The 43,463-nt window shown below is 69.8% G+C and carries 46 protein-coding genes, 1 tRNA gene and 1 pseudogene (1 of these 48 only partly in view); 28 read left to right on the plus strand and 20 right to left on the minus strand.

Annotation, left to right across the window (positions count from 1 at the left end; translation table 11 throughout):
• Positions 1-300: the 3' portion of a hypothetical protein gene (locus ACGFY5_RS06995; protein ID WP_392718155.1), read on the plus strand. It extends 228 nt beyond the left edge of the window; the window shows 300 of its 528 coding nt (coding positions 229-528); its start codon lies off the left edge, out of view; it ends in the stop codon at positions 298-300.
• A gap of 45 nt (positions 301-345) precedes the next feature.
• Here ACGFY5_RS06995 and ACGFY5_RS07000 read toward each other — a convergent pair whose 3' ends face one another.
• Both ACGFY5_RS07000 and ACGFY5_RS07005 read right to left on the minus strand, forming a co-directional pair.
• The gene (locus tag ACGFY5_RS07000) at positions 346-1,269 is read right to left on the minus strand and encodes a hypothetical protein (protein ID WP_392718157.1); all 924 of its coding nucleotides are present in this window, start codon (positions 1,267-1,269) and stop codon (positions 346-348) included.
• Between the two features lies 1 nt (position 1,270).
• On the minus strand, positions 1,271-1,618 hold the full coding sequence (locus ACGFY5_RS07005) for a GntR family transcriptional regulator (protein ID WP_392718159.1): 348 nt from the start codon (positions 1,616-1,618) through the stop codon (positions 1,271-1,273).
• A 21-nt stretch (positions 1,619-1,639) separates the two neighbouring features.
• Between ACGFY5_RS07005 and ACGFY5_RS07010 the strand changes: the two are divergent.
• Positions 1,640-2,182: pseudogene (locus ACGFY5_RS07010) on the plus strand (HD family hydrolase); the annotation flags it as partial.
• A 36-nt stretch (positions 2,183-2,218) separates the two neighbouring features.
• Here the strand turns inward: ACGFY5_RS07010 and ACGFY5_RS07015 are convergent.
• Positions 2,219-3,340: a DMT family transporter gene (locus ACGFY5_RS07015; RefSeq protein ID WP_392718161.1), complete on the minus strand. Its 1,122-nt coding sequence runs from the start codon at positions 3,338-3,340 to the stop codon at positions 2,219-2,221.
• Between the two features lie 66 nt (positions 3,341-3,406).
• On the opposite strand from ACGFY5_RS07015, the gene ACGFY5_RS07020 reads away from it, so the two are divergent.
• The 8 genes from ACGFY5_RS07020 to ACGFY5_RS07055 all read left to right on the plus strand — a co-directional run bounded on the left by ACGFY5_RS07020 (position 3,407) and on the right by ACGFY5_RS07055 (position 14,380).
• Positions 3,407-5,158 carry a PLP-dependent aminotransferase family protein gene (locus ACGFY5_RS07020; RefSeq protein ID WP_392718163.1) on the plus strand — a complete coding sequence of 584 codons (1,752 nt, stop codon included), beginning with the start codon at positions 3,407-3,409 and terminating at the stop codon, positions 5,156-5,158.
• Between the two features lie 9 nt (positions 5,159-5,167).
• Positions 5,168-6,574 carry a xylulokinase gene (gene xylB / locus ACGFY5_RS07025; protein WP_392718165.1) on the plus strand — a complete coding sequence of 469 codons (1,407 nt, stop codon included), beginning with the start codon at positions 5,168-5,170 and terminating at the stop codon, positions 6,572-6,574.
• Positions 6,575-6,669: 95 nt separating this feature from the next.
• Entirely contained in the window at positions 6,670-7,863 is a 1,194-nt protein-coding gene (locus tag ACGFY5_RS07030; protein ID WP_392718167.1) for an ROK family transcriptional regulator, read from the plus strand.
• Positions 7,860-9,524: a sugar ABC transporter ATP-binding protein gene (locus ACGFY5_RS07035; protein WP_392718169.1), complete on the plus strand. Its 1,665-nt coding sequence runs from the start codon at positions 7,860-7,862 to the stop codon at positions 9,522-9,524. The genes ACGFY5_RS07030 and ACGFY5_RS07035 overlap by 4 nt, the downstream gene beginning before the upstream one ends.
• A 246-nt stretch (positions 9,525-9,770) precedes the next feature.
• A complete protein-coding gene (locus ACGFY5_RS07040) occupies positions 9,771-10,826 on the plus strand; it encodes an ABC transporter permease (RefSeq protein WP_392718689.1) in 1,056 nt (351 codons plus the stop codon).
• A 316-nt stretch (positions 10,827-11,142) separates the two neighbouring features.
• Positions 11,143-12,210 (plus strand): substrate-binding domain-containing protein, encoded by a 1,068-nt coding sequence (locus ACGFY5_RS07045; RefSeq protein WP_392718171.1) that lies wholly within the window; start codon positions 11,143-11,145, stop codon positions 12,208-12,210.
• A complete protein-coding gene (locus ACGFY5_RS07050; protein WP_392718173.1) occupies positions 12,207-13,370 on the plus strand; it encodes a Gfo/Idh/MocA family protein in 1,164 nt (387 codons plus the stop codon). The genes ACGFY5_RS07045 and ACGFY5_RS07050 overlap by 4 nt, the downstream gene beginning before the upstream one ends.
• 2 nt (positions 13,371-13,372) lie before the next feature.
• Positions 13,373-14,380, plus strand: coding sequence for a sugar phosphate isomerase/epimerase family protein (locus ACGFY5_RS07055; RefSeq protein WP_392718175.1), 1,008 nt, complete (start codon positions 13,373-13,375; stop codon positions 14,378-14,380).
• Between the two features lie 565 nt (positions 14,381-14,945).
• On the opposite strand, the gene ACGFY5_RS07060 is transcribed toward ACGFY5_RS07055, so the two are convergent.
• Complete coding sequence (locus ACGFY5_RS07060) at positions 14,946-15,296, minus strand: hypothetical protein (protein ID WP_392718177.1); 351 nt, start codon at positions 15,294-15,296, stop codon at positions 14,946-14,948.
• A gap of 213 nt (positions 15,297-15,509) precedes the next feature.
• Between ACGFY5_RS07060 and ACGFY5_RS07065 the strand changes: the two genes are divergently transcribed.
• Both ACGFY5_RS07065 and ACGFY5_RS07070 read left to right on the plus strand, forming a co-directional pair.
• Positions 15,510-15,582, plus strand: a tRNA-Asn gene (locus ACGFY5_RS07065).
• Positions 15,583-15,832: 250 nt separating this feature from the next.
• A complete protein-coding gene (locus ACGFY5_RS07070; protein WP_392718179.1) occupies positions 15,833-16,015 on the plus strand; it encodes a hypothetical protein in 183 nt (60 codons plus the stop codon).
• On the opposite strand, the gene ACGFY5_RS07075 is transcribed toward ACGFY5_RS07070, so the two are convergent.
• On the minus strand, positions 16,016-16,825 hold the full coding sequence (locus ACGFY5_RS07075) for a pentapeptide repeat-containing protein (RefSeq protein WP_392718181.1): 810 nt from the start codon (positions 16,823-16,825) through the stop codon (positions 16,016-16,018).
• A 168-nt stretch (positions 16,826-16,993) separates the two neighbouring features.
• On the opposite strand from ACGFY5_RS07075, the gene ACGFY5_RS07080 reads away from it, so the two are divergent.
• The 7 genes from ACGFY5_RS07080 to ACGFY5_RS07110 all read left to right on the plus strand — a co-directional run bounded on the left by ACGFY5_RS07080 (position 16,994) and on the right by ACGFY5_RS07110 (position 22,176).
• Positions 16,994-17,122: a hypothetical protein gene (locus tag ACGFY5_RS07080; RefSeq protein WP_392718183.1), complete on the plus strand. Its 129-nt coding sequence runs from the start codon at positions 16,994-16,996 to the stop codon at positions 17,120-17,122.
• A gap of 282 nt (positions 17,123-17,404) precedes the next feature.
• A complete protein-coding gene (locus tag ACGFY5_RS07085; protein WP_392718692.1) occupies positions 17,405-17,617 on the plus strand; it encodes a type II toxin-antitoxin system VapB family antitoxin in 213 nt (70 codons plus the stop codon).
• Positions 17,614-18,024, plus strand: a complete 411-nt coding sequence (locus tag ACGFY5_RS07090; RefSeq protein ID WP_392718185.1) for a PIN domain nuclease — start codon at positions 17,614-17,616, stop codon at positions 18,022-18,024. The genes ACGFY5_RS07085 and ACGFY5_RS07090 overlap by 4 nt, the downstream gene beginning before the upstream one ends.
• Before the next feature lie 812 nt (positions 18,025-18,836).
• Positions 18,837-19,592, plus strand: coding sequence for a hypothetical protein (locus tag ACGFY5_RS07095; protein WP_392718187.1), 756 nt, complete (start codon positions 18,837-18,839; stop codon positions 19,590-19,592).
• A gap of 52 nt (positions 19,593-19,644) precedes the next feature.
• Positions 19,645-20,253 (plus strand): flavodoxin family protein, encoded by a 609-nt coding sequence (locus tag ACGFY5_RS07100; RefSeq protein WP_392718189.1) that lies wholly within the window; start codon positions 19,645-19,647, stop codon positions 20,251-20,253.
• Between the two features lie 360 nt (positions 20,254-20,613).
• The gene (locus ACGFY5_RS07105) at positions 20,614-21,783 is read left to right on the plus strand and encodes a cellulase family glycosylhydrolase (RefSeq protein ID WP_392718191.1); all 1,170 of its coding nucleotides are present in this window, start codon (positions 20,614-20,616) and stop codon (positions 21,781-21,783) included.
• Between the two features lie 15 nt (positions 21,784-21,798).
• Entirely contained in the window at positions 21,799-22,176 is a 378-nt protein-coding gene (locus tag ACGFY5_RS07110) for a DUF1330 domain-containing protein (RefSeq protein ID WP_392718193.1), read from the plus strand.
• Here the strand turns inward: ACGFY5_RS07110 and ACGFY5_RS07115 are convergent.
• The 3 genes from ACGFY5_RS07115 to ACGFY5_RS07125 all read right to left on the minus strand — a co-directional run bounded on the left by ACGFY5_RS07115 (position 22,100) and on the right by ACGFY5_RS07125 (position 24,054).
• Positions 22,100-22,618: a hypothetical protein gene (locus ACGFY5_RS07115; protein WP_392718195.1), complete on the minus strand. Its 519-nt coding sequence runs from the start codon at positions 22,616-22,618 to the stop codon at positions 22,100-22,102. The two genes, ACGFY5_RS07110 and ACGFY5_RS07115, sit on opposite strands and share 77 nt — an antisense overlap.
• Positions 22,615-23,499 carry a hypothetical protein gene (locus ACGFY5_RS07120; protein ID WP_392718197.1) on the minus strand — a complete coding sequence of 295 codons (885 nt, stop codon included), beginning with the start codon at positions 23,497-23,499 and terminating at the stop codon, positions 22,615-22,617. Before ACGFY5_RS07120 ends, ACGFY5_RS07115 begins: the two co-directional genes overlap by 4 nt.
• A 252-nt stretch (positions 23,500-23,751) precedes the next feature.
• Complete coding sequence (locus tag ACGFY5_RS07125) at positions 23,752-24,054, minus strand: hypothetical protein (protein ID WP_392718199.1); 303 nt, start codon at positions 24,052-24,054, stop codon at positions 23,752-23,754.
• 179 nt (positions 24,055-24,233) lie between these two features.
• On the opposite strand from ACGFY5_RS07125, the gene ACGFY5_RS07130 reads away from it, so the two are divergent.
• Positions 24,234-25,445 carry a serine hydrolase domain-containing protein gene (locus ACGFY5_RS07130; RefSeq protein ID WP_392718201.1) on the plus strand — a complete coding sequence of 404 codons (1,212 nt, stop codon included), beginning with the start codon at positions 24,234-24,236 and terminating at the stop codon, positions 25,443-25,445.
• A 217-nt stretch (positions 25,446-25,662) separates the two neighbouring features.
• On the opposite strand, the gene ACGFY5_RS07135 is transcribed toward ACGFY5_RS07130, so the two are convergent.
• Together ACGFY5_RS07135 and ACGFY5_RS07140 are read right to left on the minus strand one after the other, a co-directional pair.
• On the minus strand, positions 25,663-26,514 hold the full coding sequence (locus ACGFY5_RS07135) for an LLM class flavin-dependent oxidoreductase (protein ID WP_392718203.1): 852 nt from the start codon (positions 26,512-26,514) through the stop codon (positions 25,663-25,665).
• Positions 26,514-26,927, minus strand: a complete 414-nt coding sequence (locus ACGFY5_RS07140; RefSeq protein ID WP_392718205.1) for a nucleoside deaminase — start codon at positions 26,925-26,927, stop codon at positions 26,514-26,516. The genes ACGFY5_RS07135 and ACGFY5_RS07140 overlap by 1 nt, the downstream gene beginning before the upstream one ends.
• A 92-nt stretch (positions 26,928-27,019) precedes the next feature.
• Here ACGFY5_RS07140 and ACGFY5_RS07145 point away from each other — a divergent pair, with 92 nt between their 5' ends.
• From ACGFY5_RS07145 to ACGFY5_RS07155, 3 genes are read left to right on the plus strand one after another with little or no spacing between them, the layout of a single operon-like run.
• Positions 27,020-27,586 (plus strand): DUF998 domain-containing protein, encoded by a 567-nt coding sequence (locus tag ACGFY5_RS07145; RefSeq protein WP_392718207.1) that lies wholly within the window; start codon positions 27,020-27,022, stop codon positions 27,584-27,586.
• A 22-nt stretch (positions 27,587-27,608) separates the two neighbouring features.
• Positions 27,609-27,941, plus strand: coding sequence for a PadR family transcriptional regulator (locus ACGFY5_RS07150; protein ID WP_392718209.1), 333 nt, complete (start codon positions 27,609-27,611; stop codon positions 27,939-27,941).
• On the plus strand, positions 27,938-28,837 hold the full coding sequence (locus ACGFY5_RS07155; RefSeq protein WP_392718211.1) for a hypothetical protein: 900 nt from the start codon (positions 27,938-27,940) through the stop codon (positions 28,835-28,837). The genes ACGFY5_RS07150 and ACGFY5_RS07155 overlap by 4 nt, the downstream gene beginning before the upstream one ends.
• Here the strand turns inward: ACGFY5_RS07155 and ACGFY5_RS07160 are convergent.
• Both ACGFY5_RS07160 and ACGFY5_RS07165 read right to left on the minus strand, forming a co-directional pair.
• Positions 28,832-29,731: a dihydrodipicolinate synthase family protein gene (locus tag ACGFY5_RS07160; protein ID WP_392718213.1), complete on the minus strand. Its 900-nt coding sequence runs from the start codon at positions 29,729-29,731 to the stop codon at positions 28,832-28,834. The two genes, ACGFY5_RS07155 and ACGFY5_RS07160, sit on opposite strands and share 6 nt — an antisense overlap.
• Positions 29,728-31,143, minus strand: coding sequence for a sialate:H+ symport family MFS transporter (locus ACGFY5_RS07165; protein WP_392718215.1), 1,416 nt, complete (start codon positions 31,141-31,143; stop codon positions 29,728-29,730). The genes ACGFY5_RS07160 and ACGFY5_RS07165 overlap by 4 nt, the downstream gene beginning before the upstream one ends.
• 75 nt (positions 31,144-31,218) lie before the next feature.
• Here ACGFY5_RS07165 and ACGFY5_RS07170 point away from each other — a divergent pair, with 75 nt between their 5' ends.
• The 3 genes from ACGFY5_RS07170 (at position 31,219) to ACGFY5_RS07180 (ending at position 35,244) form a co-directional block, all read left to right on the plus strand.
• Positions 31,219-31,881 (plus strand): FadR/GntR family transcriptional regulator, encoded by a 663-nt coding sequence (locus ACGFY5_RS07170; protein ID WP_392718217.1) that lies wholly within the window; start codon positions 31,219-31,221, stop codon positions 31,879-31,881.
• A 66-nt stretch (positions 31,882-31,947) separates the two neighbouring features.
• Entirely contained in the window at positions 31,948-33,729 is a 1,782-nt protein-coding gene (locus ACGFY5_RS07175; protein WP_392718219.1) for a putative bifunctional diguanylate cyclase/phosphodiesterase, read from the plus strand.
• A 48-nt stretch (positions 33,730-33,777) separates the two neighbouring features.
• On the plus strand, positions 33,778-35,244 hold the full coding sequence (locus tag ACGFY5_RS07180) for a diguanylate cyclase domain-containing protein (RefSeq protein WP_392718221.1): 1,467 nt from the start codon (positions 33,778-33,780) through the stop codon (positions 35,242-35,244).
• Here the strand turns inward: ACGFY5_RS07180 and ACGFY5_RS07185 are convergent.
• Positions 35,241-36,083: a helix-turn-helix transcriptional regulator gene (locus tag ACGFY5_RS07185; protein WP_392718223.1), complete on the minus strand. Its 843-nt coding sequence runs from the start codon at positions 36,081-36,083 to the stop codon at positions 35,241-35,243. The genes ACGFY5_RS07180 and ACGFY5_RS07185 overlap by 4 nt on opposite strands.
• 48 nt (positions 36,084-36,131) lie before the next feature.
• Positions 36,132-36,560 (minus strand): hypothetical protein, encoded by a 429-nt coding sequence (locus tag ACGFY5_RS07190; protein ID WP_392718225.1) that lies wholly within the window; start codon positions 36,558-36,560, stop codon positions 36,132-36,134.
• Positions 36,561-36,624: 64 nt separating this feature from the next.
• On the opposite strand from ACGFY5_RS07190, the gene ACGFY5_RS07195 reads away from it, so the two are divergent.
• Positions 36,625-37,041, plus strand: coding sequence for a PGPGW domain-containing protein (locus ACGFY5_RS07195; RefSeq protein ID WP_392718227.1), 417 nt, complete (start codon positions 36,625-36,627; stop codon positions 37,039-37,041).
• On the opposite strand, the gene ACGFY5_RS07200 is transcribed toward ACGFY5_RS07195, so the two are convergent.
• The 4 genes from ACGFY5_RS07200 to ACGFY5_RS07215 all read right to left on the minus strand — a co-directional run bounded on the left by ACGFY5_RS07200 (position 36,984) and on the right by ACGFY5_RS07215 (position 39,633).
• Positions 36,984-37,919 carry an SAM-dependent methyltransferase gene (locus ACGFY5_RS07200; protein ID WP_392718229.1) on the minus strand — a complete coding sequence of 312 codons (936 nt, stop codon included), beginning with the start codon at positions 37,917-37,919 and terminating at the stop codon, positions 36,984-36,986. The two genes, ACGFY5_RS07195 and ACGFY5_RS07200, sit on opposite strands and share 58 nt — an antisense overlap.
• A gap of 74 nt (positions 37,920-37,993) precedes the next feature.
• Positions 37,994-38,788 carry a hypothetical protein gene (locus ACGFY5_RS07205; protein WP_392718231.1) on the minus strand — a complete coding sequence of 265 codons (795 nt, stop codon included), beginning with the start codon at positions 38,786-38,788 and terminating at the stop codon, positions 37,994-37,996.
• Positions 38,785-39,333: a SigE family RNA polymerase sigma factor gene (locus ACGFY5_RS07210; protein ID WP_392718233.1), complete on the minus strand. Its 549-nt coding sequence runs from the start codon at positions 39,331-39,333 to the stop codon at positions 38,785-38,787. The genes ACGFY5_RS07205 and ACGFY5_RS07210 overlap by 4 nt, the downstream gene beginning before the upstream one ends.
• Before the next feature lie 15 nt (positions 39,334-39,348).
• Positions 39,349-39,633, minus strand: coding sequence for a hypothetical protein (locus ACGFY5_RS07215; protein ID WP_392718235.1), 285 nt, complete (start codon positions 39,631-39,633; stop codon positions 39,349-39,351).
• Positions 39,634-39,727: 94 nt separating this feature from the next.
• Between ACGFY5_RS07215 and ACGFY5_RS07220 the strand changes: the two genes are divergently transcribed.
• Positions 39,728-40,573 (plus strand): phosphatase PAP2 family protein, encoded by an 846-nt coding sequence (locus ACGFY5_RS07220; RefSeq protein WP_392718237.1) that lies wholly within the window; start codon positions 39,728-39,730, stop codon positions 40,571-40,573.
• A gap of 30 nt (positions 40,574-40,603) precedes the next feature.
• On the opposite strand, the gene ACGFY5_RS07225 is transcribed toward ACGFY5_RS07220, so the two are convergent.
• On the minus strand, positions 40,604-42,259 hold the full coding sequence (locus tag ACGFY5_RS07225; protein WP_392718239.1) for a PepSY-associated TM helix domain-containing protein: 1,656 nt from the start codon (positions 42,257-42,259) through the stop codon (positions 40,604-40,606).
• 389 nt (positions 42,260-42,648) lie between these two features.
• Positions 42,649-43,200: a hypothetical protein gene (locus ACGFY5_RS07230; protein WP_392718241.1), complete on the minus strand. Its 552-nt coding sequence runs from the start codon at positions 43,198-43,200 to the stop codon at positions 42,649-42,651.
• Positions 43,201-43,463 lie beyond the last annotated feature (263 nt).

A 43,463-nucleotide genomic window follows, 5' to 3' on the forward strand; every position in this document is an offset into this window, starting at 1 on the left:
ACGCCGGGCGTCGAGATCGAGCCGGGCGTCGTCGCGGACGGAGCGGTGCGGCGGTTGCGGCTGCCCGATCCGCGAGACCTGCCCGCGCAGGTGCGGGAGCGGGTCGAGCGCAGCGTCGCGTTCACCGAGCACCACGCGCTCGGTAGCGGCGGGGGAGTCCGGGTGCTCGCTCGGCGCGTGCCCGGTCAGGACGGGTTGATCTGGCAACTCCGCTTCGACGACCCGGCCGATCGCAACGTGCCGGCCGCCCGTGCCGAGGCCGAAGGCCTCTTGGCCGACGCCCGAGCCACCCGCGAATAGCCCGGCCGCTCGGGGCTCGACCGCTTGCGGCAACCCTGTGACCGTTCAGCGGGACGAACGGAGCGTCTCGAGAAGCGCGGCGGGCTCTTCGGGGTCGTCGAGCGTCACCGCGAAACGGCGGCCGCTCGTCGTCGTGACGGCCAGCCCTGGGCCGCTGCGCAGCACGATCGCGGTCTTACCGGGCCTCCACCGGTAGCCCCAGCCGCCCCACTCCGCCGGGTCGACCTGGATCGCGCCAACCTCGGCGATCCGCTGGAGCGGGATCCGCCGCAGCGGAATGTGCAGCGCGGCGGAGACCACCCGCAACCCTCGCCAGTCCACTGTCACTCGCAACCGGACGAACAGGGCGATCCCCAGCCCGGCGATCAGCAGGGGAGTCAGACCGAGCGCAGCGGCGCTCCGCATGATCGCGATCTGCACGGTCCCCATCGCGAGCAGCCCGATACCCACCCAGGCGAACAACGGTGCGGTGATCGTGCGGCTCCACGCCCCGGTCTCACCCGGCCGGAGTTCGATGTGTTGTGGTGGCGCCGCCATGCTCGGCGTCTCGCCGGGCGTCGACAGGAAGTAGGGAACGGCCGCGAAGGCCGAACAGGCCACCAGTGCAGTGACCCAGCCGCCCAGTACGGCGCCGTCGGGGGAGCCGGCGCGCAGCGTCAGCCAGGTGGGCACCAGCCACACTCCGGCCGCCATGCCGCCGACGAAGCCCAGCATCGCGAAGGCTCCGCGGACCGTACTGTTCGACGTGACCGCAATGGCCACGATCGCGCCGGCCACCGCGGCGGCGATGGCAAAGCTGGCGGTGCCGGCGAGCGCGGCGGTGGTGGTCATCGTGTCGTCGGGCGGTCCGCCCGCGTTGGTCCAGTGCGACGCCACCCGCTCGGGCAACCGGTCGCGCCACGCGAGCCAGGAGAGTCCGATCGCGATGGCCGGAACCCACATCGACACGGCCGCCAGGACACGTCGCATGTCACGCCCTCCCGATCAGCCGGACGATCTCTTCGTGCGTCATACCGAGCCGCTGCGCCTCGGTGAGGAGCTGATCGGCCAGCTCGCGGACGCGAATCAGGCCGGCGCTCGCCTCCGGGCGCACCCGTGCACCCCGGCCCTGGCGCATCTCGATCACGCCGTCGTCGCGGAGTGCGGCGTACGCGCGCAGCACCGTGTGCATGTTGACCTGCAGTGCCGTGGCCAGGTCGCGCGCGGGCGGGAGGCGCTCGCCCGGTGTGAGCGAGCCGTCCACGACCCCGCGGCGGATCTGCCGAGCGATCTGCTCAGCCAGCGGTGCCGCGGAGGAGTGATCGACTCGGAACAACATGTTCGCAATGATACTAGAACAATGCGTCGGACTAGGGTGGGCGCCGTGCTCATCGACCGCAATCCCTGGCCCGACGGCTTGGACTCGCGGCTGCAGCAGCAGTTGACGTTCATCGCGGAGGTCGACCAGCTCAAGACGGTGCTGCGTGCCTCGCCGCTCGCCGCGGCGGATCGGCGCGAGAACGACGCGGAGCACTCGTGGCACCTCGCGCTGATGGTGCTGTTGCTGGCGGAGTACGCCGACGAGCCGATCGACGTCGGGCACGCGATGCGGCTGGTGATCATCCACGATCTGGTGGAGATCTATGCGGGCGACAGTCCGGTGTTCGATCCTGCGGCCGTCGTTGGTCAGCAGGAACGGGAGGAAGCTGCGGCCGGGAAGCTGTTCACGCTGCTGCCCGACGATCAGGCGACGTACATCCGGGCGCTGTGGGACGAGTTCGAGGCGGGGGAGACGCCCGAGGCGCGGTTCTGCAAGGCGATGGACCGGCTCGAGCCGATGCTTCTCAACTGGCTCGCTCGGGGTGGGACGTGGCAGATGCCGGGGGCTACCGAGCGCACTGTTCGTGCGCGTGAGGCGGGTGTGGTCGCTGGTTCGACGTCACTGGGCGCGGCTACGGGTCGCCTGGTCGAGGAGGGGATCCGGCGAGGCTGGATCCGCCCCGACGCCGCTGTTTCCGGCGGCGCTGTTTCCGGTGGTGGGGCTCCCGGTGGTGGGGCTCCCGGTGGCGAGGCTCCCGGTGGCGAGGTGCCCGGTGGCGAGGTGCCCGGTGGCGAGGTGCCCGGTGGCGGGGTCCTCGGCGGCGAGGGCCTCGGCGGCGAGGCGCGCGCCGGGGGCGGGGCTGGTCCCGCGCGCGGGACCTGACCGGGAGGGGAGGCCGATTGCTAGGCCGGCGGTGACCACGGCGATTCCTGCCCACACGAGCACGCCCGGCACGGGCTGGCCCAGCGCCGCCCCGCAGAGCGCCGCCGACACCGGCGCGATGCCGGTGAGCAGCCCGGCCCGACTGCTCCCCAGATGCGCAACGCACGAGTACCAGAGCACGAACGCCAGCGCGGTCACCGCGACCGCCAGGTACGCGATCGCCGCGAGATCGCTCCGGCCGAGGCCGAAAGCCGCGAACGGCCCCTCGCGCACGACCCCGATCGCCAGGAACGCACACGCCGCGATCCACGTCGTGTGCACCGACACCCCCCACGGCCGGAGCCGCCCGAGCACCGGCACCGCCAGCAGCGTGAACGCCGCCTCGCTCGCGAACACCACCACCGCCCACAGCAGGCCGAGGGCGTCACTACGTCCGAGCCCCTCGACCAGGGCCGCTCCGGCGGTCACCACGAGCGCTGCGGCCAGTGCCCGCGATGTCGGCCGCGAGCCTTCCAGCAGCGGACCGATCGCCGCCATCAGGACCGGCACGCTCGCCACCGCCACCCCTAGCACCGCCGGTTCCGCGTGCCGGGAACCCTGTACGAGCGCGATGTTGAACACGACCAGGCCGGTCACCGCGATCCCACACAGCCAGAGCCACTCCGCGCCCCGCGGCATCACGAGTCGCTGCCGGGCGATGCGTGCGAACGCGATCAGCAGCACGCACGCAATCGCGTACCGCACCCCCTGCACGGTGAAGAGCGGACTTCCGACGAGCAGCGACGACACCGCGACGCTTCCCCCGACGAACACCATCCCAGTGGTTCCGGACGCCGCAGCCAGACGCGAAGTGACCATGAGGCCATGCTCGGTGTCGATCATGGTCTAGTTGAAGGACCATTTGCGGCACGAGAAGGTGGACCAATGTCGGCCGGGTCGGATTTTCTGCAGCTCCGTGCGACTGCCGCTCCACCCAAAGGCCTCACTACCTGGCTGGTCGACGCCATCCGCGGCGCCGTCGCCGACGGGCGCCTCGTGCCGGGGGCGCGCTTGCCCGCGACGCGCGACCTCGCCGCGGACCTCGGCATCTCCCGGGGCGTGGTGGTCGAGGTCTACCAACGCCTGGTGGACGAGGGCCTGGCCCAGGCCCGCACCGGCGCAGGCACCGTGATCACCAACCTCCTGGCCCCCTCCACCCCGCCCCCCGCCGGCCACCCGTCGCACGGGGAGCGCGCCCGCCCAGCGCCCACCGCGCGTACGGCGCACCCGCCCGCGGCGGGCACTGCGGTCCCGGACACGGCGGGGGCGGGGGTGGCTTCGAATCCGGCGGGGTTTCGGTTGCCGTTGGGGCCGGCGGAGGGGATCGAGTTCGATCTGTCGCCGGGGAGGCCGGACCTGGCCGCGTTTCCGCGGGCAGCGTGGCTGCGAGCCGAGCGGGCCGTGCTCACCGCGATGACCAGCGCCGACCTCGGCTACGGCGACCCCCGCGGCACACTCGCGCTGCGCCGCGAGCTAGCGGCGTGGCTCGCCCGCACCCGCGGCACCCGCGCCGAACCCGACGACATCCTCGTCGTCGCCGGCGTAGCCCAAGCCTTGGCCCTGACCGCCATCACCCTCACCGGCTCACCAGCCGCCCCGGCTGACGAGGGCACCTCCGCCGCGACCGGCTCGACCGCCGCGCCCGGCTCGACCGCCGCCACCGCCGCGACCGGCACGACCGGTGGGGGCGGTGCGGGTGCCGCCGGTGCGGGTGGTGCGGGTGGTGCGGGTGGTGCCGGTGGTGCGGGCGGTGCCGGTGGTGCGAGCGGTGCCGGCGGTGCCGGCGGTGCCGGCGGTGCCGATGGCGGGTGGGAGGCGCGGGACGTCGCTATGGAGGACCCCGGGTCACGGGGGGCGCGGGATCAGCTCGTGAGTTGGGGGCTGCGACCGCACCCCGTTGCGGTCGACGAGCACGGGCTGCGCGTCCACGACCTGGTCGCTACCGGCCTGCGCACGGTGCTGCTGACACCGGCTCATCAATTCCCGACCGGCGTCGTGCTCAGCCCGACCCGCCGCCGCGAGCTGCTCGCCTGGGGCGGCCTCATCCTCGAGGACGACTACGACGCCGAGCACCGCTACGACCGTGCGCCGGTCGCCGCGCTCCAGGCCTCGGCCCCGGACCGCGTCGTCTACATGGGCAGTACTTCCAAGACCCTCGCCCCCGGCATGCGACTCGGCTGGATGATCCCGCCCCGCGCGATGCGCGACGACCTCATCGCCATCAAACACTCCACCGACCTGGGCAACCCGGCCCTCTCGCAGCTCGTCCTCGCCCACCTCTTGCAGACCGGCGAGTACGAACGCCACCTCCGCAAGGTTCGCCAACGCCAGCGCCGCCGCCGCGACGCCCTCCTCGCCGCGCTCAAGACCCACCTCCCCGACGCCCGCGTCGAAGGCGTCGCGGCCGGCCTGCACCTCCTGATCACGCTTCCCAGCGAAATCCCCGACACCGAACTCGCCGATCATGCCGCCGACGTCGGCGTCCGCGTGCACCCCCTCTCCTGGCACCGCACCGCCCCTGGCCAGCCCGGACTCGTGATCGGTTATGCCGCACATCCCCCTAATCGTCTCGAAGAGGCCGCCCGCCGGATGGGCGCGCGGCTCAGCTCGGTGGTGCGAACGGGCATCACAAGGTAGGAAAACGCCATGGCTCTCGTCGCTGGCGTCGACTGTTCGACGCAATCCACCAAGGTCCTCATTTGCGACTCCGAGACCGGTGAGGTGGTCCGGCAAGGGCGGGCGCCCCACCCTGACGCCACCGAGGTCGACCCCGCCATCTGGTGGGACGCGCTCCGGACGGCGTCCGACGGCTTGCTCGACGGCGTCGAAGCGATGGCTGTCGGCGGTCAACAGCACGGCATGGTGACGCTCGACGCCGACGGCAACGTCGTCCGCCCGGCGTTGCTCTGGAACGACACCCGGTCCGCGGGCGCGGCCACCGACCTGCTCGACGAACTGGGCGGAGCCCAGGCCTGGACCGACGCTGTCGGTCTGGTGCCGGTTGCCAGTTTCACGGTGACCAAGCTCCGCTGGCTCGCCGCGAACGAGCCCGACGAGGCGAAGCGCGTCGAACGGGTCCTCCTGCCGCACGATTGGCTCACCTGGAAGCTCTCCGGCCAGAGCATTGCCCCCACGACCGATCGCGGCGACGCGTCCGGAACCGGCTACTGGTCGGCCGCGACCGGCGAGTACCGCATGGACCTGCTCCGCCGCGCGTTCGGCCGTGACCTCGACGTTCCCCGCGTCGCCGGCCCCGCGGAGATCGTCGGCCGCACCCCGGAGGGCATCGCGCTCGCCGCCGGCACCGGCGACAACATGGCCGCCGCGCTCGGGCTCGGCGCCGGCCCGGGTGACGTCGTCGTCTCGCTCGGCACCAGCGGCACGGTGTTCGCGGTGGCCGAGACTTCGACCAACGACCCGAGCGGCTACGTCGCCGACTTCGCCGACGCCACCGGCCGGTTCCTCCCCCTGGTGTGCACGCTCAACGCCGCGCGAGTGCTGAGCGCGGCTGCCGACTTGCTGGGCGTCGATCTGGACCGTTTGTCGCAGTTGGCTTTGAGCAGCACCCCCGGTGCGGCCGGGCTCACGCTACTGCCTTATTTGGACGGTGAACGCACGCCGGATCTGCCCGACGAGACGGGGCGGCTCACGGGTCTGACCCGCGCCAACGCACGCCCGGAGAACCTGGCCCGGGCCGCGGTCGAGGGGATGCTGCTAGGGCTGGCCGACGGGCTGGACGCCGTCCGTCAGCACGGTGTGCCGGTTCGGCGGGCGCTGCTCATCGGGGGCGCCGCGATGTCGCCGGCGGTGCGGGCGGTGGCATCGGGGATTCTGGGCGTGCCGGTCGACGTGCCGGCGCCGGGGGAGTACGTGGCGCTGGGTGCGGCGCGGCAGGCGGCGTGGGCGCTGTCGGGGGCGGCCGAGGCGCCGCAGTGGACGGTTGCTGCCGAACACGCACCGGACGCCACGGACGACTACTCCGGGGCCCGTGACCGCTACGCCCAGTTTCGTACCGGCGTGCAAGAACTTTCGTCTCGCTCGAACAAAAGTTAGGCGTCTGTAATCCAAAAGAGTCTGGACATTCACAGGAAGCGAGTTCTACGGTCTCCCCACGCCTTGTGACGTAGGCAACTTGGGAAGGCTGTGCAATGACGCCTCGGCCCAGACCGGACAACACCGCGCAATCCCAGATACTCCTGACTCTCCGCGACGAGGGGCCCGCCTCCCGGGCCGAGCTCGGCGACCGGCTCGAACTCCCACGAGCGCGGCTGGCCGCCGAGCTGACCCGTCTCAACGAACTCGGCCTCGCCCGCGACGGCGGCCCGGCCGCGTCTCGGGGCGGCCGACGCTCCACGATGGTCGAGCTCGACCCCGAACTGCGGTTCGTGGGCGTCGACCTCGGCGTGACGTCGATGACGGTCGAGGTCACCGACGCGTCGCTGGAGCCGGTCGCGTCGATCGAGGAGTCGATCGACATCCGGCGCGGCCCGGAGTCGGTGCTGGATCAGGTCGACGACCTGGTCGAGAAGTTGCGCGCCGACGGCCATCTGCCCCGGCTGGCGGGGATCGGGCTCGGCGTGCCCGGTCCGGTGAGCTTCCGGGACGGTGTTCCGGTGTCGCCGCCGATCATGCCCGGCTGGGACCGCTACCCGGTCCGCGAGGAGCTCGCGGGGCGGCACGGGTGCCCGGTCGTCGTCGACAACGACGTCAACATCATGGTGGTCGGTGAGCGCCGTGGCGGGGTGGCTCGGTCGATCGAGGACTTACTGTTCGTGAAGGTCGGCACCGGGATCGGGTGCGGGATCGTGGTCGGCGGCCAGGTGTATCGGGGTGTCGACGGGTGCGCCGGGGACATCGGGCACATTCAGGTCGACCCGCACGGCCCGGTCTGTGCGTGTGGCAACGCCGGCTGCCTCGAGGCGATGTTCGGCGGGGCGGCGTTGGCGCGGGATGCGCTGGCGGCGGCCCGTAGCGACACGTCGCCGGCGTTGGCGGAGCGGTTGCGGGTTCACGGCACGGTCACCGCCGCCGACGTCGGTTCCGGTGCGAGTGAAGGTGACCCGGTGTGCATCGGATTGATCCGGGACGGTGGGCGGCGGCTCGGTGGGGTGCTGGCGTCGCTGGTGAGCTTCTTCAACCCGTCGATGATCGTCATCGGTGGTGGACTGGCCGGGCTCGGGCATCTGTTGCTGGCCGAGGTTCGGTCGGTGATCTACCGGCGGTCGTTGCCGTTGGCGACGCGGAATCTGCCGGTGGTGTTGTCGGAGCTCGGGGCGCGCGCCGGGGTTGCCGGTGCGGCGACGCTGGCCAGCGAGATGGCGTACGGACCGGTGACGCGATGACTCTCCCTGGTCCCGGCTCGGCCGGCGGCGACGACGTGCGCGATGCGCAGGACGCGGCGCGGGCGGATGGCGCGGGACGGCCGGGCGGCGCGGACGGCCAGCCTTTACTGCGGTTGTCGGGGATCGTGAAGACGTTCCCCGGGGTTCGGGCGCTCGACGGGGTGGATCTGACTGTTGCGCCCGGTGAGGTGCACTGCTTGCTCGGGCAGAACGGGGCGGGGAAGTCCACGCTGATCAAGGTGTTGTCGGGCGCGCACCAGCCGGACGAGGGCACGATCACGTGGCGGGGCTCCGAGGTGCGGTTCGTACGGCCGACCGCGGCGTTGAACGCCGGGCTCGCCACGATCTACCAGGAGCTCGACCTCGTCGACGACCTCACCGTCGCCGAGAACGTGTTCCTCGGCCACGAGCCGCGCCGGTTCGGGTTCAGCTCGCGCGGGGCAGCGCGACGACGCACCCGGGAGCTGCTGGGCCGGCTCGGTCACGCCGAGATTCCGGCCGGTCGCGAGGTCGGTCGGCTGCCCGCCGCGGGCAAGCAGATCGTCAGCATGGCGCGGGCGCTGTCGCACTCCGCGGAGCTGATCATCATGGACGAGCCGTCCGCGGTGCTCGCGCACGACGAGGTGGAGAACCTGTTCCGGGTGATCCGGGATCTCACCTCTGCTGGCGTCGCGGTCATCTACATCTCGCACCGGCTCGCCGAGATCCGCGAGATCGGCGACCGGGTCACGATCCTCAAGGACGGCCGCACGGTAGCGGTCGACCTGCCCGCGAAGACGACCCCGACCAACGAGGTCGTCCGCCTCATGACCGGCCGCAACGTCGAGTATGTGTTCCCGAAGCGCAAGGTGCCCCCGCCAGCGGCCGCCGCCAGCAGCGCGGCCGATCGGGACGCGGATGGCGGCGCGGTTGCTGGGGCTCCGTTGTTGCGGGTTCGGGATTTGGGGCGAGCCAAAGAGTTCGACGGGGTCTCGTTCGAGGTCGCGGCCGGCGAGATCGTCGGGCTGGCCGGGCTCGTCGGAGCGGGCCGGTCGGAGATCCTCGAGACCGTGTACGGGGCGCGGAAAGCCACCACCGGCACGGTCGAGGTCGACGGCAAAGCGATCCGCCGCGGCAGCGTGAAAGCTGCGGTCGCCGCCGGGATGGGACTCGCCCCCGAGGAGCGCAAAAGCCAGGCGCTGCTCCTCGGCGAACCCGTCTACCGGAACGTCTCGCTCGCGTCCCTGCGGCGCTTCGCCCGCTTCGGCTTCGTGCGACGCGGCGCCGAACGGGCCGAGGTCAGCGAGATCACCCGCTCGCTGGACCTGCGCCCCGCCGACCCCCGCCGCACGATGCGAACCCTCTCCGGCGGCAACCAGCAGAAGGCCGTCGTCTCCCGGTGGCTCCTGGGCAAAACCCGGCTGCTGCTGCTCGACGAACCGACCCGGGGCGTCGACATCGGCGCCCGCGCCGAGCTCTACGCGCTCATCCGTTCGCTCGCCGACCAGGGCGTCGGCGTGCTGATGGTCTCCAGCGAAGTCCCCGAAGTGCTCGGCCTCGCCGACCGCGTCCTGGTCGTCCGCGAGGGACGCGTCGTCCACGAAGCACCGGCCTCCGACCTCACCGAAGCCCAGGTCCTGGACCTGGTCATGGCGGGCGAACGCGTCACCACCTCCCGCTGACCCGACTTGCGCAGTGCGCACCCCCTCCCGCCACCGCATTGGAGCGAGGCGCTCATGACCGACCCCACCACCAGACCCCCCACCGACCCCACCGCTCCCTCCGACCCGTCCCCGGACAGGGGGCCTGGCCCAGTCGCGCCGACCGCCGACGAAGCCGCCGCGTCGCGGCGCGGCTCGGGTGGCGGGCCTGGCCCGTCGTCCGGCGGCTCCGGAGCTCGTTCCGCCGACGGCGGGGCGGCGGCCGGCATGGGGCCCGTGCCGGTGGCTACCGTGCCGCCGGCTGATGAGCAGGCTCGGGTCGAGGCTGCGGCTGCGGCTGCGAAGCCCGCGGCGGAGGCCAGCCCGTTCCGTGCCTGGCTGGCGGCGCTCTCCGAGGGCGGCTCGACCCGCAGCATCGGACTGGTCGTCGTCCTGATCATCCTGTGCATCGTCGGCTTCGCCACCGCCGACACCTTCGCCACCACCGGCAACATCCGCACGATCCTCACCAACGCCTCGGTGATCGGCGTGGTCACGGTCGGCATGACCTTCGTGATCATCGGCGGCGGCATCGACCTGTCGGTCGGGTCGCTCGTCGGGCTCGCATCGGTGTGGTGCACGACAGTGGCCACCCAGGCGTACGGGCCGTTCGTGATGGTGCTCTGCGCCCTGCTCGTCGGGGTGATCGTCGGCCTGATCAACGGCGCGCTGATCGCCTACGGACGGCTCGTGCCGTTCATCGTCACGCTCGGCATGCTGATCGGTGCCCGCGGACTCGCCCAGCAGATCGCCGGCCTGCAGACCCAGGTCGTCAAGAGCGAGACGTTCAACGGGATCGCCGACGGGGCGTTCCTCGGGGTTCCGTACCTGGTCTGGTTGCTGCTCGGCACGTTCGCGATCGGCTGGGTCGTCCTGAACCTGACGACGTTCGGCCGCCGCACGGTCGCGGTCGGCGGCAACCCGGAGGCGGCGCGGTTGGCGGGTATCGACATCCGCCTGCACACCGCGTTGCTCTACGGGGTGTCCGGGCTCTGCTGCGGACTCGCCGCGGTGATGCTCACCGCGCAGACCGCTTCGGGTTCGTCCACCAACGGCCAGAACTACGAGTTGGACGCCATTGCCGCAGTGATCATCGGCGGAACGTTGCTGACCGGTGGTCGGGGCACGCTCGTCGGGACGTTCCTGGGCGTGCTGGTGTTCACGCTGATCACGAACCTGTTCATTCTGAACAACCTGTCGACGCCGGTGCAGAACTTGGCGAAGGGCCTGATCATTCTCGGCGCCGTGCTCCTGCAGCGCCGCCGCTCCGAGTCCGCGACCTAGCCCCGAAAAGGGCGGTCACTCAACCCACCCCGCCGGCCCGCAAGACCCGCTCGGCCGGTCACTTCTAACCCCCCCGTCAGACCGGCCGAACGAGCTCGGACGGTCGCTCCATCTACTTCCGTCGGGCCGACGAGCCCGCTCGGACGGTCAGTCCACTTCCGTTGGCCGGCGAGCGCGCTCGGCGGTTCGATACGCAACCCCGTCCACGCGAGCGAGCCCCGCTCGACGCTGGCTCAACGACAGATCCCACTACCCGCCGTAGTTCACCCATCCCACGGCGGTAACCGGGCACGCGTAATTCTCAAAGGAGAGAACCATGAGTGACGTCATCAGTGGCCCGCGAAGCGGGCTTGGACGCCGGGGCTTCCTGTTCGGGGGAGCCGCCGTCGGCGCGACCCTGCTGGCTGCGGGGTGCACCTCGAACGACTCGGGCGACGACACGCCGGAGACCAACACCAAGGCTGTGGGCGGCGACAACGCCGCAAAGGGCACGCAGGTGACGATCGGGTTCTCCGCGCCGCAGGCCGACCACGGCTGGATCGGTGCGATCGCGAAGAACGCGGAAGCACAGGCCAAGACGTTCGAGGACGTCACGTTCGAGCCGGTCGAGCCGACAAACGACGTCGCGGCGCAGATCGCGGCGATCGAGACGCTGATCACGAAGAAGGTCGGCGTACTCGTGGTGCTGCCGAACGACGGCAAGCAGCTCACGGCGGTCGCGACCAAGGCGATGGCGGCGGGCATTCCGGTTGTGAACCTCGACCGGGTCTTCGACTCCCCGCTGGCCTACCGGACCTGGATCGGTGGGGACAACTACGGCATGGGTGTCTCCGCGGGTAACTACATCGCGTCGCAGCTCAAGGGGAAGTCGAACCCGGTCATCGCCGAGATCGCCGGCATCGACTCGCTGCCGCTCACCCAGGACCGTTCACGGGGATTCAAGGACGCGCTGGCCCGTGCCGGTTTCAAGGTGACCAACCGGGTGGCGGCGGAATTCACGGTGGCCTCCGGGCAGCAGGTCACCTCGAACCTGCTGCAGGCCGCGCCGAAGATCGACGCGCTCTGGAACCACGACGACGACCAGGGCCTCGGCGTGCTGGCGGCCATTCGGCAGGCCAAGCGCAGCGAGTTCCTGATGGTCGGCGGCGCCGGTTCGCTGGACGCGATGGAGCTGATCAAGGCCGACAATTCGGTGTTGAAGGCGACCGTCACCTACAGCCCGAGCATGGCCTCCTCGGCCATTTCGATCGCGCGGCTGATCGGCCAGAAGAAGGGCTTCTCCGACCTGGTCGAGAACGACGTCCCGGCGAGCATCACGCTCTCCTCGGCGACCGTGACCAAGGAGAACGTCGACCAGTACCTGAAGACGGGGTTCCGTTCGTGAAGCCAGAACTAGGGATCGGTCTGGTGGGGTACGCGTTCATGGGCGCCGTGCACTCACAGGCATGGCGCACAGTGGGTCACGTCTTCGATCTGCCGGTCGGAGTGCGGCTGGCGGCCATCGGCGGGCGGGATCCGGTTGCCGTGAAAGCGGCCGCGGAACAGCACGGGTGGGCGGCGTCGGAAACGGATTGGCGTGCGTTGATCGCGCGTGACGACGTGCAGATCGTGGACATTTGCACGCCGGGGGATACGCACGCTGCTATTGCTATCGAGGCGCTTTCCGCGGGGAAGCACGTGATCTGCGAGAAGCCGCTGGCTAATTCGGTGGCCGAAGCTGCTGACATGGCTGCCGCGGCGGCTGACGCTGCTGCTCGGGGTGTGCGCTCGATGGTGGCGTTCAACTATCGGCGGGTGCCGGCGTTGGCGTATGCGCGGTCGCTGGTGGCTTCCGGGCGGCTCGGGACACTGCACCACGTGCGGGCGGCGTATCAGCAGGACTGGCTCGTGGACCCGTTGGCGCCGCTGACGTGGCGGATGCAGAAGGAGCGGGCCGGGTCCGGGGCGCTGGGTGACATCGCGGCGCACATCGTGGACGCGGCCCAGTACGTCGTGGGCGATGTGTTGTCGGGGGTATCCGGCATGCTGGAGACGTTCGTGTCGTCGCGGCCGCTGTCGGGTGGGTCGGGGCTGTCGGCGGCGTCCGGGGGTGCCGGCGTCGGGGACGTGACAGTGGACGATGCTGCGGTGTTCTTCGGACGGTTCGCCGAGGGAGGCATTGCGACGTTCGAGGCGACGCGGTTCGCGACCGGGCGGAAGAATGCGATGCAGTTGGAGATCTACGGGTCTTCCGGCGGTATTCGGTTCGACTTCGAGCGGATGAACGAACTGCAGTTCTTCTCCTCGTCCGACCCGGCCGAGGAGGGCGGCTATCGGCGGGTGCTGGTGACCGAGCCGACACATCCATATCTGGGGGCGTGGTGGCCGCCGGGGCATCCGCTGGGGTACGAGCACACGTTCACGCACGAGTTCCGTGATTTCGTGGTGGCGATCGGTTCCTCGGAGGACCCCTCGCCGTCGTTCGCTGATGGGTTGCAGGTGCAGAAGGTGCTGGCTGCTGTTTCGGCTAGCTCCGATGCCGGTTCTGGATGGGTGGAGGTCTAGTCGTGCCGAGGCCAGTGACGTTGTTTACCGGGCAGTGGGCCGACCTGCCGTTCGAAGAGGTGTGCAAACTCGCGTCGGGGTGGGGGTACGACGGGCTCGAGATCGCATGTTGGGGCGATCACTTCGACGTGTCGTTGGCGGTTTCGGATCCTTCTTACGTCGCTTCGCGTCGGGAGATTTTGAAGCGCTATGGCCTCGAGGTCTGGGCGATTTCCAATCACCTGACCGGGCAGGCGGTGTGCGACAACCCGATCGACGAGCGTCATCAGGGGATTTTGTCGCCTGCAGTGTGGGGGGACGGTGACGCCGAAGGCGTGCGTGTTCGCGCGGCTGACGCTTTGAAGGACACTGCGCGGGCGGCTCGACTGTTGGGTGTGGACACCGTGGTGGGGTTCACGGGGTCGTCGATCTGGCATTTGGTGGCGATGTTCCCGCCGGTGCCTGTGGGGATGATTGAGCGCGGTTACGCGGATTTCGCGGCACGGTGGAACCCGATCCTGGACGTCTTCGACTCCGAGGGCGTGCGGTTCGCGCACGAGGTGCATCCGTCGGAGATCGCGTACGACTACTGGTCGACGGTGGCTGCTCTCGAGGCGGTGGATCACCGAAACGCGTTCGGGCTGAACTTCGATCCGTCGCACTTCGTGTGGCAGGACCTGGACCCGGTCGGGTTCCTCTGGGACTTCCGCGACCGGATTTATCACGTGGACTGCAAGGAGTCGGTGAAGCAGTTCAACGGGCGGAACGGGCGGCTCGGGTCGCACCTGCCGTGGGGGGATCCGCGTCGGGGCTGGGACTTCGTGTCGACGGGCCACGGGGACGTGCCGTGGGAGCCGGTGTTCCGGATGCTGAACTCCATTTCTTATGCGGGGCCGATCTCGATCGAGTGGGAGGACGCGGGGATGGATCGGCTGGTGGGGGCGCCGGACGCGTTGGCGTTCGTACGGAAGCTGACGCAGATCGAGCCGCCGACGGCGTCGTTCGATGCGGCGTTCAGTTCGGGGTCTTAGGGCTCTGTCGGGGCGGGGCTGACCCGCGCGGGCGTGGCCCGACTGCGTCGGACGGGGTTGGCGGCGCAAGGGCTTCGCGCTGGGGGCCTCGCGTTGGGGCCTTCGCGCGGGGGCCTTCGCGCGGGGGCCTCGCGCGGGGGCCTCGCTGGGCCGGGCCGGCGTTCGCCCGCCAAGGGACCACCGCACGGGGGCGCGTGGCGTCGCACGGGGGCGGAGCGGGCGCGGCGGCACCGCACGGCGGTGGCCGACGGGTTTTCGGGGTTTGACAGCGAGTTTTCGGGCTCTCAGGGGAAGCGATAGGGCCGGAGAATCGTCGGATGACCCCGGAAACTCGTCGGACAAGACGAGGGCCCAGCCTTATCGGCTGGGCCCTCGCTCTGTGGCGCGCAACCGCCGGTGTGTGCGTCGGCGGCCCGCGGTCCGGGTCGATCGGTTCGCGCTCGACCCGGCGTTCAGCAGTCGGAGCAGGTGTCCGTCAGGCGCGGATTGTCCGCGACGGCATGTCGCAGGCCTGCGACCGCGCGACGCGTACCGCTGGCCCGCGGCGCCGCGGGCACGCAGTCGACTACATCGAGCCGTTCGAGCCCGCGGGGCGCGGCGTGTGTGACGAGGGGGCGCCGGTGGCCGGGCCGGCGGTGACCGTCGGGGCCGGGCTCGGGCTCGACGACGAGCCGAGCAGGTTGTTCACCTTGGCCCCGATGGCCGTGCCGGCCAGCTTGTCGTTCGCCACGTCCTTCGCCGAGCTCACCAGGCTCCCGGCCTGGGCCTGGAGGACACCGGTCGCCTCCTGGACGGTCGGGTTCTCCTTGACCTTGGCGGCGGTACGACGAATCTGCTCGTACCGCTCGCGTCCGGCCTTGGTGCCCAGCACGTAGCCGATGCCAACGCCGGTGATGAAGAGCAGCTTGTTACGCATGTCGACTCCTGAAGTCGGCTTCCGGGGTGGTTGCCAGTCGTTACGAAGTGATGCCCGACGAGGGTCTATCCCACACCCGTAGTACCAAACCGACGCTTCTTTCTGGGTCACGCCGTGGCCACGGTCGGGTGGGTGACCGCTGGTGCAGAGCATCCCCTGGCATGTTGTAGGCTTGCCAGGCACGTCGCCGAGAGGTGGCGGGCGCCGGAGCATTCCCCCGTAGCTCAATTGGCAGAGCATTCGACTGTTAATCGAAGGGTTACTGGTTCGAGTCCAGTCGGGGGAGCATATTCCGAGCTCAGAGCACCTCTAAGTGCCGAGAGCGGCCACAGGCCTCCCTTTACGACCACTATTCGGGGCGTAGCGTGAGGGGCCTTCGTCGTCTCACGGCTCGGCGATCGCGCCTGCTAAGCGTTGCACACTTTGAACCCCTGTAAGGGCACAAACCGTGCAGCGCTTCTCAGCTCTCCTGCTACCCCGGCCACATCGACGCCGTCGCCGCAGCAGGCTCGATCGCACCCGGAGAACATCGCGCGGTGCCGGTGGACAAGGTCGCGAAAGCGATGCCGGTGCTTGCCGTGGTGGCCGGAGCGGGCACCAATGCGTATGTGCTCGGCGACGTCGCGCAGCGGGCGCGTCGCTATGCCCAGACCCTCTGTCTGGCCCAGAAGTACGACCTGCCGCTCCCGGCGAACCTGCGCCAGGACGACGTCGATTGATCAGGGAGGCTCCGGGCGCAGCGTGAACCCCTCCGGCCACCAGGTCGTGTCGTCCCACCAGGCACCGGCCAGGTCGACGCCGGTGAGAGTCGTCCGGGTGAAGTCGGCACCGCGCAGATCGGCTCCGCGCAGGTTAGCTCCGCTCAGATTCGCGTCAGTGAACCGGGCATGCCAGAACGAACCTTTCGCGAAGTTGCCGTTGCGCAGGTCGGTGCCGCTCAGATCGACGGTGATCCAGTCGACCGGTTGATCGTCGGCGGAGATCCGCCGGCCGACGACCGACAGCGCGGCCTGGGCATCTTGTTGGCGTACCCGCAGCGGCAGATCGGCTGCGATCGGCGCTGCATCGTCGGCCGGTGGCCAGGGCGCCTCCGAACGGAGGTACGACCCGAGCACGTTGACGATGGTGACCCGATCGGGTGGCGACTCCCCGGCGATGCGGTCGAGGGCGAGAATGCCGCCGACGCGTAGGGTCCGGTCGGTGCTCGCAAGCAGCTCGATCGCTTTGGTGTAGCGATCGGTGACCTGGCCTTGGCGTTGGACGACGAGCTGGGCAGTCGTGGCCGCCGCTGATTGGCGCAATTGTGACCAGGCCAGCACCGCGCCGGACAGAACAGCGACCGCTCCGAACGCCTGCAAGAGCTGACCGCGGGTCTGGCTGAGGGCTTGAGCGCGATCGGTTGGCGGGAGTTTCGCGGCTGCGGCGGCGCCCAGGTCGTGTCGGAGCAACCATTCTGGCAACAGAACGAATAGCGCCGCGCCCACGAGCACCGCGACTGCCGCGACGAGCCATCGCCAGCGTGCCGCCACGATCGCCTCCGTCCTCCGTGGACCCACCGGCCAACTTAGCCACCGAGCGAGTGTTGTGAACCGAACATCCTCCGCGTCATGGCGCCGATCGAGCGGGCGCCGGTTTCGCGGGATTCTGGTTCCAGGACGGGGAGATACCCCGCGAAGGAAACTTGGAGGCTGGGCGATATGAGCGGCTGCTACGACTACTCGTACGACAACTGCAACGACTACTCGTACGACGAGTGCAAGCCGCGTCGCCGCCGGCACCACAAGAAGCGCTACAACGACTGCTGGGATTCCTACAGCTGCAGCTGATCGCGTCAACACCAACGGGCCGGGAAGCACCTGCTTCCCGGCCCGTTGGCGTCAGCTTGCCCAGTGGCGAGGTCAACGTTTCCGCGTTCCGCACGGAGTTCCGCGACGCTGCCCGTGAGGCGACTGAACCTGCTCGGCGCGCGAAACCGAGGAGCGTGACTAGAAGCGGCCCCTGCGTTGCCAGCGCTATGCCGGAGGCGCCGTCACGGTTGCCGATATCCGGGATATCTCCGTAGAATGTCTGGGATGTCGAATCGCCGAGAGGAGTGATCCGCGATGGGGATGACCAAAACGCCGGTGGAGATCGACGACGAGGCGCTGGCCGCGGCAGCACAGGTGCTAGGAACCAAGACAAAGAAGGACACCGTGAACGGCGCATTGCGCGAGGTGTCTGCCCGGTTGCTGCGTTTGCAGGCGCTGGAGCAACTGGGCGCGATGGCCGATCAGGGCGACTTCGATGATCTGCTGGACGGTCAGGGTGGCGGGCGCCGGTGAGTGTTGCTCGTTTCTTGATCGATACCTCGGGCTTGGCCCGGATCCTGCAGAAGGAGCATCGGGCGGCGTGGGCGGACTTCTTGTCGGCAGGGGTTGTCGCGGTCTGTCCGGTCGTGGAGCTGGAGTTCCTGTACTCGGCGCGGTCGCTGGCCGACCGGTTGGATAAGCAGCGCCTACTAGCGCAGGTGTTCGCGTGGGTCCCGATGGCTGATCGCGCATACGCGCGGGCAGCGGAGATTCAGGAGGCGTTGACTCGTCGGGGCGAGCATCGGTCGGCCGGTGCGGTCGATCTGCTGATCGCGGCGACCGCGGAGCGGCATCAGTTGATCGTGCTCAGCGAGGATCGAGACTTCCAGACGGTGGCTGCGGTGACCGGGCAGCCGGTGCGTCGTATCACCGTGCCGTGAGCTGCGCGGGGCCGGCCCGGAGACTGCTGCGGAACAGCCGGATCTCGATACAAGCGGCGTTGACAACTTGCTCAATATGGCGAGATCGGCTGTCCGCCGAACCTGGTCGGCAGGTCGCCCGAGGGGCGCCGTAAAGCACCAACTGCTCTCTGCACTTTCGGCGCCCGGACCAACCGGACCATCGGCGGAGCCGCGCCGTCGATCTACCTGCAGACCATCCAGGCCCGCGCCCAGATCGATCGGTCGAGGCTCGGCGAGCTCCTGCAAACCCATCTCGTCCCGGCGGATCTGCATGAAAAGGACGACTTCAAAAGCTACTTCGCGACGCGACGCGAGGCGCTGTACCGACTGGTGGAGACCGCGATCGGCAAGGCCGTGCAACGCGATGTCGGCGAGGGCGAGGCGGGGGAGGACTCGGCTCACTTCGAGCAGGACGACTTGCGCAACGAGCTGATCGACGAGACCGAGTAGGCGCCCCTCAGCTGCTCCCGTCGCTAGCCCCCGGTTCGGATGATTCCGGGGGCTTCGTCGTCTGCAAGGCACGGTCCTGCGCCGGTCGCACGGCATGAAGCTCACGGATCCGAAGTCGGCCCGCCCCGCTGAGCGAGCAAGCCGCCTTCGCTGCGCCCCAGCCGCGCTTTTGGCACTATCAGAAGCGTGGGACGAGTGCCGTGACCAGCGGCGATCTTCAAGCTAACATTCCAACGAGTAGTCGATCGCGCAGTATCTCGACGCGCACGTGGAGTGACTGGCTTCCGTTGATCGATAGGGACGCGCGTGCTTGGACGACGCGTGAGCCCGGTGTCTATCGCGTGCGGGCCGTCGGAGAGACCGGCTGGGCGTACGTCGGGCAGACGTTGAACCTCCGGCAACGGCTTGGCCAGTTGTGCGCGCTCTACCGAGACGAGATCCCGTTCAACGACCCGCACACCGCCGCGCCATGCCTCTGGGTCATGCGAACCACCGGCGACGCCGAATTCGAGTTCTCGGTGACGGAAGTCGCTGGCGAGGTTGTGGATCGCAAGACCGCTGAGTGCGTGGTCGTGTCCGAGCATCGAGCGGAGTTCGGCCGCTCGCCGACAGCCAACTTCGGACGAATGCCTGACGGGTGGGTCAAGTCGTCCGGCAACAACCGCCGATTGGCCGACACAGGCAAGCTGATCCGCGGCCATCAGAGCGCGCTCGCAACGCGCTCGGCCGATTTCCCGTCGATCCTCGACACGACCGGCGACCCGACCGCGTCCGACTGGGCTGGGCTTCACTGGAGTCCGTGGAGTTCCACGATCGTCGCCGATCAGGTCGACGGGGTGTATCGGATCCGTCGCGCCGGTGAGAAGCGGCTCGTATACATCGGCCAAGGGCGAGTGCGGAGCCGGTTGACGTCTCACGTCGCGAAGAGTCGGGTGGCAGAGCACCGGCAGAGGGCGGCGTTTACCGGCGAACTCGAGTGGTCGTGGTGGAAGATGCCGGGTTCCGTTCTGGCTCGGCAGCTGGAAGCGGAGTGCGACCTGATTGCCAGCCATGCCCTTGCTGGCGGGTCAGCCCCGGAAGCCCAGTTCCTCGGGTAAAGCGCAGGTGGGACATTTGTTTGGGCGCCGACCGAGCGGATACGACGCGGTGATGTCCACGCTGAAAGCCATCGCGCTCTGTTGCTCCCTCAAGAAGTCTCCGGCATCGTCGAGCTCCGAGCTCATCGCGCGCGAGATCCTCACCGCGCTGGCCGACCACGACGTCGAGGGCGACGTCATCCGGGTCGTCGACCACGACGTGCGGTTCGGGGTGTCCACCGACGAGGGCGACGGGGACGAATGGCCCGGCATCCGCGAGAAGATCCTCGCCGCCGACATCCTCGTCCTGGCCACCCCGATCTGGATGGGTCAGCCCTCCAGCGTCAGCAAGGTGGTGCTCGAGCGGTTGGACGCCGAGCTGTCCGAGACCGATGACGAAGGCCGGTTGTCGACCTACGGCAAGGTCGCGGTGCTCGGCGTCGTCGGCAACGAGGACGGCGCGCATCACGTCACGGCGGAGGTGTTCCAGGCGTTGAACGACGTCGGGTTCACGATCCCCGCCAACGGCGCCACCTACTGGGTGGGTGAGGCGATGCAGACGGTCGACTACGACGAGGCCGGCCCGAAGCCGGACACGACCGGCGCCGCCACCAAGACGCTCGCCGCGAACGCGGCCCATCTCGCCCGGCTCCTTCAGGCGAGCCAGTACCCACCTGCCTGAGCCCGACCGGCCTACGTTCAGGAGCATTCGTCCGACGACAACCGGCGAGTGAGTGGGCGATGCCAGCGTCGGACGAGGAACAACCCAGACGCGTCGGCGCGCACCGCACGGCAGCGCGCGGAGGGTGCCTTCGCTGCCGAACTTCCCGCGCCCGCCGAGGGCGTAGCGAAGCTGATCGCCGATCCACCACCAGATCGACAACCAGCTCAGCTCGACGTAGCGGCCCGTCAGGTATCGCCGGGGTGCGCCCCGCCGCCGCGAATCCACGCAACCCAACTGCGCCCGACCAGACCCCAACCCCGCACCCGGCGCTTCCGATCAACTCCCTGACAAGGTCACCAAGCCCCAGGAGTTGCTCTAGTGGATCGCCGTTCGCTGCTGAAGACCGCCGCCATCACCGCCCCGGTCGTAGCCGGCCTCGTCTCACTGAGCGCCCCCGCCGCCGCGGCCACCACCCCCAAGGCAACGACGAAAACCACCACCACGAAGAACGCCGCCCCGCCCGTCGTCGGCGCCCAGTTCCACGGCACGTGGGAGATGTACTGGAACGGCCTCACGCCGAACGCCATGTTCACCAAGCACCTCGACACCCTCCAGGCCCAGGGCGTCCAGATGATTCGTACGGACGTGGGTTGGTCGTCGGCTCAGCCGACGACGGCGGCGCCGGACGTGAACCAGTGGTACCACCAGCGCCTGACCGCGGTCATCGACGCGGTGCGCGCCCGGGGCATGCAGATCTTCCTCACCGTGCACCAGTCGCCGGCGTGGTCGCGGCCGGGCACCGGTAGCGAGGTCAAGCAGTACCCGACCGACCCGAACTCCATCAAGCCGTGGCTGACGTTCCTCGCGAAGACCTACGGCGCCAAGCTCGCCGCGATCGAGGTCTGGAACGAGCCGAACCTGACCGAGTTCGTCGGTGTCAGCGACCCCCACCAGCAGGCCGTGAAGTACGTCCCGATCCTCAAGGCCGCCTACACCGCGATCAAGGCCGGTCGCGCGACCCTGCCGGTGATCTTCGCCGGGCCGAGCCAAACCGACGACGCGTTCATCGCCGACTGCTACGACCAGGGCGCCAAGGGCTTCTTCGACATCATGGGCGTCCACCCGTACCAGGGGAACCAGACCAAGGCCCCGGAGTCGACCGACATCACCGGCAAGGCCCGGATGACGAACATGCCGGCGATCATCAACCTGATGGCCGCCAAGGGCGACGGCGCGAAGCCGATCTGGTGGACCGAGTTCGGCTACAGCGTGCACTCGAACACGGGGATCCCGAGCAACCAGGTGTGGCTGTTCGGAGTCCAGGACGACGCCACCGCCGCGTCGTACCTGTCCCGGTCGTTCTACCTGGCGTGGAACCAGTGGCCGCAGGTGAAGCTCGCGGTGGCTTACTGCGCCTACAAGACGCCGTCGGACAGCTACGGCCACCAGTACGGGTTCCGCATGATCGAGCCCGACGGCACCGCGAAGCCTCAGCTCAAGGCGTTGGGCGACATTCGCCGTACCTTCGGCGCGGCCCAGAAGCTCTGACCATAATCAGGGGTCATGGGCGTCGATCCTCGTGGCAGTGACCTGAAGGCATTCGTCGCCACCGGCTCGGACGAGCCGGTGGTGATGCTCAATCTGTTGCGGTTCGCCGAGGGCGGGCGGGAGTCGTACGCGAAGTACGCGTCCGCCCTCCGGGAGCGGTTCCTCGCGCGGTACGGCGCCGAGGTGCTCTACGCCGGTGACGGTGACACCGCGCTGGTCGCGGAGGACGGACAGCAGTGGGATGCCGTGCTGTTGGTGCGGTATCCCAGCCGGCAGGCGTTCAGTGCGATGGTGGCGGACCCCGAGTACCAGGAGGTCACCCACTGGCGCACGGAGGCTTTGACCGAGGCCGTGCTCCAACCCACCCGCCCCTGGACGAGCGCGCCAGGGTGAGAACGCCGAGTAGCGGGCCCCAGAGCAATAGCGGCGCGTAACACACTTCGAAAAGGTAGTCGTGCTCCGCCCACGGCACGGCACTCGGATCCTCCAGCGGAGCGCCGGTGATCGACCGATTTCGCACAACCGCGACCGCAGCCGCGGTCCACAGGACGGTCAGCGCCACCGCACCGAGCCCGGCGATGAACGTGACCACCCGCGCCGGCACCGAGCGGCCGCGGAGCCCGGGCACCCACGACGGAACGACCTCGCCCCACGGCGCGACCAGTCCGACAGCGCTCAACGCCAGCAACTCGGACACCACCGACAGACAGATCACGTAGACGATCTCGCCGTCCGGGCGGACCAGCGTCGCCCCGATGCGCCACAAACCAGCGGGCAACACGAGCAGCGGAATCGTGTGGGCCACCACCACCGCCCACCGAGGCGCCCGGTTCACGACGTCGCCCGGTGGTAGCCGACAGCGGTGACGCCGAGGGCCATCCCCCACCCGACGAAGACCAAGAGCGTGGCGGTGACCGCCCACCCCTCCGTCACGTCGGACCACGACGCTGTCCGGACGAGCACGCCGAAACTCAACGCCCCGTACGTCACCAGCGCGACCGCAACGGCAGCCGCCGGCACGAGGGCCAGCAAACGCGGAACGGCCCGGTCACCCAGCACCGGCACCCACCGGGGAAACCGCTGGCCCCAGCGTTGCACCAACCCGAGCACCAGCAACCCGGCCACCGGCGGAACCACAGTGATCGCCACCGCGGCACCGAGCGACAGATCGCGATGGATGTCGTCGAGTTCGGCGCCCGAGATGCCGAACGGTACGTCCAGTACCCAGAGCGCGTGTGGCAGCGCCCAACCCACGAACGGCAGTGCCACGGCGACGTAAGCCGCGCGGCGAGCCCACGGCGCCACCGGTCGGTACGTGGTCGCCCGCGCTCGGCGTGGAGCGAGCCGCGCGAACAGCACCGCGCCGACCACGAGCGCCAGCCGGGCCACCAGGTCGCGCCAATCGGTAGGGCGCCCCAAGAACCCCGCCGGAATCTCGAACAGCAGATGCAGCGGGAACGCGGCGGTCGCGAGCGCAGCCGCTACGACCCACAGGAGAACGGACGACCGGAAAAACACCACAACAGCCGCCAGCGCGACGCACACTCCGAGCGCCCCCCACCCCGTCCAGAACGGAATCGACGTCACGTCCGAAGCGCCACACCCGTCCGACGGATGCACCAGGTCGGTCCGGTCGCACGCCGTGTAACCCCAACGGCCCCCGAGCAGCCAATACACCCGAATCAGCGCCTCACCGGCGAGAAAAAGAAAGACCATGCACTCCAGGCTCGCGGCGCCGACCGCGCGCAAACTCCCCTAGAGGTGCTGCCGCCTTCCCTCTTCCGGGGGATCGGTGTTAGCGGAGGAGGCTTGCACACTCTGGTGGCCTATAGCCCCCCAGGCCGTGCAACCCTCAGCGCCTCGCCGGCCCGGACCAGACGCCGATCAGAACACCAGCACGACGCTGGCCCAGACGATTTCCAGCAGGGCCACCACCGTTCCCCCCAAGGCTGCCCAGGCGCGCTGGCTCTACCACGGCATCGGCTGCTCTCTCAACAGCAGGTGACGCTTCTGCTGGCCGTGTCCTGGGACGCCGCGACAACCGTTGAGCAGGCCGTAGGCCCAGTTGCGGCAGTGCGGATCGTCGCCGTTGCGAGAGTCCCGCCTGTTCTCCATGCGGCAGCGCATCGGCGCGAACCAGAGCATGTAGACGGCTGCCGCGAGAGCGGTTGCGCACGCCAGAGCGGTGTAACCGAGTGGGATCAGGAGGACCCCGACGGCAAGGAGAGGCCAGCCCCAATACCGCTGCAGGACGTTCCTTTTCGTCGCCATCGAGTGCATCGTCGGCACGCGGATACGACGACACGTGGGTGGAGTCGGATGAGCGAGCCCATAGCGGCTCGGCACTGTTTCGGCGTGGGACGCCTGTGGCCGATTGGTAGTGCAGGCACTACGTCGGCTGAGTAGTTGGCGGCAATGATCGGGGCGGTCGATCTCGACAGGATTTAGGCATGACGAACAAGACGAAGAACATCGCCATCGTGCTCGCCGCCGCAGCCGCCCTGACCGGTATCGGAGCGGGCAGCGTCGCCGCCACCGAGCAGCCCAAGGTCAACGACGCCCTGCAGCGCGAGGTCGCGCAGCACGTGCTCGAGGCCGGCCCGCCCGGGTACATCGCCCGCATCGACAACGGCCGTCAGGTCTACACGCTGGCGAAGGGCGTCGCGGACAAGACCAGCGGACGCCGGATCAAGGTCACCGACCAGTTCGAGGCCGGCAGTAACACCAAGACGTTCACGTCCGTGCTCACGCTGCAGCAGGTCGACCACGGCAAGACCAAGCTCGACGCCCCGGTCGAGACGTACCTCCCGGGCGTCGTTCCGAACGGCAAGAACATCACGGTCCGGATGCTGCTCAACCACACCAGCGGCCTGTTCAGCTACACCGGTGACCCCGACTTCTTCACCAACATGGCGAAGGACCCGCAGCACGTCTACACCGACGCCGAGCTGCTGAAGATCGCGTTCAAGCACCAGCCGTACTTCGCTCCGGGCAAGGGCTGGCAGTACTCGAACACCAACTACATCCTGCTCGGGATGATCTTGCAGAAGCAGACCGGCCAGACGATGCCCGAGCTGGTGGAGGAGCGCATCACCGAGCCGCTCGGCCTCCATGACACCTACTACGCCGACCCGAAGGCCACCACCGACGTGGCGCACGGCTACGCCATCGAGTACGCCAGCGGCAAGCCCGTCTACACCGACACCTCCGACTGGCCGATCGGCAGCTGGGGCGGCCCGGCGGGCGCGATCGTCACGACCATGGATGACCTGTCCCGGTTCTTCTCCGGGGTGCTGCAGGGCAAGCTGTTCTCGCAGGAACAGCTCAAGCAGATGAAGACGACGGTCCCGCTGCCGGCCGAGTTCCCGATCAAGGGTGGTTACGGCCTGGGCCTGTTCAAGACCGACTCGGCCTGCGGAACGGTGTGGGGCCACGGTGGCGACACGATGGGCCACCACAGCACCGCAGTAGCCACTGAGGACGGCCGGCTCACCGCGGTCACCGACTCCACTGGTGAGCCCCTCGAGGCGACCGAAAACGCGGGTGTGAAGCGGTACTACCAGACGCTCGTGTTCGGCGCCGACGCCGTGACCACCTGCCAGCTGCTCGGCAAGCCGGTCCCGGCCGACGTGCTCGCGAACCTGCGCGGCACGGCGAAGTAACCCCCGATCACCCAGCGTCTCCCGGCGAATCGCCGGGAGACGCTGCTGTCATATCCGCTGCCCCGCCCGCCGCACCGCGTGCCACGTGCGCCGCGCGTGCGCCGTGCCGCGTCGTGCGCCGCGTGCGCCACGCGCGCCACGCGCGCCGTGCCACGCGTCGGCCGCTTGTACGGGCGGGCTCGACGGCGACCGGGAGGCAGGGCCGCCGGGGAGCGGGCTAGCTGAGGAGTCGTTTCGCGAGGGCGGCCAGGTTGTGGCGGTCTTCGGCGGCCGGGAGACGGTCGCGGGGGTCGTCCGGATTGGTGTCGAGGACGACGTACTCGGCGCCCATCTCGATCAGCGCCTGGAAGTCGGCGGTGACCTGGTCGAGGCTGCCGGTGCCGGGCGCCCGCTCGGGCGACGGGTCGTGGCCACCCACCCGCGCACGCATCCGCGGGCAGAACGCGACCCCCTTCGCCGCCGGGAGCCCCACCTCGCGCAGCCACTCCAACCGCGCATTGTTCGGGTGCCAGGCGTCGCCGTGAGCGACCGCACGGCGGATCACGGCGGGTGCGGTGCCGCCGATCCAGATCGGAGTGTGTCGCTCCGGCCCGGTCGCGACGTTCTCGTACTCGACGAACTCGCCGGCGACCGACGCGACCTCCTGCCGAAGGGCGGCACGGATCGCAGCCACGTACTCCTCCGACATCCGGCCGCGAGCGCCGAAATCCAGCCCCAGCGCGGCGAACTCGTCCGCCGCCCAGCCCGCCGCGACGCCGAGGATGAAGCCGCCGTCGGTGAAGTCGTGGAGCGCGGCCGCCATCGAGGCGGTGAGCAGCGGGTGCCGGTACGGCAGGATCGTGACGGTCGTGCCCAGTTCGAGCCCGTCGGCGTACCCGGCCATCCAGCCGAGCGTGGTGAACGGGTCGTAGAACGGCGGTGGGTAGAGGTCGGCGACCTGCGGGGTCACGGCCACGTGGTCGGAGATCATCGCCAGCGTGAAGCCGTGCTCCTGGGTGAAGCGCACCCAGTCGCGCATCTCCCGGGGTGCGGTGGCGAAGTTCGGAATGTTGATGCCGAGCTTGACCATCAGCCGGCCAGGTAGCGGTCGAACGGAGCGGTAGCGCCGTCGGTTTCGACCCACTGCGCCGAGAAGTCCACGGGAGGCACTGGATAGCCCAGCTCCGGGATGTCCCTGGCCCGCGCCGCGTACCAGATCACCGCGATCCCGGCGGCGCTCGCCACGGTGCGGCACATCGGGCACGGCTCGCAGCTCGAGTAGACCTCCGCGCCGCGCAGATCGAGGGTTCCCAGGGCCTTGCACGCCGCCCGCACCGCTTCGACCTCGGCGTGCGCCGCGGGATCGTTGTCGCGCAGCGCGGTGTTCACACCGGTAGCCAGCACTTCCCCGTCCCGGGCCACCAGTGCACCGAACGGCAACTGCCCGGCGGCGGCGTTCGCGGTGGCGAGGTCGACGGCCTGACTCAACAACTTCGCATCCATGCGCCTCTTGGTATCAGTAGTAGGGCCAGGCCTACTCGAAATGGAGCAGTGGCCTCCGTGCGTGGAGGGCGCTCGGCTGGTGAGCTGGGTCGGTGAAACTTCTCGGGGCTCTGGCACTGGTTGCGGCCGGTGCGCTGTTCTTCGTCGGCCAAGTGGTGGTCCAGGCCGCGTGGACGGCGCCGTTCAGCTGGGCGGACAACAACATCAGCGACCTGGGCATGGTGGGCTGCGGCGACTGGGGCTCGCCGCCGCGGTACGTCTGCTCGCCCTGGCACGTGCTGATGAACGCCGTCTTCGTGACCAACGGCGTGCTGATCGCGATCGGGGCGATCGGGCTGTTCCGCGGCGCCGCGCGCTACCTGCTGCTGGCCGCCGCGATCGGCTGCGTGCTCGTCGGACTCGCCCCGGCGGATGTCGACGAGAACCTGCACGTGCTCGGTGCCGCGTTGGTGTTCGTGCTCGGCAACGTCGGGATGATCGTCACGCGGCGGCGGTTGCCGGTGCTGCTCGGCGTCGTGGGGCTCGTCGCGACCGTGCTGCACGTGACCGGCCACGGGCTGGGGATCGGCGTGGCCGGGATGGAGCGGGTGGCGGTGTTCCCGTTGTTCGCCTGGTTCCTGATCGAAGGACTTCGACACTCTCGCCGTTTACATATGTAGTTCATCGTCATATTCTGAGGACATGCGGGAACCTACCTACTTCATCCTTGCCGCGCTCCAGGACGAACCCCTCTACGGCTACGCGATCATCAAGCAGGCCGAAGTGCTTTCCCAGGGCCGAGTTCGGCTCGCCACCGGCACCCTCTACTCCGCCCTCGACCGGCTCACTGCCGAGGGTTTCGTCCGCGTCGTCCGCGAAGAGATCGTCAACGGCCGGGCCCGTCGTTATTACGAGACGACCCCGGAGGGCCAAGCAGCCCTGAAAGCCGAGGCCGCCCACTTGGCCAACGCCGCCAAGGTCGTCACCGACCGCGCCGCCTCCATGACGCGCCGACCGGCAGCAGGCCTCGCATGAGCCCCGCGGACCGCCGCCTCGAGCGGCGCTACGCCCGCGTCCTCCGCCTCTACCCCACGGCCTACCGCGAGGAGCGCGGCCCGGAACTTCTGGCCACGCTCCTCGACGCCGCGGACGACAAGCGGCACCAGCTTCCCGGCCTCCTGTTAGGAGCCTTAAGAGCCCACGCCGGCCAGGACCGCCGAACCCTGCGCGACACCTGGCTCACCGCGTCGCGGATCGCAGTGCTGGCCCTGCTCGTGAGCTCGGTGCTGACTGCTCCGCTCCGGTTCAGCCTCTACTTCGCCTACGGCGCTCCGGTCGACCAGTGGCTGATCGACCAGAGCGTCCCCGACCTGGTCGCGACACCGTTCGGACTGACCGCCCTGGTCCTCACGCTGCGAGGGCGCTATCTCGGTGCCGCCGTCGCCGCGGTGGTCGCGGTCGTCGTGGCGACGCCGTTGTGGATGATGAATAACAACGGAGAGGGCGCGTTCCTCCGGTACGTGTTCGCCGCCCTGCTTTTGCTACCGCTGGTGCGACATGCTCCGCGTCCCGCCGCTGGACTGCTCCGGTACGTTCCGCTGCTCCCGGCGGTGGTGATGGGTGTCGACCAGTTCTCGTCGTACCTGCTCCCCAGCGTCGTGGGCCGGGTGAGCTTCGCGGTCACCGTCGCCATCGGCGTCGGCGCGATCGTGTGGGCGGCGGTGGACGAGCGAGTGACGTTGGCCGTCGGGCTCACCTTCCTGACCGACGCCCTGGTGTGGACCGTCGGCCTTTCGGTATTCGTGTTCCAAGCCGGCGGAATCATGGGAAGTATGGCCGCGCTCGGACTCAGCGTGGCGTTCACCGCCGGAGTGCCGGCGTTGTTGCTGGGTGTCGCTGCCGTCGCCGCGCGTCGGCAGGTGCGGCTATAGGTACTCCGCCAGCACACTGCGAACTGCTTTTCGTTCGACGTCGTCCAGCGGCGACAACGGGGCCCACATCGCGGGGGAGTCGATCCACCCGCGATGTGCCAGGGCCTCCTTGAACGCCCCGAGCGCGCCGGCGGTGAAACCGATCCTGGCGCGGTCGGCGACGTCGACGATGCCGAACAACTTCGTCAGCCGGGCCTGTTCCCTGGAAGCCGCGGCCCGGTCGCCAGCGCGGTGGACCTCAAAAAGCCGCACGTAACCGTGAGGGTCCACATTGCCCAGGCCCGGCACGATGCCATCCGCACCGAGGTCCAGCGCGACGTCGGCCAGCACCTCCGAGCCGGTGAGCACCGCGAAGCCGTCCGTTTCGTCGATGACCTGGCGGAGCGCGGCGAGGTCGCCGCTGGAGTCCTTCAGGCCGATCGCGTAGCCCTCGCGGGCCAGGGCGATCGCTGTGGCGGCGCCCAGCCGGACGTGTGTCGCGGAGGGGATGTCGTAGGCGACGACCGGCAACGAGCCTCGGGCCAGGGCCTCGAAGTGCGCGAGCGTTTCGGTGGGGTGTGGTGCGACGTAGAAGGGTCCGGTGGCCACGATCGCGGCCGCTCCGTGTGCGGCGGCCGGGCGCGCGGCTTCGAGCACCCGCGCCGTGCCGGTCTCGATCACTCCGTAGAGCACCGGGACCCGCCCGGCGGCGGCCTCGACGGCGACGTCCAGGGCGGCGAGTCGGGTCGACTGGTCCAGCAGCGCCGCCTCCCCGGACGATCCGCCCAGGAACAGGCCGCTCACCCCGGCGTCGATCAGGTGATTGCAGAGCCGGGCCAGCGACGCACGGTCCAGCGCACCGTCAGCTGTGCGGGGGGTGACGACCGGCGGGATCACACCGGAGAGCGAAATCATGCGTCCTGCCTTTCGGTAAGCGGAACCTCGGTGTCCTCGTCGTGCAACGACGAACCGCGGACGAGCAACTTCGGGACGTCGAACGCGACCAGAAGCGCGGTGACCACGGCCAGCACGCACGCCAGCAACGCCATCGCGTGTCCGAGCCCGAGCGAATCGGCCACCCGGGCACCGGCCAGCGGGGCCACGGCGCCGCCGAGCGCACCGACGTTGTAGGTGAAGCCGAGTCCGGCAGCGCGGAGACGAACCGGGAAGTGGTCACCGATGAACTTGGGAAGCAGCCCGGAGATGCCCTGGCCGGTGGCCTGCAGTGCGAACAGCAGGGCCCAGACCAGCACGATCTGGCCACCGTCGAGCGCGAACGCCGGGAAGACCAGCGTCGCGGAGATCAGCAGCCCGACGACGTAGGTGGTGCGGGTGCCGAACCGGTCGCCCAGACTGCCGGCGACTATCGAGCCCACCGCGTAGCCGAGACCTGCCCAGGTGAGCGCGTTGGCGACCTGCCCGGCGTCGTAGTGGAGTTCGGTCTTGAGGTAGGTCGGCAGCAGCGACTGAATCGGCCAGGACGTCAGGAACGCGGAGAACACGACGGCCATCAGGCCGACGGCCATCGGCCACAGCCGACCCGACAACTGCACCGCGAAGACGACGAACCCGGCGACCACCAGGGCGATGAGCAGCGGGTACCACGAACCGGCGTGGCCGCTGAAGAGAAGCACGAGCGAAACCGCGATGACGACGCTGACCACGCCGGTGATCGGAGCGCGGTTGCCGCTGAGCAGGACACCGGCGCTGCTGGGCTCGTTCTCGGTCGCCTGGGCGCGCTCCCAGTCGCGGGCCTCGGGCAGGCTGCGCCGCAGGTAGAGGGCGAACAACGCCGGGACGAGGCCGAGGATGAACAGCCAGCGCCAGGACGTGTTCGGCACGATCAGCTCGTAGGCGCGGGCGGCCAGCACCCCGCCGAGCGGATAGGCCGAGAGCAGGAAGCCGGTCGCGCGGTTGCGCATCTTGCGCGGCCAGCTCTCCATGATGAAGGTGGTGCTGGACCCGTACTCGCCCGCCATGCCCAGGCCGACGATGGCCCGGAAGACGAACAGCGACCAGTAGCCCCAGGACAACCCGCAGAGCAGGCTGCCGAACGCGAACAGCAGGATCGACGTGATCATGGCCGGTTTGCGGCCGAACCGGTCGCCCATCGCGCCGAGCGCCAAGCCGCCGAACCAGCGCGACACGAACGCGGCGCTGACCAGCGTGGCGGCCACCGGGAGGCTGAGATCGAATTCTTCGCTGATCTCGGTGAGCACGAGCGTGATCAGGATGAAGTCGAAGCCGTCGAGCAGGTAACCGAACCAGGCGGCCAGGAAGGCGCGGCGCTGGCCGGGATCTAACTCGCTGATCTTCGTTGGTGACATCGCCGTCTCCCAGGATTGTAGGACGTCCTACGTACTACAGTGATACGACAGTTCCCTCCAGGAGGCAAGAGCCGGATGCCGCGCCCGTCCCGCAGTTCCGAGCTGGCCGATGCGATAGTCGACCTGATCACCGACAAGAATCTGCCGCCGGGTACGCCGCTGCCCACCGAGGCGCGTCTGACCGCGGAACTGCAGACCAGCCGCGGGCCGCTGCGCGAGGCGATCAAGGCTCTGCAGGCGCAGGGCATCGTCGAGGTCAGGCACGGGTACGGCACGTTCGTCGCGCCCGCCAGCGCTGAGGCGATGCTGCCGTGGCTCACATTCCGCGCGCGCTCCACCGACACCCTGGCCGACCTCCTCGATCTGCGGGAACTCCTGGAGGCGGGGTTGGCGCGCCGGCTGGCCGCCACCGGCGTCACACCGGACACCGTCGCGGCCCTGAAAGCCTGCGTCGACACCATGGCCGCAGGCACGAACGACTCGGCCGACGCCGACTGCCGCTTCCACGAAATCCTGTGCGAAGCCGCGGGCAACGCACTCGCCAAGGACCTCATCGGCGTGTTCTGGCGGGCCTACGCCACCGCCGAGCAATCGATCGGGGAGCGCTCCTCAGACGCGTCCGCGCTGGCAGAGCGCCACGAACGCATCGTCGACGCCCTGCTGACCGGCGACGGTGAGGTCGTCGAAGAGGCCGTCCGCCGGCATTTCGACGAGGTCCGCGAGCGCCTGTCGCGTTAACCCTCCGATCAGTGGGCCCCCGGCCGATGGGGTAAGACGAGGGGGCTCTCCGACGCAGGGAGGGGCGTGCTCGACAGACTGCGCAGTCGACTGAACGCCAGCCGCTTCCGGCGACCGGTGATCGCCACCGGACCCGCGATGGCGGCGATCGCCGGTGCGACCTACCTGGTCGGCGGCGTCATCGGGCTGCTCTCGGCGCTGCTCCAACAGGACGCCGACGGCGACGGCTACGTGCTGGCCATCTCGGTGGTCGCGATCGCCCTCGGCCTCGGGCTGGCCTTCGTCGCGGTGCGCGGCATCCGTCTGCGTGAGCCGCTCTACTACCTGTTGACGCTGGTCCCGATCGGGGTGATCACGGTCGGCATCCGCGCCGAGCGGGGCTCGATCCTCGCGATGGCGCTGGCCTCGCTGCTGATCCTCGTCACGATCTTCGCGTTCGCGTTCTTCACCTGGGTCGCCGCGTGGAGCCTGGAGATCCTGTCGGTCGGGGCGCTGATCGGCGCCAAGATCGCCTGGGACGCGGTGCCGTGGATGGCGGCTGTCGCGATGTCCGTGCAGAACGTCATCCTTGCGGTGATCCTCGGGTGGCTGGTGCGCGCCGCGGCGCGGGCGGAAACCGACGACCTCACCGGCCTGCCTGACCGGCGGGGCTTCGAGCGGGCAATGGTGGCCGCGCTCGACCGGGCCGCGCGCTCGGACCGGCCGCTCAGCCTCGCGTTCCTCGATCTCGACGACTTCAGCGCGTTTAACGAGCAGCGGGGAAATGCGGCGGGGGACCAGCTGCTGCACCTCGTCGCGCAGGAATGGTCGGCGTTGATCGGCCCGGACGCCGTGCTGGCACGCTACGGCGGCGACCGTTTCGCAGTGCTGATCCCGGCTTCGGTGTCTCAGGCATCTGAGCTGCTGGAACGTTTCCCGAGGACCTTCTCCGCCGGCATCGCCGGACGGTGCCTCGACGACACGCCGGTCACGCTGTCGGGCCGGGCGGAGGCCGCGCTGGACGAGGCTCGCCGGGGCGGTGGCCAGCGGATCTACTGCAGCGCGGACGGCGCGGCGGACAGCTGGGCGGAGATGGCCGCGGCGATGGACGCGGGGGAGTTCTCGGTCGCGTACCAGCCGATCGTCGACATCCACTCCGGGCGGGTCACCGGTGCCGAGGCGCTGCTGCGGTGGACCCGGGCCGGGAGCGGACCGGTCTCGCCCGCCGACTTCATCCCGACGGCCGAGCGCAGTGGCTTCGTCGCCGAGCTCGGCCGGTTCGTGCTGGAGGCCGCGTGCCGGGAAGCCGCCACGTGGGCCGCGCCCAGCAAGATCACGGTCAACGTGTCCGGGCGGGAGCTGCACCAGCCCGACTACTACGACCAGGTCGCCGCGACTTTGATCGCGACCGGGCTACCGCCGCAGCGTCTCGTTCTCGAGGTCACCGAGAGCATGCTCGAAGCCGATTCGCCGGTCGCGCTGACGGCACTGCACCGGCTGCGCGCGCTCGGGATCCGGATCGCGGTGGACGACTTCGGCACCGGATGGTCGTCGCTGAGCCGGCTCGACCGGCTCCCGGCCGACATCCTCAAGATCGACCAGTCGTTCGTCGCCGCGATACCGCCGGATGCGACGTCCGCGCCGCTGATCGCCGCGATCACCGCGCTGGCGATGGCGCTCGGCCTGCGTACCGTCGCCGAGGGCATCGAAGAACCGCATCAGGCGACGGTGTTGGCGCAGCACGGGTGCGACGAGGGCCAGGGCTGGCTCTACGGCCGCCCGGGCGACCCCGCCGCGATCCGCGAGGCCCTGGCCCGCGACACCCCTCTCCGCCCCACCCACCCAGCCACCGACCCAGTGAGCCACTGACCGGGAGTTTCTTCTCCGTACGGTGGAATCGGGGCCGATGAGCAGCACGTGAGACGCGTCCCCGCCTGGCTCGTGCCGGTGTTCGCCGCCGGATGCGGCGTGCCCTCGGCGATCGCGCCCGGCAGCACCGTGGGGCACGTCTCCTACCTGATCGGGTTCGGTGCGTTCGTCGTCCTCGGCTGGGTGCGGCTACGCGCCATCTCCGGACCCGCCCGCACCGGCTACGGCCTCATCGTCGGCGCGCTCTCGGTCTGGCTCGCCGGCGACCTGCTCCAGGACGTGCTGACCCTGCTCGTCGGGCCGCCCGGCGACGTCAGCCCGTCCGACGTGCTCTGGGTCAGCGGCTATCCGCTGCTGGCCGGCGGGCTGCTGCACCTGGTGCGGCTGCGCACCACCGGCCGCCTGCGTGAAGGCCTGCTCGACGCGATGACGATGGCCACGGTCATGGCCTGGCTGTGCTGGCAATTCGTGATCCTGCCCGCCGCCGAGCACCAACGGCTCGCGTTGCCGGTCGTCGTCGGCGCGCTCTATCCGCTGGGCGACGTCGTGCTCTTCGCCGTCGTCGCGATCCTCGTCCTGGCGCCCGGCTCGAAACGCGGTCCGACGCGGTACGTCGTCGGTGCGCTGATTTTGACGCTCATCGGCGACGTCCTCATCTCGATGCTGCCCGCGCTGTTCGAAGGCATGTCCCGTGCGGTGCAGGCCGATCGCCTCGACGGTGTACTGCTCGTCGCGAACAGCATGTTCGCGGCGGCACTCGTGCACCCGAACGCGGCGAAGATCGCCGAGCCCGGCGCGGCCCGCGAACAGAGGCTGCACCCCGCCCGCGTCGTGCTGCTCGGCATTGCGCTGGCCGCGATGCCGCTGTTCGCCGGGCTCGGCACCTTCACGGGTGTCGCGAGTCGCGTCTCGCTGATCGTGTCGATCGTGCTGCTGACGTCGCTGGTGCTGGTGCGATTCGTGCTCGTCGTGCGGGCACAGGAGGCGATCCGCGCCGAACTCACCCACCAGGCCCACCACGATCAGCTGACCGGCCTGGCCAACCGTCAGGCACTTCGGACCGTGCTCGACCTGTCGCTGACCGGACCCCGCGGTGCATACGGCCCGGTGCTCTTCTACCTGGACCTCAACGGCTTCAAGCAGATCAACGACCGCTACGGGCACGCCGCCGGCGACTTCGTGCTGGTCGAGTTCGCCCGCCGGCTCACCGGGGTGCTCCGGCACGGCGATGTGGCGGCCCGTCTCGGCGGCGACGAGTTCGTCGTGGTCTCCGAGTGCATCGAGACTCCTGCGGAGGCGCGGGCGCTCGCCGAGCGGCTCCAGGCGCTCGCCCTCGAGCCGGTGAACAAAGACGGCGACGAGTTCACGGTCGGCGTCAGCGTCGGGGTGTCCGCGGCCGGTGACCTCGACCAGCCCGACGTCGACGGCCTGCTCGCCGCGGCCGACGCCGACATGTATCTCCACAAGGCCACCCGCCCGGCCGCCCCACCCCCGAAAGTCCTGCTGATCGCCTAGACCAGGGTCTGCGTGCCGAGGACGACGGCCAGGTCGAGGCGCTCGGCGTCGGACGTACCCGGCTCGGCCGTGTAGACCATGATCCGCAGGTCGTCGGTGGCGACGACGAGCGTGTCGCAGTCGAGCGTGATCGGGCCGACCGCCGGGTGCTCGACGACCTTCTGCCGCGACCGCTCCCGGCCGGCGTTCGACGATCCGGCCTCCCACAGCTCCCCGAACCGCGGACTCGCCGCGCCCAGTTCCTCGATCAGGCGTCCGAGCGCGCGGTCGGCCGGGTAGCGGGCGACGGTCAGGCGCAGGTCGGCGACCAGCCCGGCCTGCAGGTCGGCTTCCTCCTCCGCGGTGTGGACGGTTCGGTTCGGCGGCCCGACGAGATGACGCCACACCGCGTTGCGCTCGATCCCGCGCCAGCTCGACGTCTCACCCATCAGCGCCTCGTACGGCGCGTTCGCGACGACCAGCGTCCAGGTCGCGTCGTACACGACCACCGGCGTATTCGAGAGCCGGTCGAGCAGCCGCTGCACGCTCGGTGCGAGCCGTGAGGGCACCACGTCCCGGCCGGGAGACGCGTGCCCCGCCAGCTCGTACAACAGCTCGCGTTCGGCGTCGGAAACGCGCAGTGCACGGGCGAGGGATTCGACGACCTGCACCGACGGTGACGTCGCCCGCCCTTGTTCGAGGCGGGTCAGGTAATCGGCGGAGATACCGGCCAGACCGGCGAGTTCTTCCCGGCGCAGGCCGGTGGCCCGGCGACGTCCGCTGGTGCGCAGGCCGACGGTGTCGGGCGCGACGCGGTCACGCCAGCGACGCACCATCCGACCGAATTCCCACGATTCCACGTACTCAGTCTGCGCGCATCCGCCGCGAATAGCCTGGCCCCGGTGGTCCTACGTAGCCGGCGGCGTGCCCTTCTGGACCTTCGACCCGTCGACGAGCGACCCGCCGAGCTTCTTCTGCCGGCTCACCGCCGCTTCCTTCGTACTCGCCGAGACCGTCCAGCCCGGCCCGACCACGTACCAACCACCCCAGCCGCCGGCTTCGTACAGCCACGCCTGCTTGTACTTCTCGGCCGGGAACGTCGTCACGCTGAACACGTTGGCGCCGGTTCCGCATCTGCCCTCGCGCAGCTGCTCCGCGTCGGTGTGGATCTCGGGTTTGCAGCCCAGGTGCGCGGCGATCTGCTCGACGGTCCCGGTGACCGGTGGGGACACGGACGGGCTCGGCGCCGCCGGCTTCGCCTCGGAGCTCGAGCAGCCGGTCAACGCGATGCCGCAGAGCAGCGCCACCGCCAGTAACTCGCGATACGTCCGTCCCATAACCGGATCTACGCGGTGCGCGTCAGCCCGGTTCACTGGTGCGGCCGGACTAGCCTGGGTAACCGTGGCCGTGAAGCGGATCGTCGTCTCGATCGTCGGAGCAGTGTTGTTGCTCGTCGGCGTGGCTCTGCTCGTGCTGCCCGGCCCCGGGTTGCTGTTGGTGCTGGCGGGGCTGATCGTGCTCGCGTCGGAGTTTCCCGCGCTGGAGCGTCACGTCGAGCCGGTGCGCAGGCGCGCGCTGCAGACCGCGGACGAGAGCGTGTCCTCGCCGCTGCGCATCGCGGGCACGCTGCTGTTCGGCCTGTTCATGATCGCGGCCGGAATCGTGTGGGGCGTCGTGAACGCGCTGCCGCTCAGCGGGTGGAGCACCGGGACGAGCCTGATCCTGTCCGGCCTGATCATCCTCGGTCTGCTCGTGTGGAGCTACCGCCGGGTGAAGAGCCGCACCGCCGAGTCGAGCTCGGGCGGCAGGACCAGCTGACTCAGCGCCTCGTCGTCGTTTCGGTCAAAACTGCGCTGCCGCCGGTAGGCGGTCCAGTCACCCGCCGCGTACTCGTGCCTACTGCTGATGACGATATACAGCTGGACGCTGTCGGTGGCGAACACGTCGCGCTCGAAGGAGTTGCCGGCTGGCGGCCACGAGCAGAGCACGACCTGCGGCTGGTAGCGGCGCAGCGCTCGGGACGCGTCCAGGCGCTCGACGTCGTCGGACACGCGGACGGCGTCCCAGCTGTGGTCGTCGGTCGCGCGCACGTCGACGCCCCGGTCGCGCAGCATCCGCGCGAGCGTGCCGTCGCCCGCGGCGATCTCGAGGCACGGGCGACCGTCGATCAACCGCGCGAGCTCGGTGATCAGCTCGCGTGAGTAAAAGCAATAAATGCCCTTCTTGTTGACGAGGGGGAGCAGGAATCTGCGCTGCCAGACCAGGGGCCAGACGAGCCGGAACAGGCGCAGGGAGACGGGTTTGCGTTCGAGGTCGTGGGCGAAGAGGAGCTTCTGGGCGAGCCAGCCGTTGAGCAGGTTGAAGCGCACCCGGCCCGCGCGGACGCCGGTGGCTGCGGAGACCGCGAGCTGGCGGATCAGCGCGGTGGTCAGGTGACGCCGGACCTGGGCGCGAGGGTCGGATCCTGCGGACCGGGAGACCGCGGACGCGTAGGCAGCGAGGTCCTCTGCGCCGCTGCGAGCCGCGACCTCGCGCTGGACGGTCTGCCACTCGGCGGGGTAGGCCTCGCAGAGCTCGTCGAGCGGCGGGTTGGTCGCCAGCCAGGCCTTCACCTCGTGCGGCGCCCGCGGCCGGGTACCACTCTGCTGTCGTCCACCCACCGCGAGCCCCCACTCCCAGACACTTTGCGGTCCCATCGGCATGCCCACCCCCGAACCTGAGCAGAGGGGTGGCTGCCGCGCTGGAATCGGTGTTGTTGTCCGGTACGCGCTCAGTTGGTCGGTTCCTGGGAAGGCCAGCCGGCCGGCGGCGTGAGGACCACTTTGGCGCGTGCCTCGGGGGTGCGGTCGAACCACGCGTAGTCGGTCTGCATCGTGACCGTTCCGACGTCCGGAACCTCCGCGTGGCTGACCATCCTGACCAGCACGTCGGAATCGGCCGTCACCCAGACGTCGAGCTTCTTGTCCGTCGGATCGGGCCTGCGGAGATGGATGGTGTCCACCCCGTTGATCCGCTCGTTGCCGACGGGCGTGAGCTTCACGGTCTTCAGCCACGCCCGCATGTTGTCGGGCGTGGCCAGTGGGATCGAGTGCTCCTCGGGCGCGCAGGTCCACCAGGTGTGCTTGTTCCGATCGACGCAGACGCCGCGCATCGACTTGCGGAGGTTGTAACCGACGTCGATGCCCTGACCCCCGCCGTTGACGTCGACGTGGTCGTCGGTGACCGGGTCGTACCACTTCTCGTGCGTCTGCTTGCCGGTGGGACCCCACGTCCGGGTCGTGATGTGGAGGATGTACGGACCCTTGGTGCGCAGGGTGTGGTCGAGTGGTTTGTCGACCGGGGAGGCGGTGGTCAGGCGGTCGGTCGACGAGCCGTCGACGGCTGTGTAGCCGAGTCCGACGATGGCGACCACGGCCGCCGTGGCGGCCGACAGCGCGATCCGGCGGTGCGTCGTCCGGCGCCGGTGGTGTTCGCGCGCGCCGGCGACCAGATCGCGATCGACGTGGTAGTCGGCGGTGGCCTCGCGCATTCCGGCGGCGAGGTGGTCCTCGAGCGGAGTGGTCATCGATGTGCTCCCTTCGGTTCCGTCGCGCCTTCGAGAGGTCTGTCTTCGACGGGCCAGGTGGCGGTGATCTCGCGGAGGTGCTTCATGCCGCGGGCGGCGGTGGACTTCACGGTTCCGGTGGAGCAGCCGAGTGCCTCGGCGATCTCGACCTCGCTGAGCTCCTCGAAGTAGCGCAGCACCAGCACTGCCCGTTGCCTGGGCGTCAGCGTGCCCAGTGCCTGCACCAGCGCGAGGCGCAGCGTGAGTGCGCCCGTGCCGTCGGGTTGCGCGGCGGTGGGGTCGAGGTCGGTGAGTACCTCGGGCCGTCGCCGTCTCCGTCGCCAGTTGTCGACGGCCAGGTGGTAGAGGATTCGGCGGAGGTAGGCCTCCCGGTCGCCTTCGATTCGGTGCCACTGGCGCATGAGCTTTTCGATCGCCGCCTGGAGCAGGTCCTGGCCCGCCTCTCTGCCTCCGGCGAGGAGGCCGGCGGTGGCCAGCAGCGCGTGACTGCGGGTAGCGATCAGGGCGTCGAGGCCCTCGTAGTGGGTTTCTCGGTGACGTCGCAACGCGTTCCCTTCCCGTCATCCTCCAAGGACGCTGCGGGTGTTCGGCGCGTTGTCGGGTCGGGAGGAGATTCTGGCGCGGACGGCGATCACGGCGCGGACCACCGCGAGGGCGCCGGCGATCACATCCATCGGCTGCTTCCGGGCCGTGCAATCATCCGCGAGCATGAGGGACGACGTTCTGAGCGCAGTCGCGCGGTACCTCACTGCCCGGCATCCGTGACGCTCGGCCAGCGGCCCGTCGACCGGCGTCGACAGCGCGCACCGCTCCCGGTAGAGCGGCAACACCTGCGACTCGTCCACCAGGGGCGCGTTCGTACAGCGTCTGATTGATCCCGATCACTCGGGGAAACTCCTGGGGACGCCCAGGCGTCAGACGAGTGACGGGGAGGTGCTGATGGGGTGGAGCGTGGTGGCCAGCGTGGCGCTGGCCGTGGTGGCGGTCGCGGTCGCGTTCGGGGTGGTGCGGGCGAGCCGGCCGGCGACCCGTCGCCTGGTGGGGGCGCTCCCAGCGACCCGTCGGCTCATGGGGGCCCTGCCGGCGACCCGTCGGCTTCCGGTCGTCGGTCGTACCGGGCAGAGCGTGATCGTGCTGGTGGCAGGCGCGACCGTAGCGGTCGCGTTGGTCAGCGTGTTCTTGGAGATCCTCGAAGGGGTCCGGGAGAACGACGACCTGACCCGATTCGACCGGCCGGTGATCGAGTGGGTCGCGTCCCACCGCACGGGGTGGATGAATTCGCTGGTCATCGCACTGACCGACATCGGTGGCAGGGCCGGTCTCACGTTGCTGCTGACGGTCGTGGCGCTGGCCGTCGCGTACCGGCTGCGCTCGTGGCGGCCGATCGTGTTGGCCGTGGTGTCCGGGGGCGGTGGGGCGCTGCTCGTCACCGGCATCAAGGCGCTCGTTGCCCGGGACCGCCCGGATCCGTTGCTCCGGGCGGTCACCGAGGACGGGTTCTCGTTCCCGTCGGGGCATTCTGCGAGCTCGCTGGTCGTGCTGTGCACGGTGGCGTGGCTCGTTTCGATGGCGGTGCCGGACCGGACCGTGCGGGCCACGGTGTGGGTCGCGGCGGTGCCGCTGGCACTCGCGATCGGGCTGTCGCGCATCTACCTCGGCGTGCACTACCCGACCGACGTGTTGGCCGGGTGGGTGCTCGGTACGACCTGGCTGATCACCGTCGCCCTCGCCGCCCACCTTCCGGGCAGGTACCTCATGAGGCGTGAACACTTCGGTGGCCTATGACCCGCCAGAGTGTTCACGCCTCGGGTGTGGTCACCGCTCGGTCAGGTTCGGTGCCGGGGTGCGGAGAGCCCAGCGGAAGGCGCCCACGAGCAGGTCGATCACCAGGAACGCGGCCAGGGTTATGCCCAGCAGCGGCATCGCCCAGGCCACGAACAGCGTGATCGGGATACCGATGACCAGGAACCAGCGGGGGAGCGTCCGCCAGCCGCCGCGAGGCGGAGCCGAACCGAGCGGTGCTGTGCGGTCCGCGCGGGTGGGCCGCCGCTGCCACCACATGCGGTACCCCCACACGATGACGCACAGCAGGCCGAGCGCGAGTGCGGCGAGCAGCACCTGGTTGACCACGCCGAACAGCTCACCCATGTGCGCGCGGACGCCGATCTTCGTCAGCTTGGCCAGGAACGGCCAGTCCGCGTACGCGACCCGCTCGGTGACCTCGCCGGACGCGGGGTCGACAGCGACCTGGTCGAAGCTCGCCGGCCAGTTTCCCTTGTCCTGGGCGACGCTGTACGCGGTGCCGTCCTCGGCCGGGATCGTGATGTCGCGGCGGCCCTCCATGGGCCCTGCGGCCTCGAGGACCTGGTCGAGGCTGACGCCGGCGGGGAGGTCGGTGGTGCGTTCCGCGGTCGGGGTGCCGCCGCCGTGGTGGCTCGGGGTGGGGGCCGGGGCTTCCTCGGCGAGGGCCGTGTTCAGCGTGGGGGCGTGGCCTTGCACGGCGTCGAGAGCCGCGCCGAACCGAGCACCGGCGTACTGCGACCAGGTGAGCCCGGTCGCCGACAAGAACAACAAGCCAACGACGATCCAGACGCCGATCGACGCGTGCCAGCCGCGGGTTCGGCGCACGCCCTTGGCCTTGAGGTCCGGGAGCAGTGCTGTTTTGGCGCCCCGGTAAGCCCGCTTGCGGCCGATCCAGAGTGCCAGACCGCCGAGGGAGATCACCCAGAGCCAGGAGGCGGCAAGTTCGGAGTACATGCGGCCGAAGTCGCCGAGGTTGAGGGTGCGGTGGAAGCTGTCCAGCCACGTCTGGAGAGGGGTGGCGTTGTACCAGGTGGTGAGCTGGCCGCGGACCTCGCCGGTGTACGGGTCGACGTAGACGGTGTGGACCTTCTCCGCTGCGGCGAGTTCCGGCACGGAGAAGGCGATCTGGGTGGTGGCCTCGGGGTCGTCGAGGACGGAGACGGTGGCCAGCGTGCCGTCGGGGTGGGCTTTGCGGGCCGCGGCCACCTGGTCGGCGAGGGGAACCGTGGTGTTTCCGACCTGGTCGACGTGGAGCTCGTGGCCGTAGATGACGGTGTTGAGCTGGGGGGCGAGGGTGTAGGCGAGGCCGGTGAGCGCTGCGACGAACAGGAACGGCGCCGCGAAGATGCCGGCGTAGAAGTGCAGCCGCCGGAGCAGTGCCCACCGAGCGGGCCGGGGTGCGGCCTTGGGGGCGGGCCCGGCCCCTCCGGCCCCTTGGGTCCCTTCGGCTCCATGGGCCCCTTCGGTTACTTGGGCACCTTCGGCTCCATGGGCCCCTTCGGTTACTTGGGCATCTTCGGCTCCATGGGCCCCTTCGGTTACTTGGGCACCGGCCACTTCGGCCACTTCGGCTACTTCGGGCGCTTCCGGCCGCTCGGCGAGTGCGGTCGCGGTGGCGGATTCGGGTTCCACCTCGGTGTCGCGTGGTGGGTCGGCGTTGATGGTCATGAGAACTCCACGAGTCAGTCAGTGCGGCGGCACGCAGCTCGGCGTCCACCGGAGAAGGCAAGGGAACCGCTGGCGGGGCAGCGGAAGATCATGCGGCCCCATCGAGGCGAGCCGCGGCGCGCCGATCGGGGACCGCCTGAAGCGGGCCCACTACGGCGAGCTGTGGCGCGCTGAATGGGGGCCGTTTCGAGTGGGCCCACTAGGGCGAGCTGTGGCGCGCTGAGCGGGGGCCGTTTCGAGTGGGCCCGTTACGGCGAGCTGTGGCGCGCTGAATGGGGGCCGTTTCGAGCGGGCCCGTTACGGCGAGCTGTGGCGCGCTGAATGGGGGCCGTTTCGAGCGGGCTCATCTCGGCGAGCTATTGCTCGCCGGAGGGGGGCCGCTTCGGGGATTAGCGCAGGGAAAGAGCTGGTGGGCCGCGGCGGGTGGTGCTGTGGAGCCAAGTGGGATCAGGCAGCGGCGCGGCCAGGTCGGCGAGACGCGCGAGGAACCGGCGCGGCGCCGGGGCCGGGATACGCAGTGCGGCGAGCGCGAACAGCACACCCAGCACGGGCAGGCGCTGCGCGAGGCGCCGCACCAGACGCCAGACCGCGACCTCACCGGCGTGCAGCCACAGCGCGGTGAGCCCACCGGCAACGACGTGCCCGGCGATCATCGTGCCCGTGCCGTGCGCCGGCACCATCACGTGACCGGCCGGCACCACGGAGAACAGCACGTGCAGCCCGACCTGCGTGACCGCGAGAGTCCCGGCGATCGTCGGCAGCCCGCGCTGACGCCCGGTCAGCGGCACCGCCACCGACACCAGGAGTCCGCCACCGGCGAGCACGGCCAGCGGCGGCGGAACCGCGCCATGAGCCCAGCTGTGCAGCGCGACCGAAAGGCTCAGACAGACGAGCACGAAAACGAGCGCGCGCACTTCGCGCAGCAGCCCGGGCCCCGTCATGCCCGCGATCATGCCAGACCGCGGCGACGGGGGAGTGTGCTCGCCCACACCCTCCCGACGGCCCCGCCGACCATCCGGTTCAACGCCCCGACCACCCCATCCGATCCAACGACCGCGCTCAGCCGGCCCGCGACCGCGCCGGGCTGAGCCGGGCCGCGACGGCGTCGCGCTGAGCCGGGCCGCGACGGCGTCGCGCTGAGCCGGGCCGCGACGGCGTCGCGCTGAGCCGGGCCGCGACGGCGTCGCGCTGAGCCGGGCCGCGA

This window comes from Cryptosporangium sp. NPDC048952 (assembly GCF_043197895.1).
In the GTDB taxonomy this organism is placed as follows: Bacteria; Actinomycetota; Actinomycetes; order Mycobacteriales; family Cryptosporangiaceae; genus Cryptosporangium.

Coding starts and splice junctions, on each gene's coding strand:
- ACGFY5_RS07190 (WP_392718225.1), bottom strand. CDS start 36,560: ATGGGACGGACGTATCGCGAGTTACTGGCGGTGGCGCTGCTCTGCGGC.
- ACGFY5_RS07030 (WP_392718167.1), top strand. CDS start 6,670: ATGACGCCTCGGCCCAGACCGGACAACACCGCGCAATCCCAGATACTC.
- ACGFY5_RS07140 (WP_392718205.1), bottom strand. CDS start 26,927: ATGGATGCGAAGTTGTTGAGTCAGGCCGTCGACCTCGCCACCGCGAAC.
- ACGFY5_RS07135 (WP_392718203.1), bottom strand. CDS start 26,514: ATGGTCAAGCTCGGCATCAACATTCCGAACTTCGCCACCGCACCCCGG.
- ACGFY5_RS07170 (WP_392718217.1), top strand. CDS start 31,219: ATGCCGCGCCCGTCCCGCAGTTCCGAGCTGGCCGATGCGATAGTCGAC.
- ACGFY5_RS07150 (WP_392718209.1), top strand. CDS start 27,609: ATGCGGGAACCTACCTACTTCATCCTTGCCGCGCTCCAGGACGAACCC.
- ACGFY5_RS07110 (WP_392718193.1), top strand. CDS start 21,799: ATGGGCGTCGATCCTCGTGGCAGTGACCTGAAGGCATTCGTCGCCACC.
- ACGFY5_RS07005 (WP_392718159.1), bottom strand. CDS start 1,618: ATGTTGTTCCGAGTCGATCACTCCTCCGCGGCACCGCTGGCTGAGCAG.
- ACGFY5_RS07200 (WP_392718229.1), bottom strand. CDS start 37,919: ATGGGACCGCAAAGTGTCTGGGAGTGGGGGCTCGCGGTGGGTGGACGA.
- ACGFY5_RS07225 (WP_392718239.1), bottom strand. CDS start 42,259: ATGACCATCAACGCCGACCCACCACGCGACACCGAGGTGGAACCCGAA.
- ACGFY5_RS07125 (WP_392718199.1), bottom strand. CDS start 24,054: ATGGCGACGAAAAGGAACGTCCTGCAGCGGTATTGGGGCTGGCCTCTC.
- ACGFY5_RS07020 (WP_392718163.1), top strand. CDS start 3,407: ATGTCGGCCGGGTCGGATTTTCTGCAGCTCCGTGCGACTGCCGCTCCA.
- ACGFY5_RS07205 (WP_392718231.1), bottom strand. CDS start 38,788: ATGACCACTCCGCTCGAGGACCACCTCGCCGCCGGAATGCGCGAGGCC.
- ACGFY5_RS07080 (WP_392718183.1), top strand. CDS start 16,994: ATGAGCGGCTGCTACGACTACTCGTACGACAACTGCAACGACTACTCG.
- ACGFY5_RS07045 (WP_392718171.1), top strand. CDS start 11,143: ATGAGTGACGTCATCAGTGGCCCGCGAAGCGGGCTTGGACGCCGGGGC.
- ACGFY5_RS07165 (WP_392718215.1), bottom strand. CDS start 31,143: ATGTCACCAACGAAGATCAGCGAGTTAGATCCCGGCCAGCGCCGCGCC.
- ACGFY5_RS07220 (WP_392718237.1), top strand. CDS start 39,728: ATGGGGTGGAGCGTGGTGGCCAGCGTGGCGCTGGCCGTGGTGGCGGTC.
- xylB (WP_392718165.1), top strand. CDS start 5,168: ATGGCTCTCGTCGCTGGCGTCGACTGTTCGACGCAATCCACCAAGGTC.
- ACGFY5_RS07060 (WP_392718177.1), bottom strand. CDS start 15,296: ATGCGTAACAAGCTGCTCTTCATCACCGGCGTTGGCATCGGCTACGTG.
- ACGFY5_RS07040 (WP_392718689.1), top strand. CDS start 9,771: ATGGGGCCCGTGCCGGTGGCTACCGTGCCGCCGGCTGATGAGCAGGCT.
- ACGFY5_RS07130 (WP_392718201.1), top strand. CDS start 24,234: ATGACGAACAAGACGAAGAACATCGCCATCGTGCTCGCCGCCGCAGCC.
- ACGFY5_RS07160 (WP_392718213.1), bottom strand. CDS start 29,731: ATGATTTCGCTCTCCGGTGTGATCCCGCCGGTCGTCACCCCCCGCACA.
- ACGFY5_RS07100 (WP_392718189.1), top strand. CDS start 19,645: ATGTCCACGCTGAAAGCCATCGCGCTCTGTTGCTCCCTCAAGAAGTCT.
- ACGFY5_RS07155 (WP_392718211.1), top strand. CDS start 27,938: ATGAGCCCCGCGGACCGCCGCCTCGAGCGGCGCTACGCCCGCGTCCTC.
- ACGFY5_RS07015 (WP_392718161.1), bottom strand. CDS start 3,340: ATGGTCACTTCGCGTCTGGCTGCGGCGTCCGGAACCACTGGGATGGTG.
- ACGFY5_RS07120 (WP_392718197.1), bottom strand. CDS start 23,499: ATGGTCTTTCTTTTTCTCGCCGGTGAGGCGCTGATTCGGGTGTATTGG.
- ACGFY5_RS07000 (WP_392718157.1), bottom strand. CDS start 1,269: ATGCGACGTGTCCTGGCGGCCGTGTCGATGTGGGTTCCGGCCATCGCG.
- ACGFY5_RS07035 (WP_392718169.1), top strand. CDS start 7,860: ATGACTCTCCCTGGTCCCGGCTCGGCCGGCGGCGACGACGTGCGCGAT.
- ACGFY5_RS07230 (WP_392718241.1), bottom strand. CDS start 43,200: ATGACGGGGCCCGGGCTGCTGCGCGAAGTGCGCGCGCTCGTTTTCGTG.
- ACGFY5_RS07085 (WP_392718692.1), top strand. CDS start 17,405: ATGACCAAAACGCCGGTGGAGATCGACGACGAGGCGCTGGCCGCGGCA.